Origin of the sequence: Sphingopyxis sp. OPL5 (genome assembly GCF_003797775.2) — a bacterium.
GTDB lineage: Bacteria > Pseudomonadota > Alphaproteobacteria > Sphingomonadales > Sphingomonadaceae > Sphingopyxis.
In genome coordinates this window covers 1,520,807-1,577,001 of record NZ_CP060725.1, presented here as the reverse complement: position 1 = coordinate 1,577,001, position 56,195 = coordinate 1,520,807, and the positions used below count along the sequence as shown (strand labels likewise).

Genomic DNA, 56,195 nt, shown 5'->3' with positions numbered 1-56,195 from the left:
AGGCCGCGCATGCCGCAGCGCAGGCAAAGGCGCATCTGACCGACACCTATCTCCAGGTGACGCGCGACACGGTCGAGGCGCATGGCGGCATCGGCTTTACTTGGGAGCATGACACGCACATCTATATGAAGCGCGCCATGCTCGATTGGGCATGGCTGGGTTCGCCCGGCCGCCATCGGCTTCGCGCGGCGGATCTGGCGGGCTGGTAGATGGACCAAGTGCAGGATGTCGTTCTCTATGCGGTTGAGCGGGGCGTTGCGCGGATCACCCTCAACCGTCCCGACCGGCTGAACGCGTCCAACGGTTTATTGTCGCGCGGCCTGACCGCCGCTTTCACCCGCGCCGCCGCCGATCCCGCGGTGCGGGTCGTGCTGCTGACGGGGGCAGGGCGGGCGTTTTGCGCCGGCGCCGATCTGCAGGTTCTCGACGAACTTTCCGATAATCCGGCGGCGCAGAATTCGGGGTCGGGCGGCCTGCGCTATGACGGACTGATGTCGATGCCAAAGCCCGTCGTCGCCGCGATCCATGGTCCCTGCGCGGGGATTGGCCTCGCGCTTGCCTGTTCGGCCGACATTCGCATCGCCGCCGACGATGCGGTTTTCGTTGCTCCGTTCGCCAAGCTTGGACTGTGCGCCGAGGGCGGGCTGGCGTGGCTGTTGTCACGATTGATGGGCCCGGGCAATGCCGCCGAAATGCTGCTCTCCGCGCGCAGGATCGCCGCCGACGAAGCCTATGCCAAGGGGCTTGTTTCGCGCCTGCTGCCGCTCGCGGGTTTTCACGATGCGGCCTTGGCCTATGCGGTCGAACTGGCGCAAGGCGCGCCGTCGAGTTTCGCGCTGATCAAGCGCCAGCTTGGCGATGCGAGCGGCGAGGATTTCGAAACGGCGCGCGCGAATGCGGCAGAGCTGGCGCGCGAAACCCTTCATGGCAGTGATTTCGGTGAGGCGCTGGCGGCGAAACGCGAAGGGCGGCCGGCGCGCTTCACGCCCGTCACCGCGACCTTCGCGCCCCCAATAAGCGAGAGTTAGATCATTCGAGCTTCATCAGATGCTCGGTCCGGTAAACCTGCAGCGCGGCGTAGTCGCCGTCGCGGACGCGGTTCGCGAAATCGGGATTGGCGATCATCATCCGCCCGACCCCCAATAGATCGAAATCGCCCCGCGCAAAGCGCCGCAGCGCCTCTTCGAGCATATGCGGCGGGCCGTCGATCGTCGCGACGTCGGTCGGAGCCGCTGCCTTGCCGCCTGCCGCGACGGCGCGCAGCGCGGCCATCGCGTCCTTTTCCAGCACCTCCTTGGCGATCCCCAGCGAGCCGACCATCATCGTCGGCTTTCGCGTCAGCCTTTTGATCCAGCCCGACAGGCTGAGGTCCGATCCGGCGAATTCGGCTTCCCAGAACCGCCGCGTCGAACAGTCGAACAGGTCGGCGCCGGCAGCCGCCAGCGGTTCGACGATTTCGGCCAGCTCGTCGGCGGACTCGGCGATCCGCGCGCGATAGTCCTGCTGTTTCCACTGCGACAGGCGCAGCATGATCGGAAAGCCGGGCGCGGTTGCGGCGCGGCAAGCGGCGACCACCTCGGCGGCGAAGCGGACGCGGTTGACCAGGCTGCCGCCATAGGCGTCGGTGCGGCGGTTGAAGCGCGACCAGAGGAATTCGTCGATCAGATAGCCGTGCGCGCCGTGGATGTTGATCCCGTCACACCCGATCGCCATCGCGGTCGCCGCGGCCCGGGCATAGGATTTAATGCAATCGTCGATCTCGGCGACCGTCATCGGCTCCTCGACCTGCACCGGTTCGGGCGGGGTCAGCGACGGATCGATCAGTCCCGGCATGTAAAGCCCCGACGGCCCCATCGATTTCCTATCGCGGTTGGCCATTTCCAGTTTCGGGTCGTCGGCCGGATACGGCGAGCGCATCAGCGCGGCGTGCCAGATCTGCGGCATGAACGCGCCGCCCTTGGCATGCACGGCATCCGCGACCTTCGCCCAGGCTTCGGCGCCCGCACCATATATCGTCGAACTGGTCCGCATATGCATAGCGGTCGGATGGTCGATCGCGGTCGCTTCGCCGATGACCAATCCTGCTCCGCCTTCGGCGCGGCGGGCATAATAGGGCGCATAGCCCGGCGACAACACCCCGTCGCTTGCCGAACCGCGCCCCATCGGCGCCATGACGAAGCGGTTTTGCAGCGTCAGCCGGCCGATCGTCAGCGGCGTGAAAAGCGGCGAAACGTCCAGCGGCTGCGCGCCGTTTCCGGCTGTCGCGCCGGTGGTTTGCCCGCGCTCAGGCTCCGTCGGGCCGGTATCATCGGTTACAGCGATCGTAGCGGTTTGCAGCATAGCTCACTCTCCCCTTGTTCGTCTGACGTCTTTTAAATAGTATACTGATATAATCAGGTGACAAGGGGGAGTCGATGGCGGACGGTGCGACGGAGGACTGGGTGCAGCGGTTGGAGAAGATCGAGGCGCAGTTCGCGATCCAGCAACTTGCCGCGCGCTATGCGCGCGCGGTCGACAGCCGAAACCTGGACGATCTCGGCGCGTTGTTCGCGCCGCAGACGCGCTTCGGCGACGACGGGCTGGGGGCGGCCGGCGCGCGCGCCTTTTACGGCCGCGTGCTCGCCGGCTTTTACCGCAGCTTTCACCAGGTCGCGGGCCATGTCATCACCGATATCGCCACCGACAGCGCGCGCGGGACGGTTTATTGCCGCGCCGAGCATGAGGATGGCGACCATTGGATCGTCAACCTGATGGTCTATTTCGACCGCTATTGCCGCGTCGATGGGCGCTGGTATTTTCTCGGGCGGCGGCCGCGTTTCCTGTTCGTCGGCGACCCGCGCACCGCGCCGCGCACGATCGATTTCAACCAATGGCCGGGGCGCGAGGACCGCTTCCGCTGCGAATTGCCGCAATCGGACGAGAGTTGGGGTCAGTATTGGGACGGGCATCCCGATGCGCGGGCGGACGTGACCAGCCTCCCCTGAACGGCCTCAGCGCGCCGACCAGCCGCCATCGATCGGGATCGTCAGCCCCGTCGCGTGCGCGCCGCCCGGTGCAGCAGCCCATGCGACCGCATCGGCGATCTGTTCGGGCGACACCATCTGCCGCGACGGGTGGAATTCGCCGACGAGCGCGATGCGCGCCTCTTCGGTCATCGCCCGCGCGATATTGGGGGTCAGCGTCAGGCCGGGCGCCACCACATTCACGCGGATGCCGCGATCGGCATAGAGCACCGCCGCCGCTTCGCTGAGGTGCACGACCCCGGCCTTCGCGGCATGATAGGCATAGGAGGCAAAGCGCGTCACCCGGATGCCCGCGAGCGACGCGACGTTGACGATGCTGCCCGACCCGGCGGCGAGCATCGGCGGCAGCGCATATTTCATGCCGAGCATGCAACTCGTCAGGCATTGGCGCAGGGTGTTGTCCCAAGCATCCAGCGCGACGTCTTCCAGCCCGATTCCCGCGGCATCGCCGGCGCCGAAATTGCCGACATTGTTGATCGCGATATCGAGGCGGCCAAAGGCGGCGAGCGCCGCCGCGACGCTCTGTTCGGCATCCGTCTCGACGGTCGCATCGGCGCGGAGGAAGCGTGCGACCCCGGGCATTTCGGCCACCATCCGCGCACCGGCGGCTTCGTCGATATCGGTGAACAGCACCTGTGCGCCATCGGCGACCAGGCGCCGCACGATCGCTTCGCCGATCCCCGATGCGCCGCCGGTGACGAGCGCGACATGGCCTGCGAACCCCTGGGTCATGACATGCTCCCGTTCGCCTAGGGCGACATGAACAGGCCGCCATCGGCCTGGAAGGTCATGCCGGTCAGGAAGGCGGCATCGTCGCCCGCGAGGAACACCGCGAGGCGGCCGCCGTCGGCATAGATGTCGCCATAGCGGCGCAGCGGGATCGTCTCCACCGCCTTTCGGGCATGGTCGGGCTGGTTGCGGACGAAGCTCTGCAGCGCGTCGGAGGCGATCGCCGGATTGATCACATTGGCGGTGATCCCGTACTTGCCCCATTCGCGCGCGGCGGTCCGCGTCAGCCCGCGGATCGCCTCTTTCGCCGCGTTGTACGCCGCCGATCCTTCATAGCCGACCTGCCCCCAGTAGGAGCCGAAGTTGATGATCCGTCCGGCGCCCGAAGCCTTCAGATGGGGAAAGGCCGCCTTCATGAAATAATAGGTTGCGGTCGGACCCGTCGCAAAGGTGCGGTCCCACTCGCCGTCGTTGAAATCCTCCAGCGGCGTGATCACCGGTGTCGGCGCCGGCTGCTCGGCGGTGCCGAAACTTTGCGCGTTGTTGACGAGGATATGGAGCGCGCCAAAGCGCTCGACCGCGCCGGCGACGGTCGCGGCGATATGGCCTTGATTGCCGACATCGCAGACCATCCCGACGCCCGTGCCGCCCGCGGCGCCAATTTCGGCGAGGGTTTCGTCGATGCTGCCCTGCGATCGCGAGGCGACGACGACATTCGCGCCTTCGCGCGCCAGTTCGACCGCGATGCCGCGCCCGATCCCGCGCCCGGCGCCGGTGACGATCGCGGTGCGGCCGTCCAGCAATCCCGCCATGCTTGCTCTCCTCGCTCGCCGCGTCAGGTCAGCACCAGCCGCGAATTTTCGTCGAACGGCAACAGGTCCTCGCCCTCGCGAATGCGGCGCGTCCAGTGCGGATCGTGCATGATCGCCCGGCCGACCCCGACCAAGTCGAACTCGCCGCGCGCGAGCCGTTCGGCTACCTTGTGGACATTGTCGCGCGCCGCGTCGGACCCGCCGGTCTTTTTCGAATCATAGACCCCCGACGACAGGCCGACGCCGCCGACGGTCTGCGACGCCTTGCCGGTCAGCTTTTTGGCCCAGCCCGCCAGGTTGAGCGGCGAGCCTTCGAATTCGGGCTTGTCGAAATAGCGCTGGCTGCCGTCGAAGATATCGACCCCGGCATCGGCGATCGGGCCAAGCACCTCTTCCAGCTGCTGTGGCGTATCGGCGAGGCGGGCGCGGACGTCCTGCTGTTTCCATTGCGAGAAGCGGAAGTTGATCACCGGATCGGGGCCGATCTCGCGGCGCACGGCCTGGACCAGCGCGCCGGCGAAGGCGGTCCGGCCCTTATGGTCGCCGCCCCAACGGTCGGTGCGGCCGTTGGTGCCCTCCCACAGGAAATTATCGACCATATAACCATGGGCGCCGTGGATCGCGATCCCGTCGAAGCCCGCCTCCATGGCCCAGCGCGCGCTGCGGGCAAAGCCCTCGATCACGTCACCGACCTCGCTGTCGGTCATCGCCCGGCCGGGTTTGGCTGCGACCCGTTCGATATAGTCGGGCGAGACCATCGCGGTCCGGTCGAGTGGTCCCCAGACGCCCGAGGGTCGTACCGATTCGGTGTCGGGATGCGGGCCGGTGCCCATTTCGCGCATCACCCCCTGATGCCATAATTGCGGCATGATCACGCCGCCGGCGGCGTGGACGGCATCGATCACCGCGCGCCAGCCGCCCAGCGCTGCCTGGCCATACATATGCGGGGCATTGTCGCCATCGACGCCGCTTCCGCCGAGCGCGGCGGGGTGGTCGACGCCGACGCCTTCGGTGATGATCAGCCCGGTGTCGGCGCGGCGCATATAATAGTCGGCGACATCGGCGCCGGGGACGCCCCGCGGCGAAAAGCCCCGCGTCATCGGCGCCATGACGATACGGTTCGCGAGGCGCAGCGAGCGCAGTGCGAAGGGAGAGAAGAGGGGAGCGATCCGCTCGTCCATGGGGTGTTCTTTCGCTTGGGTCATTGCGACGGGGCCGCAAGGCTGCGCGGGAGTCTCTGTGCCACAAGGGCACCGATCAGCGCGGTGGCGGCGACGAACAGAAAGACATTCTCATAGGCCGCCTCGGTCGGGAAGACGCCGGTGGACGCCCCGTGGTGTCCCCCCGTCGACAGCATCGTCGCGACGGTCTGCGCGCCGATCGCCATCGCGGTCGACCGGATCACCGCCATCATCCCGGTTGCTTCGCTGACCCGGTCCATCGGTGCCGCGCCGACGATGACGATCGGGATGGTGACGTACACGATGCCGAGGCCGACCGCCTGCACGACGAGCAGCAGCATCACGGTCACGATATCCTCGTGCCAGGCGGCCAGCGCGAGAAACGACGCCACCACCATCAGGCACCCCGTCGTCGCGACGCGGCGCGGACCGAAATTCTGGTTCGCGCGCGCCACCAGCGGATAGATCAGCCCGGTGAGGATGTTCGCCGGCAGCAACAAGAAGCCGGCGAGCGTCGCGCTGAGCCCCAGTCCGGCGCCGGTCGCGGGCGATTGCTGGCCGAACAGCGCCATGATCTGCCCGCCCTGGAACACGCCGAGCGCGATCGTCACGAACAATATGTTGGCCCAGGCGATCTGCGGCTTCGCCAGCAGCCGGACGTCGATCAGCGGATTTTCGACGCTCAGTTCGCGCCAGATCCAGGCGATCAGCGACAATATGGCGACCGCCGCATAGACCATGGTCATCGGATCGGTGAAACCGGCGTGGCCGCCGTTATCGATGGCGAGCAACAGGCCCACCGCCGCCGGGATGAACAGCAGGCCGCCGACCAGATCGTCGCGCACGCCGCCCAGGTTGGATCGCTTGTCGGGGGCGACATGGGTCAGCACCGCGACGAAGGCGATGGCCCCCATCGCCGCCGAAACCTTGAAGATCATCGACCAGTCGGCATAATCGACGATCAGCCCGCCGATCACGAGCCCCGATGCCGCCGCGATGCTGGCCGACGACGCGATGAGGCTGATCCCCAGCGGCACGCGGTCCGCCGCGACCCGTTCGCGGATCAGGCCGAAACACAGCGGGATGATCGCGCCGGCCAGGCCCTGCATCGCGCGCCCGGTGATCAGCCAGCCAAGGTCGCTGGTGACGCTGCTGATCAGCGATCCGGCCGTCGACAGCGCGACGACCCAGAGCAGGATGCGCCGCCGCCCCAAAAGATCGCCGAGCCGGCCGAACAGCGCCGCGCCCGCCGCCGACGACAGCATGAAGGATGTGACCAGCCAGCCTGCCGACGACGTGCCGCCGAAGTCGGCGACGAGGCTGCGCATCGCGGCATAGATCATCGTCAGTTCGAGCGCCGCGACGACCTCGGCGATCATCAGCGGAACGATGAGCCGGTAAAAGGCCGAAGCCTCCGATCGGGCGGGCAATGCTTCGGTCACTCTATTCTCTCTCCCGCACGATCATTCTGCCTTCGGGTCAGCCGCGCGGCATGCCGAGGATGCGTTCCGACACGATATTGCGCATGACCTCGTTCGATCCGCCCGCGATCGTCCAGCCATAGCTTTTCAGGAAATCATTCATGCGCAGCCGGCTGCTGTGCCCGGTGCCCGGAATCGACGGCTGCCACTTCAGCGCCGCGATGCCATCGGCACGCAGCAGGAATTCGGTATATCGCTGCAGGAACGGGCCCCAGATCAGCTTGATATAGGTCGGCAGCGTCGGCGACGCCTTGTCAGGATTCGCCTCGAGTTCGATCAACAGCTTGCGGATCATCAACCGCAACGACTGAAGCTCGGCATGGAAGGCCGCATATTCGCGGCGCAGCTGGACGTCCTTCATCCAGCTGTCCTTGGCCTCCTCGGCGTCGAGCTCGAACGACCGCGCGAGCCGTTCGACCGCGCCGAAGATCAGCAGGCCGCGCTCGGTCGACAGGGTGGATTGGGCGATGTTCCAGCCATTGCCCTCGGCGCCGATCAGATTTTCGGCCGGGATTTTCACATCGTCGAGGAAGATTTCGGCGAACTCGGATTCGCCGGTGATCTGCAGGATCGGGCGGACCTCGACCCCCGGCGATTTCATGTCCATGATGAAATAGGAGATGCCGTCATGCTTGCGCTTGCCGTGCGGGTCGGTGCGCGCGAGGAGCAGGCAATAGTCGGCGTGCATCGCCGCCGACGACCAGATTTTCTGTCCGTTCACGACATAATGATCGCCTTCGCGCCGCGCCGCGGTGCGCAGCGAGGCGAGGTCGGACCCCGCGCCGGGTTCCGAAAAGCCCTGGCACCAGATGTCGGCGCCCTGGGCGACCCCGCCGATATAGCGGTCCTTCTGTTCCTGCGTGCCATGTTCGAACAGCGTCGCCGGGGTGTGGAACAGCGAGATGGTGAACATGTCGAGTTCGGGCGCGTCGGCGCGCGCGAATTCTTCATAGACGATGATCTGATACGCGAAGGGAATACCGGGGCCGCCCCACTCGCGCGGCCAATGCGGCGTCGCCAGCCCGACCTTGCGGCGTTCATCGAGCCATTCGACAACGATCGCTTTCAGTTCGGATTCGCGTACCGCCTGCCATTGCCGGCGCCAGTCGGCGGGCACGGTAGCGGCCAGCCAGTCGCGGATTTCCTGTCGGAAAGCCGCCTCGTCGCCGACCTTGGAAACGATGTCGAATGTCCGGCCCATCACGCGGCCTCCAGCATGTCGGCAATGCGGTCGAGCAGGACCACCCGGGTGCCGAACAGCGCCTCGTTGAGCTTGGCGCGCTTCAGATAGATGTGCGGGAAATATTCGGCGGTGAAGCCGACCCCGCCGTGAAGCTGGATGCAATCGCGCGCGATCTCCGCGACGATCCGCGTCACATGCTGTTTCGCCGACAGCGCGTTGAGCAGCGCGTTGGGGTCGTCCGCCGCCAGTCCCGCCGCATGCTCGACCAGTCCGCGCGCCGCGACCAGCGCCGCCTGATGATCGGCGATCCGGTGCTTCAGCGCCTGGAACGACCCGATGACGACGCCGAATTGCTCGCGGATCTTCATATAGTCGATCGTGCCGGCCAGCGCGACTTCGCCGCCACCGATCGCGTCGGCGGCGATCGCCACCGCCGCCGTGCGCAGCAACAGATCGTCGAGCGCGCCGGGATCGCCGGCCAGGATGACGGCATCATCGCCAAGCGCCACGCCATCGAGCGTGACGGTGCCCAGCGTGCGGGTCGCGTCGGTCAGCGCGTCGCGGGCGATCGTCACCCCCGCCGCGTCGCCTGGGATCGCGAGCCAGCAGGCGCGGCCCGCCCTTTCGCCGCGAAGGAAAAGGATGGTCGCCGACGGCGCGTCGACCATGTCCGTCACCGTGCCGCTCGCGGTCCTTCCGTCGGTCGCCACGATAGCATCGCCCGGCTGTGCCACGGCGGCGCGCAGCGATCCGTCGGCGAACCGCGGCAACAGCGCGGCCTGCTGCGCGGCGCTGCCCGCCGCCGCGACCAGCGCCGCGGCGAGTGTCGTTCCGAGCATGGGGACGGGGGCCGCCGCGGCGCCGAGCGCCGAATGCAGCGCCGCGGCGGCCTCGGTGCCGAGTCCCAGCCCGCCATGCGCTTCGGGTATGGTCAGCGCGGTCCAGCCGAGCGCTGCCATCTGTTCCCATAAGGTGTCGGCCATCAGCGCGGGCGCGCGCGACCAGGCGACCGCGCGTTCGCGCGGCCATTCGGCGCCGAGCATTTCGGCAAAGCTTTCGGCGAGGACGCCGAGGTCGATGTCATCGGACATGGTGCGGGGGCTTTCTGTTCACTCGTCGATGAAATCGGGCGGGCGTTTGTCGATCATCGCCTGCACCGCCTCGCGGTGATTGGGCGATTCCCATGACCGGGTTTCGAGCCGCAGCATCTCCCCCATGTGGCGCCGCGCCTTGTCGAGGATGTCGAGGTTCAGTGCCTGCTTGGTCGTCTGCAGCGCGCTCGGCGATTTGGAGAGGAAGGTGGCGACCCATTTGGCGACCGCGGCATCGAGATCGTCGCGGGCCACCGATTCGGTGATCAGCCCCTTGGCGGCGGCGTCCTTGCCGCGCAGCGGATCACCGCTCAGCAAATGGCGGCGCGCCTCGACCAGTCCGACCAGATTGGGCCACAGCAGCGAACCGCCGTCGCCCGCCGCGAGACCGACGCTGACGTGCGGGTCGCCGATCAGCGCGTCTTCGACCGCGATGGTGATGTCGGCCGCGAGCGCGAGGCTGGCGCCCATGCCCATCGCATGACCGTTGATCCGGGCGATGACCGGCTTCGGGCATTCGAGCATGCCGACGATGATCGCGCGCGCTTCGAAAATTCCGACATGCCAGCGCTCGCGATTGCCCCAATTGTCGATCATCCTTTTGGGATCGCCGCCGGCGCAAAAGCCGCGTTCGCCCGCACCGGTGAAGATGATGACACGCACGCCGGGGTCGGCCCCGGCGTCGGTCCAGATGCGCGTCAACTCCTCATGCGCCTCGGGCGTCATGCCGTTGAGCGGCGGGTTGTCGAGTGTGATCGTCAGGACATGGCCGTCCTGCCCGACCTTGATGGCCGAATAATTCGCGTATCGCGCTGGCACCCTCAATCCTCCTAACTGGTATACCATATTCCTTGCATCGAACGGCGGTTCGCGGCAAGCCCCATTTCGATATGGCGCGTGACGGAGAGCGAATATGACCGAAGCCAAGGGGATGATGCTCGTGCTGCAGAACCCGAAATCAGGCCGGGAAACGGCGCACCGCGACTGGTATCTGGCGCATCATCTTCCCGATGTCTGCCGCGTCCCCGGGGTGCTGCGCGGCGAATTTTCGTGCGTTGCCGAGGGTGAGGAAAGCCCGCGATGGTCGAACGCCGCGACCTATTGGCTGGACGGCGACCCGGCGGCGATCCTGACGGAAATATTCACCCGCGCCGGCAGCGGCGACTGGACGATGAGCGACACGCTCGACGGCGAATCGATGATGATGGCGATCGCCGAGGCGCTGACCGAACGCCGGCGGTCTACCGTCACGCCCGACGCCGGGGGCAAGGACCGATTGCTCTATATCGTCCTCACCAACGCCACGCCCGGCGACGACGACGTCTTCAACCACTGGTACAATCACACCCATCTCCCCGACGTCCTCGCGGTGCCGGGCTTCGTTGCGGCCCAGCGTTTTCGGCTGGTCGATCATCCGGCGCTGCGCCCCTATCCCTATCGTTATCTGGCGATCTGTGAAGTCGCGGCGGGCGAGGCCGATGCCGCGCTCGCCGAACTCGCGGCGCGGGCCGGGACCGAACGCATGGTCCTGTCGCCGACGCTCGACCGGTCCGGGGTCGCCGCTGCGCCCTTCGCGGTCGACGGCATTTGCCTTGGCTCAGTCTGACAATTCGGCGGCCCGGCGTTCCTGCTTGCGTTCGATTCGCGCGATCCAGCGACGGGCATGATCGAACATCGCCCGCATCGACGCCATCGCGCCATCGCGATCGCCGGCCGCGATGGCATCGACCATGTGGCCGTGCTGCATCTTGAGTTCGGGCAGGAAATTCTCGTCGGGCATCGGCATCACCGTCAGGCCGTATCGGAGCGCCACGCCGACAAACAGCGCGAGCGCGCGGTTGCCGCTGTGATCGGCGATGATCTGGTGAAACTCGCACGCCGAGGCGAGATAGTGACCCGCCGACGCCTGGTCGAGCCGCACCAGCGCCTTGCGCAGCGCGCCAAGCGATTCGGCGTCGGCGCGGCGGACGAATTTCTCGACCGCCGCGATCTCGAGACAGCTTTGCGCCTCCCACAGATGCGACAGCGGGATGCGCGAGTAGGTGAGGAAGATCGAGGTCAGTTCGATCGTATAAGCCGGGTCGCATTCGCGGATGATGACGCCGCCTTGCGCGCCGGTCTTGACCCGCACGATATCGTGAAGTTCGAGCGGCCGGAGCGCCTCGCGCATCACAGCGCGGCTCGTGCCATAGCGCCGCTGGAGTTCGCCTTCGTTGCCCAGGTTGGTGCCGCGCTTCGCCCCGGCATTTTCGATATCCTGGACCAGCCGCAGCGCGATCGTCTCGCTGAGCTTGGGCACCGAGCCGGCGACCATGCGCTCGTTGGCGAGATCGGTGATCGTCCGCCGGTCGACCGCCTCGAGGAAAAGTTCGATCGCCAGGTTGTCCGCGTCGGCGTGCAGTCGCGGCGCGGCGCGCAGGATCGCGGCCGTGTCGTCGAGCAGTGGGCGTTCGACCTTCGTCAGCTCGAAATAGGTTTTGGCGGCAAAGACGATCGCGTGGCGCGGCGGCGCCTTGACGACGAGGCCGCCATAGACGCCGCGCCGCATCCCCGCCGCGCCATGCCATTCGAGTTGGCGCACCGCTTCGCGGAAGGTCGCGCGTGAGACGCGGAACATCTCCATGAAATCGGCTTCGGTGCCCAGCACCTCACCCTCTTTCCAGCCGCGCCGGATGATCTCGCCGATGATGCGTTCGGCGACAATCTCCCCCAATTTTCGTCTGCGCTTGCTCGCGCCCACCATCTTCGATCTGCCCCCCGGGACGCTACGTCCCCTCTCGCCTTCCGACACTTCGTGATTTTCCTCTCGTTTGACAAGCGAACGATGCGCAGAATAAGTATACCAGTTAAGCGAGGAGAGCGATGTGGAATTTGCCTGGAGCGATTCGGAGGCGGCGTATCGGACCGAACTCCATGAGGTACTGGCGACCCTGCCCGATGACTGGTGGGAGAATTATGCGCCGCACGGGCCGTCCAGCCCCAAACTGATGGAGCATGCCCGTGCCTTCAATGCACGGCTCGCCGAACGCGACCTGATCGTCCGGCACTGGCCAAAAGACTATGGCGGCTCCGATGCCAGTGCGTGGCAACAAATCATCATCAGCGAGGAAATGTGGTCGATCGGCGAACCGCGCTCGTCGCTCTACCTCGGGACCAACTGGGCCGGTCCGGCGATCATGAAATTCGGCACCGAGACCCAGAAGCAACGCTATCTGCAGGCGATCGCGGCGGGCGAACTTCTGTGGTGCCAGGGCTTTTCCGAGCCCGAAGCGGGGACCGACCTCGGCAATATGCAGACGCGCGCCGAGCCCGATGGCGGCGATTATGTCATCAACGGGTCGAAGATCTGGACCTCCTACGCGGCGCGCGCCGACATCATGTTCCTGCTCGCGCGCGTCGGCGGCAAGGGCAAGGGCGGGGTGAGCTGCTTCATCGTGCCGATGGACACCCCGGGCATCGAAATCCGTCCGATCCCCGGCGTCCATTCGCGCCACGATTTTCACGAAATCTTCTTCACCGACGCGCGCGTGCCGGCGGATGCGCTGCTCGGCGACGAAGGCCATGGCTGGAAGATCGTCCAGGCGATCATCCATTATGAACGGATCGGCGCCGGGCGCTATGAAAAGGCGGCGCGCGGCCTCGCGCATATCGTGGATGTGCTGAAAGCGCGCGGCGATTTCGACGATGCGGTGGTGCGCGCCGATTGCGCGATCGCGCTCGCCGCGGTCGAGGCGGCGCGCCTGCAGACCTATCTGGTCATCGACGGCCGCGCGAAGGACAGCGACCCCGGCGCGGAAACCTATCTTGCGCGCTACGCGATGATCCAGGCCGACCATGCGGTCGCCAACCTCACCTCGACCTATCTGCCCGACCTGCTCGTCGATGGCGCCGACGGTCATCTGCGCGCGCAGTTCAACTCGGCGATCACCGCCGGCATCGCGGCGGGGGCGGCGGAGGTTCAGCTCAACATGATTTCGGGCCGCTACCTCGGCCTGCCGCGGGGAGCCTGAGCGATGGACTTCGATTTTTCCGCCGACCAGCGGGCGCTGCGCGAAACGATCATGCGGATGGTCGCCGACAACCGCGACCTGCCGCGCACCGGCAATGTCGTCGAACCAAAGACCTTCCACCGTGCTGTCGCGCTTGATGCGTCGCTCGCAGCCGGCGGCTTTTTCGATGTCGCGCTCGAACCGGGCTGCGGCGCCGTCGATGCGGCGGCGCTCGTCTATGAATGCGCGCTGTCGCCGCTGGTGCTCGAGGTCGGCGCCTCGGCGCTGGTCGGACCGCTGCTGACCGGCGAAGCGTTGCCGCGCCCGATCGCGATCGGGCGGCTGGCCGATCTGACCCGAGGGATCCGTTTCCTCGGCGACGCGCGAACGTTGCTCGTCGATCTGGGCGACGACGTCGCGGTGGTCGACATGGCCAGGCTGGCGGTTACCGAACTCGACGGTGTTTATGCCTATCCGCTCGGCAAGCTCGCGGCGCTCCCCGATCTCGCGGCGGCGCGGCGGCTCGGCGCCGGCAAGGCGGTCGAACTGCGGCGGCTGTGGCGCCTCGCGCTGGCGCTCGAAATCGCCGCGGCGATGCAGGCGGCGACCGACTTCACCACCGACTATGTGAAACAGCGCCATGTGTTCGGCCGCCCCGTCGGCTCGTTCCAGGCGGTGCAGCATCGCCTCGCCGCCGATGCCGAAAAATGCCGGGGCAGCTATTGGCTCGCGATGAAGGCGGCGTGGAGCAGAAATCCGCTCGACGCGGCGCTGGCGGCGCTGCACGCGCAGCGCGCGATCACGCAGGTCAATTACGACGTCCACCAGTTCAACGGCGCGCTCGGCATGACGCTCGAGCATGCGCTGCATCTGTGGACCTTTCGCCTGCGCTGGCTGGTCGGCGAAATGGGCGGCTTTCGTACTCATGTGGCCGAAATTTCCGAACTGGCGTGGCCCGACGCGCCGAAGAAGGCGGGTTGATGAACGCCGAAGTCTCGCGCCCGTTGGTGCGCCATATCTACGACCTGGTCGACGGAGCCTATGCGCCGACCGCGCTCGCGACCGGGCCCTGGGACCGCCGCCTGCAAAGCGGGGTCGTGCTCAACGCGCTGATCGCGCACCTGATCGAACAGGCGCCCAGCCCGGTGCCGATGGTCACCAGCCGGCTGCTCCTCGACATGATGAAACCGACGCTGATGGCACCGATCGAGACGCGCGTCTCGGTGCTACGCGAGGGCAAGCGGCTGCAATTGCTCGACGTCGAACTGGTGCAGGACGGCGCCACCACGGCGCGCGCCTCGGCCCTGCGAATCCGGGCGGGCGAGTCCCCGGCCACCGATGCGCCGCGCCACCTGCTGCCGTCCATCGACCTGCCGAGCCTCAACGGCGGCCGCTCGCCGCTTCAGCATATCAACGAGACGCGGCTCGAATCGGGCGGGCTCGAAGTCCCAGGGCCGGGGGTCGTGTGGGCTCGGATGACGGGCGAAATCCTTCCCGGCGTGCCGATATCGCCCTTCGTCCAGCTCGCGATGGCGGCCGATTTCGGCAGCGGCACGTCGAGCTTCGTCAACTGGCGCGAATGGAGCTTCGCCAATGTCGACATCAGCCTGCACCTGACGCGCATGCCGCAGGGCGAATGGGTACGGATCGCCGCCGAAACCAGAAGCGCGGGCAACGGCATCGCGATCGTCCATTCCACACTCGCCGACGAACAGGGCGAACTGGGCCACGCCCACCAGACCCTGTTCCTGGACAAAAGGAAAAGTGAATGAGCCGCATAACCTCCCCCTTCGGCTGGGAATCGACCGCCGCCGACGTCGCCGCCGGCCATGATTTGTCGGGCAAGCGCGCGATCATCACCGGGGCGACCGCCGGACTCGGCGTCGAAACCGCGCGCGTGCTGGCCAGCCGCGGCGCCGAGGTCGTGCTCGCGGTCCGCGACACCGCTGCCGCCGCGCCGCTGGTCGCCGAGATCGAGGCCGCAGGCGGCAAGGCCAGCGCCGCCGCGCTCGATCTCGCCGACCTTCGCTCGGTCGAGGCCTTTGCCGTCGCCGACAGCGGCGCGCCGCTGCACCTGCTGATCAACAATGCCGGGATCATGGCCTGCCCGTTGATGCGCACCGCGCAGGGGTTCGAAATGCAGCTCGGCGTGAATCATATCGGCCATTTCGACCTGACCAGCCTGCTGCTCCCGGCGCTCAAGGCCGCGAACGGCGCGCGCGTCGTCGCGGTGGCGTCGAGCGGGCATTTGTGGAGCGGCTTCGACTTCGACGACCCCAATTTTGAACGCACCGACTATGATCCGCTCGCCGCCTATGGCCGGTCGAAGACCGCCAACGCGCTGTTCGCGCTCGAACTCGATCGTCGCCATCGGGGCGATGGCATCCGCGCCTTTTCGCTGATGCCCGGCGGCATTCACACCTCGCTCGGGCGGCACATGACCGACGAAATCCGCCAGCGGCTCGGCGTCGATCCGGCGAGCGCGAGCCAATATAGGTGGAAGACCGTCGAACAGGGCAGCGCGACGACAGTCTGGGCGGCGCTCGGTCGCGAACTCGACGGCAGCGGCGGCCTCTATCTCGAAGATTGCAACGAAGCGCTGCCCAATCGGGAGGGCCGGCGCGACGGGGTCAAAGCCTGGGCGCGCGACCCGGAAGCCGCCGCGCGGCTCTGGTCATGGACCGAAAACGCCATTGCGGCCAGTAAGTGAAAGGGACGGACATGAAGATCGATCTTGCCGGAAAAGTCGCACTGGTCACCGGCGGCGGGCGCGGCATCGGGCGCGTCATCGCGACGCAGCTCGTCCAGAACGGCGCGCGCGTGATGATCGCCACCCGCACCGAAGCCAGCGGGCAGGAGGTCACCGACGAGCTGCGCGCGATGGGCGGCGAGGTCGAACTGGTCGCGCTCGACCTTTCGACGCGCGCGGCTTGCGATGCCGCGGTGCAGGCGGCGGTCGATGCCTTTGGCGGGCTCGACATCGTCGTCCACAACAGCGCGATCTTTCCGTTCACCCCGTTCGAGCAGGTCACCGACGAGGAGTTCGACAGCGTCCTCAAGACCAATCTTTACAGCTTCATGTGGCTGAGCCGCGCCGCGCTGCCGTATGTGAAGACATGCGGCAACGGCCGCATCGTCGGCATTTCCTCGCTGATCGGAAACCACGCCTGGCTCGCCGGGCTCGACAGCTATGCCGCATCGAAGGGCGGCATGAACGGCCTCGCGCGCAACCTCGCGCTCGAATTCGCGAAGCATGGCGCGACGGTGAACGTCATCGAACCGGGCCTCGTCATCGACGATCGCAGCCCCAAGATGGACGATGTCACGCGCGACAAGATTGTGCCGAACATCCCGCTGCAACGCGCCGGCCTGCCCAGCGATATCGCCAATGCGGTGATGTTCTTCTGTTCGCCGACCTCGCAATTCGTGACCGGGCAGGCGCTGGTCGTCGATGGCGGCCATATGCTGCCCGACATGTCGAGCTATGCGATGGCCGCGCGCCTGTGAGCGGTGCGCTGGACAGCAAGGTCGCGCTGGTTACCGGGGCGGCCGGGGGTATCGGCGGCGCGGTCGTCCGCCGCCTCGTCGCCGACGGCGCGCGCGTGCTCGGGACCGACGTCGATGGGCCGGGGCTCGAACGACTGGCGGCGGACATATCGGGCGTGCGGGTCCACGCCGCGGACATCACGTCGCCCGAGGGCGTCGCAAGCCTGTTCGCCGCGCTGGATGCGGCCTTTGGGCGGATCGACATATTGGTGAACAACGCCGGCATCGGCGGCCCGCGCACCAAGCGGCTGCACGAGCTCGACCTTTCCGAATATGACGCGGTCATGGGCGCGAACCTGCGCGCGCCGCTGGCGCTGACGCGCGCGGCGCTGCCGCTGATGATCGCGCAGGGTGGCGGCGCGATCGTCAATCTGGCGTCGCCCGCCGGCATGCACGCGGTGCCGCGCGTCGGCCCCTACAGCATCTCCAAGGCGGGGATGATCATGCTGACCAAGCAGACCGCCAAGGAATATGCCGCCGACGGCATCCGCTGCAACGCGGTCGCGCCGGGGGTCACCGACACCGCGATCCTCGACGGCCTGCCCAAGGCGCATCTCGATCAGATCGTCGCGATGATCCCGCAGGGCCGCATCGCCCGGCCCGACGAAATCGCCGCGATGATCTACTTTCTGGCGAGCGACGCGGCGAGCTTCGTCAACGGGTCGGTCGTTTTGGTCGACGGCGCGGCGGGAACCTGAAACCGAAGGAGCGCGCGATGTTTTCCCTGGAGGGCAAGACGGGCGTCGTGCGCCTAGCCGGGGATCAGTTCGCCGAGCAGTTGCACCGCCGGATTGGCCGCGCCGCAGGCTTCGGGGGGCAGGCGACCGGCGGCGATCGCCAGCGCGCGGGCGCGCTCGCTGATCAGTGCGAAGCGATAGCCGGCGAAGACGATGTGCCATTCCATCGCCTGCGCCTTGCGCCCGGCCTCGGCTTCCCACAGCGCCACGGTCCGTTCGGCGTCGCCGATCCCGTCGAGCCGCGGCACGCCGGCGGCTTCGCAGATCATCCGGTCGTAAAACAGCCACCAGCCAAGGTCGGTCTCGGCGCCGCCGAGCGAGGCGGTTTCCCAATCGAGCAGCGCGGTGCAGCGGCCATCGGCGAACAGCAAATTGGGTGGCCGCGCATCGCCCCACGCAAAGCCCGGCGGGCGCGGCGCGGGGCGATGATCCTCCAGCCACCGCCGCGCATGGTCATAGAGCGGCAGGTGGGGGATGGCAGCCCAGCCGCGATAGCGGTCCCACCGCACCAGTTCCTGCGCCACGCCGTCGACACCCGGCGCGTTTCCCGGCGGGGCGAGAAAGGCGAACGGCGCGGGATCGAGGCGGTGGAGCCGCGCCATCAACGCAATGCCCTGCGCCCACATCGCCTCGCGCTCGGCGCGCGTGGCGGTCGCCAGCAGTCCCTCGCGATGATAGTCGTTCGGCGGCGCTACCCCCGGCGCGCGCGCCATCAGGAAAAAGGGCGCGCCGAGAATGTCGGGGTCGTCCTCTTGCGCGATCGGCGTCGGGATCGACAGGCCGGATTCGCCCGCCAGCACCTCGATCACCCGATATTGGCGCGCGACCGACGGGTCCTGATAGACCTGATGGCCTCGCGGCTCGATCCGCAGGACCCAATGGGCCGGCCGATGATCGGGGCCGACCAAGGCGTCGATCAGCCAGGTTTCGCTCGACGCCCCGCCCTGCGCCGCGATGATCGTCCCGATTTCGACGCCTCCCAATCGGGCCAGTCGGCGCTTCGCCCAGTCGCCGAGGCGCCGGCGCAGGTCGTCCGGGCTGCGCTCAGCGTGCGGCATCGCGTGGCCCTTTCGCGCTCGTCACGACGCCAACAAGGATAGCGCCATGCATATCTTTTCCGAAGCCGACGACCGCCCCCACCGGCCCGATGACGATCCGCTGTGGCAGGAAAGCAGCCTGTTCGTCTGGCACGACCTCGATGCCGGCGTCGGCGGCTTCTGGCGCCTGGGCCAGGAACCCGTCGCGGGCGCGGTCAACAGCTGTTTCGGCCTCTTCACCCATGACGGACTGCGCTTTCGATCGAATGTCACCGGCACGGCGCTCGATCCTGCCGACCGGGGCGAGGCGCATATGGGCTGGGGTCCGCATCTTCGCGTATCGTTCGACGGCGACGCGGCGATCGTCGCCGATTTCGCCGACTGCGAAGCGGCGCTGCGTTTCACCGACTTCCACCCGCGTTTCGACTATCATGCGGTCGCCATGCCGGGGCGCCAACTGACCGGTGCGGCGCATCATTTCGAGGTGTCGGGGCGGATGACCGGGACGGTCCGCATCGGCGACCGCGAGATCGCGATCGACGCGCTCGGCTATCGCGACCGCTCGTGGGGGCGGCGCGACTGGTCGCAGAGCCGCGGCACCCGCTGGTGGCCCTGCGTCTTCGGTCCCAACCTCACGACCCACATCATCCATCTCGTTCACGCGGGACGGGTGATGAAGGTCGGCTATGTCTGGCGCGACGGGACGACGATCCCGATCGTCGACAGCGACCTGGTGGTCGGGCTCGAATCGGACGCGCTGACGCCGCGGCATGGCGACGCGGTGCTGCATCTGGCGACCGGCGAGGTGTTGCGCGTCGCGTGCGACCGCGCCGACGCCATCTTGATGCAGGTGCGCGGCTATACCGCGGTCGAGACGATCGGCACCGCGACGCTGGATGGACGGCGCGGCATGTCGAACCTTGAGGTCAGCACCAACGCCGCTGGCGGCCATGCCGCGCCCTTGTGCACCCTGGGGTCCAATGCGGCCGACGGCCTCAGCCGACGATCGCCCTAGCCAGCGCACCGACCGCGTCAGTTTTCGGACGCGCGGCGCAGCGTTTCGGCATGGTCGCCGTCGAACACCACGACGATCCGCTTGCCGGGCGCCGCGCTCGGCACATAGTCGGACCGCTTCTGGCGCACCCCGGGGTTTTCGATGCGGATGAAGGTCTGGTCGTCGACCGCGAAGCCGCGTTCCTTGCCGTCCAAGGTGCGCACGCGGATTGAATCGGGGGTCGCTTCGACGATATCGGCCATCAGTACGCGCGGGTCGGCCGCCGACTGGACCCGCGTGTCGATCGTCACGCGGCAGCGGTTCGAAACATTGGGCATGCTGGCGTGCGGGGTGCAGGGATTGAGGATCAGCACGTCGCCGGGGAAATAATCGGTCGTCGCCCAGCTGTCGTCGGGGATCACACCTTCGGGGATCGAACTCGGCGTCTTGGCGATATTGTGGAAAAATCCCCGGTTGCACTGGCGCACCGCCAGCATCAGCCCGCCGACCTCGCGTTCGCAATTGGTCAGCGGGGTCCACACCGGCTTGTAATTCTTGATTCCGGGGCTGAAAAATCCGTCCTGATGGACGCCGGTGACCGATCCGCCCGGCGGATAGGCGCGATATTGCACGATCGGGATGATGCACGCGGGTTCGCCTAGGATCTGTTCCATCAGCCGCATATTGGTCGGATGCTCGATCAGCTTGCGCGCGATGCCCGAAAATTCGGGGCTCTCTTCCATCCCGCCCGGCGATGGCGTCCCGGTCCATACCGGTTCGGTCGCGCCGGCTTCGATCAGGCCGTGCTTCTCCATCACCGCGAACATCGCCTGGCGTGCCTCTTCGACCGAAGCGGCGTCGAGGACGCCGCGCAGCAGGATATAACCCTCCTCGTCATGGAAGCGGATCAGCGCGGCATGATCGTCGAGCAGATGGTTGCAGGATTGCAGTTCCTGCACCGGCTTGACGCTCAGGACATCGAGATCCTTCGCATCGGGCATCGAGATGGATTGCACGGCCATGAGCTTCCTTTCTGATCCTCTCCGCCGCGACCGGTATCGACCGGCTCTCCAGCATCGCCGATGATTTGAGCGAAAGCCCGTCTCGACAACAAGGGGCATTTTTGCCAGTATAGGAGGGCATTTTTCCGAAAGCCGAGCATGTCTTACATCGCCGCGGTCGTCACCTCCCCCAGCTATATCGCCACCCTCGGCGCGATCATCGACGCGCATGCGCGGCTCGGGGAGGTTTTTGCGACCAATCCGGCGCTCGGCGATTATGCCCGGATGCAGACCGAGCTGCGGCTTCTCGCGGCCGAACCCGGTCCGATCGCGCTGGTCGGCGGGCGGCGTTTCGCCGCCGACGCGACCCTCGCGGAAACCGACGACCCGCGCTTCATCTTCCTGCCCTCGTTCCAGCTGGTCGACCCCGATGCGATGGCGGGGCTGCTGTCGGGCTTCGCACCCCTGCATGCGTGGCTCCGCGAGCAGAATGCCAAAGGCGTCGATATCGGCGCCTGCGGGGCGAGCGTGTTCCATCTCGCCGCGGCGGGGCTTCTCGACGGCCGCGCCGGCGCCGTGGGCGCCCGGCTGGTGCCGGCGATGCGGCGGCTGTTTCCGCGTGTGGCGGTCGATCCCGACAATGTTATCACCCACGCAGGCAACATCTGGACCTGCAGCCGCGACGCCGACAGCGCCGCGCTGGTGGCGCGCCTGTTCGCCGAATCCTATTCGATTGCAGTGGGGCGCGGCATCGCGGCGCGCGAACCGCCGGGTCCGCTGGCTGCGGCACTCGCGTCCGCCGCCGACCCCTTCGTCGCCCGCGCGCAATTGTGGATCCGTGACCGCTTCACCCGCCGGTTCCGGATCGGCGACCTGGCGCGCGACCTCGGCGTCAGCCACCAGTCGCTGATCCGCCGCTTTCGGGCCGTCGGGTCGGCGACGCCGCGCGAATTCGTTCAACGCACCCGGGTCGATTCGGCGATGATCATGCTCACCGAAACCCGCCGTTCGGTGACCGAAATCGCGCAGCTGGTCGGCTACACAGACATCCCGTCCTTTCGCCGCGTTTTCTTCGCGGCGGTCGGCATGTCGCCTGCCGCCTATCGCCGCGCGCATCGCGCGGCGCGGCTAGAGGGCGCTTGACAAGCGCTCGCGCTTGCGGTTCTAAAAACATATATATAATTAAACTGTAAATGTCGCAGAGGCGACGGGGTGGGAGGATTTCTTATGGCGCTTGAACCTGCACTGCGCGACCGGATGGTCCTTCCGGCGGTCTGCGCCCCGATGTTTCTGGTCAGCAACCCCACGATGGTCCGCGAAGCGTGCAAGGCGGGGATCATGGGCGCCCTCCCGCGCCAGAACGCCCGCAGCTTCGAAATGTTCGAATCCTGGCTGAAGGAGATTCGCGAAGACCTCGATCGTCATGCTGAGACCCATCCCGGTGCGCGGGTCGGTCCGCTGGCGGTGAACCTCGCCTCGCGGATGGACCCCGCAGAGGCGGAGCGGCATCTCGAAGTCGCCAAACGCTATGGCGTCGACATCATCATCAGCGCCCTCGGCAACCCCGCCGAACTGACGCGCCGGGTTCATGACGAAGGACTGAAAATCTTCCACGACGTGGTGTCGTTCCGCTACGCGGAAAAGGCGATCGCGGCGGGGGTCGACGGGCTGACCTGCGTCGGCGCGGGCGGCGGCGGCCATTCGGGCGGCGTCGGTCACCTCGTGCTGATCCCCCGCATTCGGCAGATATTCGATGGCACCCTGTTGATGGCGGGGTCGATCTCGACGGGAGCGGCCATCCGCGCGGCCGAGATACTCGGCGCCGACCTCGCCTATATGGGGACCCGATTCATCGCGACGAAGGAGGCCGGCGTCGATCCCGAATATGCCCGCATGCTGGTCGAATGCCATTCGGAGGATTTGATGTTCACGCCCAAGATCGCCGGCGTGGCGGCGAACTGGCTGCGGCCTTCGATGGAAAGGCTGGGGCTCGATCCCAAAAATCTGCCCGCACCCACCGGTCCCGGCATGAGTCACGATCATTTGCCCGAAGGCGTGAAACCCTGGAAAAATCTGTGGTCGGCGGGTCAGGGCATCGACCTGATCGGCGACGTTCCGGCGATCGGCGATCTCGTGCGCCGGTTGCGCGCCGAATATCTGGCGGCCTGCGCGCAACCCAGTTTCGCCGATGTCGCGCGGCTCGTCGATCAGGCGCTGGACGCCGCCGAGGACTAGCATCCGCCTTTACAGCGATGGCTCCGATGCGCGACAATCCGTGCCCAATGCGCTGCCGGAGTGTGTCGTGACCCGCCTGAATCCCATTTACGAAGCGATGGAACCGACGATATTCGAATATATGTCGGGCCTCGCCATTGCGCATGACGCGATAAACCTCGGGCAAGGCTTTCCGGACGAGGCCCAGTCGCCGGACATGATCGAGGCTGCGGCGCGGGCCATGCGCGAGAAATCGAACCAATATCCGCCTGCTTTCGGTCTGCCGGAGCTGCGCGACGCGATCGGTCGTTTCTATGGGCGCCGGCAGGGGCTGCGTATCGCCCGCGACCAGGTGGTCGTAACGTCGGGCGCGACCGAGGCGCTCGCGGCTTCGATCCTGGCTCTCGTCAGGCCCGGCGACGAGGTGATCCTGTTCCAGCCCGCCTATGACAGCTATGCGCCAATGATCCGGCGCGCGGGCGGGATGCCGGTGTCCGTCCACCTCAGCCCACCCGATTGGGGCTATGATGCCGTTGCCCTTGATCGCGCGGTGACGCCTCGCACCCGCCTGATCCTGTTGAACGATCCCCTCAATCCGGCAGGCAAGGTCGCTTCCGGGCCCGAACTCGCCCTCATCGCCGCGGCGTGTCGGCGCAACGACCTCGTCGCGATCTGTGACGAGGTCTGGGAAGATGTCCGGTTCGACGGTGTGTCGCATCGCTCGCTCTGGTCGATGCCCGGCATGGAAGACCGGACGGTGAAGATCGGCTCGGCAGGAAAAATATTCGGACTGACGGGATGGAAGACGGGCTGGCTCTGCGCGTCACCCGACCTCGCCCGGACCATCGGCCGCGCACACCAGTTTCTGACCTTCACCACGCCGCCGGCCTTGCAGTGGGCGGTCGCCGAGGGGCTGGATCGGCCCGACAGCTGGTTCGCACCGCAACGCGCGGCTTGGGCAGCGTCGCGCGAACGGCTTGCCAGGGGTTTGACCGATGCCGGCTTTGCGGTGCTGCCGAGCGCGGCGACCTGGTTCCTTTGCATCGACCTCGCGGCGTCGGGGATCGCGACCGACGACCGGAGCTTCAGCGAGCGGGCGGTCCGCGAGGCGGGCGTGGCGTCGATTCCGGTCTCCGCCTTGTTCGAGGGCGAAGGGCCGCGCCATATCGTGCGGCTGTGCTTCGCAAAGGACGCCGCCATCCTCGACGAGGCGGTGGAGCGGCTCGCGCGCTTTCGTGACGGGCTGGCGGCCGAAGGGGCCGATGGCGCGGGGCTTCGCTGAGGCGAAACTTTTGCTTTCGCGCGGCCAAGAAAGCTTCGCGCGACATATCTCAATCAAATAAGTAGATAAATTGCAGATCTTCGGATCTCGCGGCTTTTGATAGCTGTCAGCTTGCTCCGCGTCACCAACGGCTAAAGCGCACGAAGACCTGGCGACACGTCGGATTCGTGCTTCTGTAAAGGAGATACGAATATGAGAGTCCGGCGCCAAGAAGGTCCCCGTCGCCGTCAATCGACCCTGTCGCAGCCCCTCCCGCATCCGTCATGGCTGCCGCATCCGGCGGACAGGCGGCGCGTGAGCGCGCAGGAATTCTGGCAGCGGCTCGGCCTGTGATCGGGACAGCCGACGCCGATCGGCCCGAACTGACCGATGGTGTCGCGGCGATCGCATCCGAACTTGCCGAGATTCGCCGCGAATGGCGCGACGCCTATGGCCACAATGCGGAATATGGCAGTGAGGGCTTCCCGTCGCGCGGCGATTTGCTGAAGATCGTCGGGGCGCTGTGTGGCGCGCTCTATCCGCTGCGGCTCGGTCCCGATTTCGTGCGGCCGCACAACGAGCATGTGTTCGTCGAACAGACGCTGCAGACGACGCTCGCGCGGCTTTACGGACAGGTGCGGCTCGAACTCATCTACGCCATGGCCGACGAAACGACCCATGCCGTCGATGCGCGCGCGGCCGCGATCGTGCGGACCTTCACCGAGCGGCTACCGGCGCTCCGCCGCCTGCTCGATACCGACGTCGAGGCGGCGTGGCGCGGCGATCCCGCCGCGCGCAGCGTCGACGAGGTGCTGATCTGCTATCCCTCGATGCTGGCGATCATTCATCACCGGCTCGCGCATCAATTGCATGTCGATGGCGCAAGGCTGGTCGCCCGGATCATCGCTGAGGTGGCGCACGACAAGACGGGGATCGACATCCACCCCGGCGCGCAGATCGGCGACAGCTTCTTCATCGATCATGGCACGGGGGTGGTGATCGGGGAAACCGCGATCCTCGGGCGCAACGTCCGACTGTATCAGGGCGTGACGCTCGGCGCGCGCAGCTTCGCCGCCGACGAGGCGGGGGTGATGGTGCGCAACATTCCGCGCCACCCGATCGTCGAGGACGATGTCGTGATCTATGCCGGCGCGACGATCCTCGGCCGCGTCACGATCGGCGCGGGATCCGAAATCGGCGGCAATGTGTGGCTGACGCATGACGTCCCGCCGAAGAGCCGTGTCATTCAGGCGCGCGAGCAGAACAGCATAAGCGGCGCGTAGAAGGCCCACGCGGGGTCATGCGGTCTCCCGTTCGCGCGGATCCGAAATCCAACCCGCCTCGAACGCCGCGGGATCGGAATCGAAGAAGCTGATCGCTTCCGCGATGACACCATTGTCGCGGACATAGTCGCGCCAGTGGGCGAGCAGTTCGGCGAGCTTGTCGGGATGGGTTTCGGCGAGGTCGTGGACCTCGCCGCGGTCCTTCGACAGGTCGTAGAGTTGCCATTGCGAAATGCCGTCGGCGCCGGGGACATAGACCGCCTTCCAGTCGTCCTTGCGCAGCGCGCGGCGGCCAAACAATTCCCAGCCGGTCGTCGTGCCCGCGGGGTGGATCGCCTCGGCGCCATCGAGCCAGGCGGCGAAGCTGCGCCCCGACGGCTCGGCGATCGCGCGGCCTTTGTAGCTCGTACCCGGATGGCGGATGCCGGCGAGTTCGAGCAAGGTTGGCGTGACGTCCTTGACCGTCCCGAACACCTCCGAAATCTCGCCGGCGCGCTGGCCGCCCGGCGCGCGGATGATCGTCGGGACGCGGATGCCGCCCTCGGTCGTATAGGTCTTGACCAGCCGCGACGGCGCGGTCGCCGCCTGCGCCCAGCGCGGGCCGTACCAGGCATAGGAGCCGGGGCGGCCGAGATTGTCGAGGCTGTTGTCGCAATGCTCGGCGATCAGCCTGGCGAACACCGGCCCCATGATCGGCATCGCTTCGACGATCGCGCCCTCGGCGCCATTGTCGGAGAGGAAGATGACCAGCGTGTTGTCATATTGGCCGGTGCGCTTGAGATGGCCGATCACCCGTCCGACATTCTGGTCGATGCGGTCGACCATCGCGGCATAGATTTCCATCGTGCGCGCCGAATGCGCGCGCTGCTCGGCGGTCTGGTCGGCCCATTCGGCCTCGCCCTCGGCAACGACCGGCGCGATCGTCGTGTCGGGCGCGACAAGGCCGAGTTTCTTCAGCCGATCGAGCCGGCGTTCGCGCAAGACGTCGGGCCCGTCGTCATAGACGCCGCGATATTTCTGGATGTCGGCGTCGAGCGCTTGCAGCGGCCAGTGCGGGGCCGAGAAGGGAAGATAGGCGAAGAAGGGACGGTCGTCTTTTGCAGTATCCGCCTCCTCGAAAAATTCGATCAGCCGCGTCGTGAAATAGTCGGTCGAGTAAAAGGGCGTCGGCAGGTCGGTGACCCATTCGCCGTCCTCGGCATAGATCGGGCCGCGCACCGCGATGCGGTCGATCGGGCCGCCGCCAAAATGGTCGGCACCGCCGGGTAGTAGCGCGAAGCTGCGTTCGAACCCGCGTGCGTGCGGGGCGCGGTCGAGGGTGTGGCCGAGGTGCCATTTGCCCGACAGGATCGTGCGATAGCCCGCGTCGCGGAGCAGTTCGGGAAGCGCCGCGACGCTGTCGTTGAGATAGCCCTCGTAACCCGGTGCACCCTGGAAATCTGGACGCACGGTCTCGATCATCGAACCGATCCCGGCGATATGATGATCGACCCCCGACAGCAGCATCGCGCGCGTTGACGAACAGGCGGGCGCCGAATGGAAATCGGTGAGGCGCACCCCCTCGGCGGCGAGCGCGTCGAGGTGCGGGGTGTCGATCTCGCTGCCGAAGGCGCCTAGATCGGAGAAGCCCATGTCGTCGACGACGATAAGCAGTACGTTGGGACGCGCGTCGGGTACGGTGTCGATCATGACGGTTCCTTGGATGGGGAGCGAAGGGTCAATCGGTCTGCGGCACGCCCAGTTCGGCGAGCAGCGTGTCGCGCAGCGCGTCGAATTCCTTGCCGCCGGCGCGGCGCGGGTGCGGCAGGCGGACGCGGGTGTCGTATCCGATCCGGCCCTCCTTGAGCACGAGGATGCGATCGGCGAGCAGGATCGCTTCCTCGACGTCGTGCGTCACGAGCAGCGTCGCGGGGCCGTGCGCCTGGCACAGCTCGCCGATCAGCCGCTGCATCTTGAGCCGCGTCAGCGCGTCGAGCGCCGCGAAGGGCTCGTCGAGCAACAGCAGCCGCGGCTCGCGCACCAGCGCACGCGCCAGCGCGGCACGCTGCGCCTCGCCGCCCGACAAGGTCGCGGGCCATGCGTCGGTGCGATGGTCGAGGCCGACCTCGGCGAGCGCGGCCTCGGCGCGATCGCGCGTCGCCAGCCGGCCCGGCAGACCGATCACGACATTCCTCCACACCTTCATCGACTGGACGAGGCGGGGTTCCTGAAACACGACCGTCCGGGCCTCGGGCACCCAGGCCTCGCCGCCATCGGGGGCGTCGAGTCCGGCGAGGATGCGCAGCAGCGTCGTCTTGCCGCTGCCCGATGCGCCGAGCAGCGCAACGAATTCGCCGCTGTGGATCTTGAGGTCGAGGCGGTCGAGGACGGTGTTGCCAGCAAATGTCCGGCTGACCTTGCTGACGTCGACCGCAACGGGATGGTGTGCGAAATCGGGCTCGGCGACGCGCTCCGCATTGGCGAAATCTATCGAAAGAACAGCGGTCATCAGGATGCTCCTATCGGACGGCGATGCCCGCGCGCCACGGCATGAACAGCCGTTCGAGCGTGCGGACGATCAGGTCGGCGCTGAGGCCGAGGACGGCGTAGATCGCGATGCAGATCAGGATGACATCGACCTGCTGATACATTTGCGCGCTGTTGAGCAGGTAGCCGAGCCCCGCCGAGGCGTTGATCTGTTCGGCCGCGATCAGCACGAGAACCGAGACCCCCAGCGCGAAGCGCAGCCCGGTGAAAATCTGCGGCAGCGCCAGCGGCAGCACGACTTCGAGGATCAGGCGGCGGCCGCCAAGCCCGAAGCTACGCATCGCTTCGATCACCTTGCGGTCGACATTGCGCACCCCGGCATAGGTGTTGAGATACATTGGGAACATCGTCGCGAGCGCGATGAGGAGAAGCTTGGGCGCCTCGCCGATCCCGAACCAGACGATGAACAGCGGCACGAGCGCGAGGAAGGGGATGGTGCGCAGCATCTGGAGCAGCGCGTCGAACAATTCCTCGCCGAGCTTCGACAGACCCGCGATCGTGCCCAGTACCAGCCCGAAGATGATCCCCACCGCGCCGCCGACGAGCGCGCGGGTGAGCGAGGTCGCGATCTGCGTGGCGAGGGCCTGCTCGGTCCACAGCTGTTGCCATCCCGCTGCCAGCCCGGCGGGCGAGGGAAGGATCGACGGGTCGATCCAGCCCGCGCTCGTCGACAGGGCCCACAGCGCGACGACGATCAGGGGTCCGATGGCGCGGCGGACAAAGGACAGCTTTTCGGAGTGGTTTCCGGCCTGTCGGACGACCGGCTGGACGAGCCGGCCGGGATCGCCCGACGCGGTCAGCCCCGACGCGGCGATCGGCGTCGGCGCGTTCACTTCGCCGCCTCCTGCGCGGCGACGATGCTGTCGTAGCGCTTGTCGAAGATTTGTGACGCGTCGAGCTTCTTGCGGATCAGCCCTTCCTTCAGGAACAGATCGGCTTCGGCCTGATGCGCCGCGATGATGCTGTTGTCGATCGGGGTGTATTTCGACGGCGATCGCTCGATGATCTTCTCGGCGATGTCGATGCCGACATTATATTGCTTCGCGAGCGCCGGCGCGGCCTTCTTCACATGTTCGCGCTGCCAGCGCTGCGCCCGTGCCGCCCGCGCCGCAAGGTCGCCGATCGCCTTGGCCTTGGCGGGGTCCGCAAGCGCCGCGTCCGACGCGACCAGATAGTTGAAGCCGGGCGTGAAGTCGGCGCCATTGGCGATGATGATCTTGCCCGCCTGTTCGAGTTCGGTCAGGAAGGGTTCGGTCAGGATGATCGCATCGGCCGCCCCCTTGTCGAGCAGGCCCGTGCCGAAACCCGTCGCCTGCACCTGCTTGATGTCCTTGAGCGACAGGCCCTGCTTCTCGAGCAGGTTCGCGATGAAATAGTGCAGCACCGTGCCCTTCATGAAGGTCACCGACTTGCCCTTGAGGTCGGCCGCAGTGCGGATCGGCGAGCCGGGTTTGACGACCAGCGCATAGGCCGATCCGCCCTGCTTCGCCGACTGGCTGACCGCGACCACCTTGACCGGGCTGCCCGCCGCCTGCGCGAAAATCAGCGGGGTTTCGGCCATCCAGCCGACGTCGATCGACCCGCCGGTCTGTGCTGCGATGATCGGCGGGCCGCCGACGAAATTGGCCCATTCGATCGCGTAATCGGTCGGCTGACCCTCGCCCGCGACATCGAGCGAGGATTTGAGCGCGTGGAGCTGGTCGGCGACCTTCAGCGTCGTGCCGCTGTCGGCCGCGCCGCCGCACGCGGCGAGGGACAGCAAGGCACCGGCGGCAAGCGCGCGGAGCGGGGCGAAGGAGAGTTTCATGGCGACCGCCTTTGTTTGTTCTGGGTCAGGCGGCTTCGGGGCCGACGGGGCGGTCGCCGACGATCGTCACGCGCTCCATGTGGCGCGCCTCGCTATAGTCGGGGACGGCGTAATGCTGGGTTGCGCGATTGTCCCAGAAGGCGATCGATCCGGGCTTCCAGCTCCAGCGGACATGGAATTCGGGCCGCTTCACCTGATTGAAGAGCTTGGCGAGGAGGGCGTCGCTCTCCGCTTCGGGCAGACCGACGATGCGGCGGGTGAAGACCGAATTGACGTAGAGCACTTTCTCGCCGGTTTCGGGGTGGATGCGCACCACCGGATGCTCGACCGGCGGGAAGGTCTTTTGCAGCGCATCGCGCTTTTCCTCGGTGTCGAGGAATTGCAGGAAGGTGCGCGTGTCGTGGATCGCGGTGAGGCCCTCGATCTGCGCCTTGGTGTCGTCGTCGAGCGTTTCATAGGCCGCGACCGCATTGGCGAAGACGGTGTCGCCGCCGAGCGAGGGCGAGACGCGCTGGATCAGGATCGAGGCGGCCGATGGTTCGGCGCGGAAGGTCGTGTCGGCGTGCCAGTTGCCATCGCTAGTCTGGCGGTAGCCGCCGGGCAGCCGGTCCTTCAGCTCTTCCGAAATCAGCGGCAGGATCTGAGGATAGTCGGGCAGCGAAAAGACCGGATGCTCCTCGAGATCGCCGAACGCGGCGCCGAGCGCGATATGCTGTTCGCGCGTCAGATTCTGGTCGCGGAAAAAAATGACCCGATATTTGAGGAGGGTGGCGCGCAGCGCGTCATAGGTCGGCCGGTCGAGCGGTTTGGCAAGGTCGATGCCGGTGATCAGTGCGCCGAGGCTGGGCTGAAGCGGGACGATGTCGAAAAGCGCGGTTGCTGGGGCGCTGCGGTCGAGCGTCTGGACGGTCATGGTCGTATTCCCTGGTTAGAAAAGGACGTGCAAAAGGGCTCGCTATCGCGGTGACGCGAAGCCGTGGAGGGGGCGGCAGAGGGCCGCAGGAAGATTTTGGCGCGCGCTCCGGGTCAGAGGTGGCGCGCCGTCATGGGCACGCGGGGGCTATCGCGGCGTAGGGATGTGCATCGTATCACCTCATCATCTGAGGGGAACACGATACCTGGCGCTGTCGCCTGAGCATCGCGCGCTTTAGCTGTTGGTAACGCGGAGCAAGCTGCTTCCCGGTCAAAAGCCGCGAATCCCGAAAATTCCTGCCGGTCGGGATCAGGCCGGTAATTCAACTTGATTGGTAGAGTTGGAATCGTCAAGCCTAGTTTCGCTTTCAGGCGGCAAAGCGTCGCTCGGTTGGCCCGTTCCGTCGCGACCGGGCGCGGGACGCTTCTTTAGGGGCATCATCCGGGTGACGATATTCGCGAGCGCGCGTCTCGCGAATGATCGCGCGGGAGGCCGGACGGCGGTTCATCCCTGTTCTATCCGGCATGGCGGCGGTAAAGGATTTCAACTTCGGAAAAGGTCGCCCGCTATGAAATTCCTGATCGCCACTCTCACCTCGGCCCTGCTCGCCTTCGCGACCCCCGCTCTGGCGGCACCGCAGCAGGGCGATGTCATCATTCGCCATGTCACGCTGATCGATGTCGAGGCGGCGAAGGCGGTGGAGGACCAGGCGATTGTGTTGCACGGCGACGATATCGTCGCGGTCGGTCCCGATGCCGCGATCGCGCAGGCGTGGCGTGCGAAGCAGCGGGTCGAGGGCAAGGGCAAATATCTGATCCCCGGCCTGTGGGACATGCATGTCCATTTCGGCGGCGGACCCGATCTGATCGAAGAAAATGCGGCGTTGTTTCCGCTCTATGTTGCCAACGGCATCACGACGATCCGCGACTGTTCGGGCGACCTCGCCGACCAGGTGCTCGCGTGGCGCGGCGCGATTACGGAGGGCAAGCTCTTCGGCCCGCGGCTGCTCACCTCGGGCGCGAAGATCGAAGGGATCGCGCCGCTGTGGAAGGGGACGATCGAGGTCGGCAGCGAGGCCGATGTCGATGCGGCGCTGGACCGGCTGAAGAACCGCGACATGGTCGATTTCGTCAAGATCACCGACAGCACGCTGAAACCCGAATTGTTCCTCTACGCGCTGAAACAGGCGAAGGCGTTGGGCATCAAAACCTCGGGCCATATCCCGATGGCGCTGACCACCGGGCAGGCGGTCGATGCCGGGATCAGTTCGATCGAGCATCTCGATTATGCCTATAATGCCGGGGCGAAGGATGAGGCGGCGATCGCCGCCGACTTTGCCGCGGGCCGCATCGACCGCGCCGAGGCCAACCGCCGCCTCGATAGCGGGTTCGACCGTGACACCGCGATGGCCGCCTATCGGCGTTTCGCGCAGCAGGGCGTATCGGTCACCCCGACGCTGAACGGCAGCCGGATCATCGCCTATCTCGATCGCGACGATCACAGCAAGGACGCGGGGCTCGCCTATATCGGGCCGAAGCTGCGCAAGACCTATGACTGGCGCGTCGAGCGCGCGGCGAAGGCCGATGCCGCGGCGATCGCGGCGCGGCACAAGCAGATCGAGGATGTGGGCACCATCCTGCCGATGCTCGCGGAGGCGGGGGTGCCGATCATCGCGGGGACCGACGCGGGTTTTCTCAACAGCTATAATTACCCGGGTTTCGGGCTGCACGACGAACTCGCACTGTTCGTCGAAAAGGGGCTGACCCCGGCGCAGGCGCTCGCGTCGGCGACGCGCGCTGGCCCTGCATGGTTCGGTTGGCTGGGTCGCTATGGCGCGATCAAGCCCGGCATGGCGGCAGACCTCGTGCTGCTCGACCGCAACCCGCTGGAGGACATCGCGGCGACGCGTGCGATCGATACGGTGGTGATGCGCGGGATCGTCCATGACCGAGCCGCGCTCGACCGGATGCTCGCCGATACCCGCGCGAAGGTGGCGGCCTGGAATGCCGCCGCGAAGCCCTAGTGGACCGTCGCGCGCGCCGCAGCCCGCGCGCGCCAGACGCTCCACAAAGTGAACAGCCCCATCGCCGCCCAGATGACGTTGAGCCCCGCCGAGGGCAGTGCGCCATTATAGCCCGAGTTGATGACGAAGCCGCCGGCGCCGACAACGTTCATCCACTGGTAGAGATAGCCGCGCGGCTCGAGCTTGCCGAGCGAGAGCAGGATATAGCTGGCGAGAATGATCGCGGCGGCGGTCCAGCCGATGACCTCGATGCCGATGTTGAATCCGCCCATATCCCGTCCCTTCGCGGCCGTTTGCACCGCCTGTTTCGGGGATGGCCGTTCAGCGCATGCCCCGTTCGAGTTCTTCGACCGCATCCTTGGCTTCGGCCAAGCCCAGCCCGGTCTTCTCGCGCATCAGTTTGATCACCTCGATCTTGCGGTTCTGGCGGATGAGGTCGAGGATTTCCTCGTCGCCGATCCGCTCGTCGCCGACGCGGACCATTGGTCGTATTTCGGGCGCGCGCGGTGCCGCGCGCGGCGGCGGGGCGGTGAGGTCGCGCTGGTCGCCCTGACCCTTGCGGATCAGGAAGAGCGTCAGCGCGACCCCGAGCAGCAGTCCGAGGACGAAGGGGATCAAGGCGCCCATCGTCCCAGCCTAGTCCTTAAGCGGCCAGCTTGCGCAGCACATAGTGCAGGATGCCGCCGTTCATATAATATTCGACCTCGTTTGCGGTATCGATGCGGCAGAGCGTGTCGAAGGCGAAGGTCGATCCGTCGGGGCGCGTGACGTTGACCGTCACCGTCTGGCGCGGCTTGAGGTCCGCGACGCCGGTGATGGTGAAGGTGTCGTCGCCGGTCAGCCCCAGCGTCTCGCGGCTCTGCCCTTCGAGGAATTGCAGCGGCAGCACGCCCATGCCGACGAGGTTCGAACGGTGGATGCGCTCGAAGCTTTCGACGATCACGGTGCGGACGCCGAGCAAATTGGTGCCCTTCGCCGCCCAGTCGCGCGACGAACCGGTGCCATATTCCTTGCCAGCGATGACGACGAGCGGCGTGCCGTCGGCCTTGTGGCGCATCGCGGCGTCGTAGATCGGCATGACCTCCGAACCGTAACGCGACATGCCGCCTTCGATGCCGGGGACCATTTCATTCTTGATGCGGATATTCGCGAACGTCCCGCGCATCATGACGTCGTGGTGGCCGCGGCGGGCGCCGTAGCTGTTGAAGTCGGCCTTGCTAACCTGATGTTCCATCAGCCATTTTCCGGCCGGCGAGTCCGCCTTGATGCTGCCCGCGGGGCTGATGTGGTCGGTGGTGATGCTGTCGCCGAGGATCGCCAGCGGCTTCGCGTCGATGATGTCCTTCACCGGCGCCGGGGTCATGCTCATGCCCTCGAAATAGGGCGGGTTCGCGACATAGGTCGACCCGGCGCGCCACTGGTACGTGTCCGAACCCTCGACCTCGATCTTCTGCCAATGTTCGTCGCCGCGATAGACATGTTCGTAGCGCGCCTCGAACATGTCGCGGTCGATGCACGCCGCCATCGTGTCGGCGACCTCCTGGTTGGTCGGCCAGATATCGGCGAGGAACACGTCCTTGCCCGACTGGTCCTGCCCGATCGGCGTGGTGGTGAAATCCTCGGTCACCGTGCCCTTGAGCGCATAGGCGACGACGAGCGGCGGGGAAGCCAAGAAGTTGGCGCGCACGTCAGGCGACACGCGGCCTTCAAAGTTGCGGTTGCCCGAGATCACCGATGCGGCGACGATGTCGTTGCCGTTGATCGCTTCCGAAATCGGCCCCGCGAGCGGACCCGAATTGCCGATGCAGGTGGTGCAGCCATAACCGACGAGGTTGAAGCCGACCGCGTCGAGATCGGCGGTCAGCCCGGCGCGATCGAAATAGTCGGTGACGACCTGAGACCCCGGCGCGAGCGACGTCTTGACCCAAGGCTTGGGCTTCAGGCCCAAAGCGTTCGCCTTGCGCGCGACGAGACCCGCGGCGACCATCACCCCGGGGTTCGAGGTGTTGGTGCAGCTGGTGATCGCGGCGATCACGACGTCGCCGTCGCCGATGTCGTGGCTCGCGCCCGCCACCGCTACGCGCTTGATGCCGTCATGCTTGTACACCGACGCGAGGTCGGCGTTGAACACATCGTCGACCTCGGTGAGGATCACCTTGTCCTGCGGGCGCTTCGGCCCCGCGAGCGACGGCACGACGCTGCCCATGTCGAGGGTGAGCGTGTCGGTGAAGATCGGGTCGGCCATGTCGGCGGACAGCCACAGACCCTGCGCCTTGGCATAAGCCTCGACCAGCGCGACATTTTCGGCGGTGCGGCCGGTCAGGCGCATATAGTCGAGCGTCTTGTCGTCGATGCCGAAGAAGCCGCAGGTCGCGCCATATTCGGGCGCCATGTTCGCCAGCGTCGCGCGGTCGGCGAGGCTCAGCGACGACAGGCCGGGGCCGAAATATTCGACGAAGCGGCCGACGACGCCTTTGGCGCGCAGCATCTGGGTCGCGGTGAGCACGAGGTCGGTCGCGGTGACGCCTTCGTTGAGCTTGCCGGTCAGCTTGAAGCCGACGACTTCGGGGATCAGCATCGACACCGGCTGGCCGAGCATCGCCGCTTCCGCTTCGATCCCGCCGACGCCCCAGCCGAGCACGCCCAGCCCGTTGATCATCGTCGTGTGGCTGTCGGTGCCGACGCAAGTGTCGGGATAGGCGACGGTTTCACCCGCGGCATCCTCGCTCGACCACACCGCCTGCGCGATATGCTCGAGGTTGACCTGGTGGCAGATGCCGGTGCCCGGGGGCACCGCCTTGAAATTGTCGAGGCTCTTCGACCCCCATTTCAGGAAGTCGTAACGCTCGCCGTTGCGATAATATTCGATTTCGACATTCTGCTCGAACGCCTTCGGGTGGCCGAATTCATCGACCATGACCGAGTGGTCGATGACGAGGTGGACGGGGACGAGCGGGTTGATCTTGGTCGTGTCGCCGCCGAGCTTGGCGATCGCGTCGCGCATCGCGGCGAGGTCGACGACGCAGGGAACGCCGGTGAAATCCTGCAGCAGCACGCGCGCCGGGCGATACTGGATTTCCTGGTTCGAATGCGGGTCCTTCTGCCAGTCGACCAGCGCTTTCACATCATCGGTCGACACGGTGAAGCCGCCATCCTCGAAGCGCAGCAGATTTTCGAGCAGCACCTTCATCGAAAAGGGCAGCCGCGACACGTCGCCGAGCTTCGCCGCGGCCTTGTCGAGCGAGTAATAAGCATAGCTTTTGCCGCCGACGTCGAGCGTCGAGCGAGTTCCAAGCGTGTCGTTGCCGATGGTCGTCATGGTGCAGCAGTCCCCTGTAGGCGCGGCGGGGGAAGACCGTCCGACGGACCGAGCGGGAGAGCGGGGCCGAAGGGAGTCGCGCGCGCGGTTATTGTTGGCGTGGCCTTACGCCGGGGGCGGGGAAATGCAAGGGGGTGGCAGAGGAGTATGCCTCGTTATCGTCCGTTCAAGGCATCGTCGATCGTCGTGAAGATATTGGCGAGGCTGAGCCCGAGCATCTGAAAGGCAATGATGCAGGCGACCGCGATCAGTGCCGCGATCAGTCCATATTCGATGGCGGTCGCGGCCCTTGTGTCGTCGATCAGCCGAATTTTCCGCATGGTGAATTCCCCGTACAGGATCGGCCCCCGCGATCCCGGGCAATCTGGAGCGTTACGTCAGAACAATCTGTTCGAGGACGGGGTTAACGGGCGTGAAGCTACGCGGTGTGGCAGGCGGGTGCGCGGGCGGCTCAGCCGTCCGATTGCGCCTCGCGCGGCGGAGAGCCCTCGGCATAGGGATTTTCGGCGGGGCGGCCGAAATAATAGCCCTGCGCCTGCGGACAGCCCTCGTCGAGCAGCATTTGGCGCTGCGCCGCGGTCTCGACCCCCTCGGCGACGATCGGCATGTTGAAGCTGCGTCCCAGGCCGATGATCGCGCGGACGATCGAGCGCGCCGCATCGTCATCGTCGATCGCCGAGACGAAGCTCTTGTCGATCTTGATCTTGTCGAAGGGAAAGGCCTTGAGGTTCGAGAGCGACGAATAGCCGGTGCCGAAATCGTCCATCGCGACGCGCACCCCCATGTCGCGGATCGCGTGCAGCGCCCGGAGCGCGCTCTGGCGGTTGCGCAGGAAGGCGGTCTCGGTGATCTCAAGCTCGAGCCGGTGCGGGTCGAGCCCCGATTCGCGCAGCGCCTCGCGGACCAGTCCGGGCAGGTTGGGGACCTGGAACTGGATCGTCGAGACATTGACCGCGATCGATATATTGTCGGGCCAGGCGGCGGCGGTATCGCACGCCTGGCGCAGCACCCATTCGCCGATCTGGACGATCGCGCCGATCTCCTCGGCGATCGGGATGAAATCGTCGGGGGGCACCTCGCCGCGCTCGGGATGGTCCCAGCGCAGCAGCGCCTCGTACCCGACGACCGAGCAGAAGGCGGTGGCGACGAGCGGCTGGAAGACGAGGCGCAACTCGCCGCGGGTGATCGCGTGGCGCAGGTCGTGTTCGAGCGCGCGGCGTTCGCGGGCGACCTCGTCCATTTCCTGGTCTAAGAAGGCGGCGGTGCCGCGGCCGTTGTTCTTGGCGCGGTAGAGCGCGGTGTCGGCGTTGCGCTGCAGCGTCTCGGCATCGGCGCCGTCGGCGGGGAAGAGCGCGACGCCGATGCTGACCCCGACCGCCATCGGATCGCGTGCGACATCCATTTCCTCGGCGAGGGCTTCGAGGATGCGGGTCGCGAGGCGGCGCGCGTCGTCGGGGGCGGAGACCGCGCGCTGGATGATCAGGAATTCGTCGCCGCCGACGCGCGCGACGATGTCGTCGCCGCGCACCGCGGCGCGCAGGATATCGGCGACGCGGCGCAGCACCGCGTCGCCCGCGGCATGGCCGAAGATGTCGTTGACCGCCTTGAAGCGGTCGAGGTCGAGCGCGAGCAGCGCGAAGGGGGCGTCGGCGGCGATCGCGTCGTCGAGCGCGACGGCGAACTGCGTGCGGTTGGCGAGGTCGGTGAGCGCGTCGTGCGAGGCGAGATGCTCGATCGCCCGCTGCGCGCGCTTGCGGTCCGACAGGTCGCGGATCGCGAGCACCTGGCAGCTGCGGCCGCGATATTCGATCGTGCGGGTGCCGATCTCGAAGATCTGGTCCTCGTCGGCGCTGCCGCGCAGCCGCGCCTCGACCGACGGGCCGTCGGGGGCGGCGAAGGGCGACCCGTCGAGGCGGACGAACCAGTCGCCCGGCGCGCTGCCGAGGATCGCGCCGGCGCTGACCCCGAGCAGATCGCCGAGCTGGTGGTTGACCTCGACGATGCGGCCGTCGTGGGTGATCGCGAGCGCCTCGAGCGTCGCTTCGGCGAGGCCGTGGGCATCGGTGAGCCAGCGGTCGATCAGCGAGCCGGTGAGCGCGAGCGCGACGAGCGCGAGGTTGGCGAACACGATCGCGGGGACGAGCCAGTCGCGGGTGACCGCGGCGCCGAGCGCGTCGCCGCGCGTCGGATCGGGGACGAGCGTGGTCGCCGACATCGCGGTGAAATGCAGCGCGACGATCGCCAGCACCGCGAGGCTGGCGGGAAGGGCGATGCGGCGCCACCCGCTGCTGCGTGCGAAGGCGACGAACGACGCCCAGAAGCAGAGCCACGAGACGGCGAGCGAGACGAGGATGGGGGCGACGGCATAGGAGACGTGCGCCGGGGCGATGATCGACGCCATGCCGGTGAAATGCATCGCGGCGACCCCGACCGCGGCGCCCGCGGCGGCGATGGCGCAGCGCGCGGCGGTCGGCGCCTTGCCGAGCCAGCGGAAGCTGACCCAGAAGAAGCCGATCGCGATCGCGACCGAGAGCAGAGTGAGCGAGCCGTCGAAGCGGATCGGCATCGCCCCGCGATAGGCGAGCATCGCGACGAAATGGGTGGCCCAGACCCCGACCCCCTGCGCGACCGCGGCGACGACGAGCCAGTGGCGGCGGCGCGTCTCGATGCAGAAGGTCGAGCGGTTGAGGACGACGAAGAGGCAGATGTTGCCGAGGACGCAGACGAGCGCGGCGACAAGGACCAGCCACAGGTCATGCTGATACACCACGCATTCGAGGACGCTGAACATAAAATTCCCCCTGGTCCCCGCGCTTATCAGACCAGACAGGCGTAAAGATTGGATTATTATTGGAGAAGATACTGAAACCGGTTGAGAAATAAATGATTCAATACTGAGGGGTACCGCGAATCGGTGCGACGGGGCGGCATCCTGCCCGCGCGCGACGGGCACCCCCTCCTGCCTTCAGCGCTTGCGCTTCGCTGCCTTGTCGGCGACAGTCGCGCGATCGGGGGAAGGAGCGCGCGTGCAGGCGGTCGACGACGACAAGGCGCTGGGAATGAAGGTGATGAAGCTGTCGCGCATGCTGCGGCTGCGCTTCGACCGGCGTGTCCAGCCGTTGGGGCTGACGCGCGCGCAGTGGCAGACGATCGCCTGCGTGCGGCGGCGCCCCGGCGCGACGCAGCGGCAGGTTGCAGAACTGCTGGAGGTCGGCGAGGTGACCGTGGGCCGATCGATCGACAAGCTGGTCGAGGCGGGACTGGTCGAGCGACGCCGCGATCCCGCGGACCGGCGCGCGCACCGCATCTGGCTGACCCACGCGATCGAACCGTTGATCGGTGAATTGACGCGGATCGGCGCTGCGGAGGAAGCCGCGGCGCTGGCAGGCTTCGACACGCAAGAGCAGGCGCTGCTCCACGCGATGCTCGACCGCATCACCGCCAATTTGGGCGGCGACGCGGTCGAAGCCGTGACCTGCGAGCCGGAGCAGCGTTGAGAGGGGAGAGCCTTCCGGCGACGCAGGTCCGGATTATTTCTGCTTGAGCGCCTCCGACTTGCTGAGCGTCGTGACCAGCTTGCCGTTGACGATGCTGAGCGTGCTCGCGGGGATGCGAACGGTCTCGCGGTTGACGATCGCGAGGAGGTTGCCCGACGCCTGAACCTTGTAGACCTTGCCGACGATGCGGGCGCTGGTGTCGCGCAGGACTTCGCCTTCCTTCGGCGCGCGTTCGAGCGCGGTGGTCGCTTCGGCCGGCGGCGTAGCGGTTTCGACGGCGAGGGCGGGCGTGGCGACGGCGAGAAGCGCAATGGTGACGAACATACGCATGGGAATGACCTTTCGACTATATACTAAGTCATATTAGTATATGCTAGTTTAGTGTGCAACGCACAAAAAACTGCCCGCCGCGAAAGCGCGGCTTTGCCGCCGCCGGTGCCATAGGTGTGAAGCCCAAGCGGATGCCCGCCGTGTCAGGACGCGGTGGCGATACGAACCGGTGCCGGGGTAAAGGCGCGGACGCGATTGCGTCCGGCGCGCTTGGCTTCGTAGAGCGCCTGGTCGGCGTCGCGCATCAGCTGCGACAGGCCGGCGCCGGGCACGGCGACCGCCAGCCCGATGCTTGTCGTCGGCGGCGTCGCGCCGGGGAGGCAGGGCTGGCACGCGATAGTCATGCCGGTGCGAACCGCCTCGGCCAGCGCGCGTGCCGTCTCGATCCCGCTGCCGGGCAGCAAGAGGGCGAATTCCTCGCCGCCGATGCGGCCGGCGATCGTCCCGGCAGGGCCGGCCGCGCGAAGATGGGCGCCGAAGGCGGCGATGATCGCATCGCCAGCGGCATGACCGTGATTGTCGTTGACCGCCTTGAAATGGTCGATGTCGGCGATGAGCAGCGCGGCGGGCCGCCCCTGGTCGGCGCAGGCGCGCACCGCGGCGCCCGCCTCCGCCTCGAACCCGCGCCGGTTGAGCAGGCCCGAAAGCTGGTCGCCGTCGGCCTGTTCGCGCAGTTCGGCCATCAGGTCGATCGCCACCGCGACCATCAGCGTGATCGCCGACAGCACCGAGCAGATCGCTTGGGTGAACTGGACGGTGGTCCAATAGACCGACTGCTGGAAGCCGACATAATTGACGATGTCGCCGGTGACCCCGAGGACGAGCAACGGTCGCAGCGTGTAGTTGAGCGCCCAGACGATGCCGAGCCAGAAGAAGATATGGTCGACGATGTGCCGTTTGGGCAAGCGGCGCAGGCAGACGGGAATCATCAGCGCGATCAGTCCGAGCGCGAAGCTGATCGCATAGATGCGCCCGACTATGCTGGGATCGACGAGCAGGAACCAGAGGAAGATGGCCATCGACACGGTGCAGATGACCGCCATCGTGCGGCGCGGCACGGCGACGCGATAATGGGCGATGATCGCGCCGACGAGCAGGCAACCGGCGAGGAGATAGCCGAAATTGGCGGGAATCCGCTGCAACTCCATCGGCAGCACCGGGCCAAGATCTTGGATCAGGAAGGCGGCGGCGGTGATCGCATGGCCGGCGGCGGCGGCGAGGAGGTAGCGATATTCGCGGCGGTAGAGCCAGAGCAGCAGGAAGGCGCCCGCCAGCAACAGGCCGATGCCCGGATTGAGCAGGGAAATGAAAAACTGACCCGACAAACGCTTACTGCCTCTCGCACGCAGCGTAACAAGATCAGGGATAATAAGCCGTTACGAGGGCAGTGGGAAAGTGACGAAGCGGTGAACCGTTGACGCCGTCAGGCGCTGCCGCGCACCGCGAGGCGGACCGGGACGCGCGTGCCGTCGCGGACATGCTCGTCATCCTCGAGCGCCATCGCGACGAGCGCCTCGCCGGCGGCCTCGAGATCGGGTTCGAGCGTGGTGAGCGCGGGATCGGCGAGGGTGCCGGCGCGGATGCCGTCGAAGCCGATCAGCGCGACATCCTCGGGCACGCGGCGCCCGATTTCCTTGAGGCCCTGGAGCACGCCGAGCGCGAGCATGTCGCTGGCGGCGAAGATCGCGTCGGTGTCGGGATGCGCGGCGAGCAAGGCATGTGCGGCGGCGACGCCTTGGGCATGGCGGTCGGCGGCGGGCGCGGCCGCCCAGACGACCGGGTCGATAGCATGCGCGGCGAGTGCGGCGGAAAAGCCTTCGCGCCGTTCGTCGAACTGGCGCTGTGCCGAATCGGCGGGGCCGATGAAAGCGGCGCGGCGGCGGCCGGTCGCGATCAGATGTTCGGCGGCAAGGCGCCCGCCGGCGTCATTGTCGCTGCGCATCCAGTGGAAGGGATCGCCCGGGCTGCCCCAGCAGACGAAGTCGAGTCCCGAGGCCTGCGCGGCGCCGAAATAATCCCACGCCGCGTCGTTGCTGGTGGTGCCGATGACGATCATCGCATCGGCGAGCCCCGAGGCGACGAAATCGGCGCGGAAATTGGCGGGGCTTTCCTGGAAGCTGACGAGCAGGTTGAAGCGCCGTGCCGACGTCGCCTCGGCAATGCTGCCAAGCAGCGCGAAATAGAAAGGGTTGATCGCGCTGCGGTCTTCGCCGGGGCGGCAGATGGTGACGAGCGCGATCGTCTCGCTGCTTTTCAGGCGCAGGCTGGAGGCGTGGCGGTCGACGACATAGCCGAGTTCGCGTGCAGCCGCCGAGACGCGGGCGCGGGTTTCGGCATTGACCCCGGGGCTGCCGCGCAGCGCGCGCGAGACGGTCGATTGCGACACGCCCGCGCGCTCGGCGACGTCGAACGATGTCGGGCGCAGCATTTTCGCGGTCACGATCCCATTCTCCCCTTGATCGCGTCTGTTGCGCGGGCGACGGGCGCTGTCAATCGGCGAACGGCCACCGTCGGGCGCGGACCCAGTCGACGAGGCGGGCGTCGCCGGGCGAGTCGGCATGGATACGTGCGCGCAGCGCCTCGTCGAGGGTGACGCGGCGCGCGACCACTTCGCCTTGCGACGGGTGCGAGGCGGGGAGCTCGATCGAACGTCCGGCGGCGCGATAATGGTTCCAGTCGGCGGGGATGCCCATGGCGGCCGACAGGAAGTCGAGCCCCTCGTTCCAGCGATCGGTGGTGGTGGCGAACCAGCACAGCTCCAGCAGCCGCTGCGCCATCGCAAGCTGCTGTTCGGGATCGGCGGGAAGGTCGGCGCCATAGAGGCGCTGGGCGAAGAAGCGCACCATATAGTCCGACTGTTCGGGGCGGTACCAGTTCATATACCAATCGTCGAAATCGTCGGGGGCGTGGCCGCGGCTCCAGCGGAAATTATAGAGCGAGACGCAGCGTTCGGCAGGGTCGCGGACGACGGTGACATAGCGCGGCTCGCGCAGCCCGGGGACGAGGCGGTGGATGCCGTAATCGAGCTGGTGCCCCGCGAGGATTTCGGCGCGGGTACGCTCCTCGGCCGGGCGATCCTCGAATTCGGGCCGGCCCTGTTCCTTGCGGTAGCGGCGACCCCAGTTGGAAAATTCGACCAGCTGCTCGTCCATGGCGAAATGGCGTTCGAGATGCGCCTTCAGCGTCGTGCCCCCGCATTTGGGAACGTGGAGGAATATCCACAGCGGGCGGCGCGGAGTGTCGGTCATGCGCCGACCCTGTCGTAACCGAAGCCGGTCAGCAAGTCGCGGTGATCGTCGAAGACCCGATTGAGATCAGCCAGTTGCGCCGGGCCGAGCCGGGCGATCTGATCGGCGTTCATGTCGCGCAGCACTTCGTTGTAGCGGCCCTTCACCGGAAGCGAGCGGTCGAGCACGAGGTCGGCGAAGGCGGGGACGAGGCCGGCGATGCGGGCCGCGACGGCGGCGGGGGTGCGGCACATCTGCTCATAGGTGAAGAAGGTCGTGCGCGCGCCGAGTGCGGCGCGGTTGGCGGCCTGCGCCGCGAGAGCGGCGACGATGTGGCGCGCGGCGGTGGCCGCGAGGCTGTCGCCGGGCGCCACCGGGCCGGCGTCGGCGCCGCGGCGGACGATGCCTTCGGCGACGGCATAGGGGTTGCGGACCATGATGAGGAAGGCGGCGTCGGGAAAGGCGGCGGCGATGCGGTCGGCGATGAGCAGGAAGGGCGGCGAGGCGATAACTAGGGTGTCGGCATCGGCATCGGCGGCGCGGGCGTGGAAATACCAGGCGCGGCGGGTGCGGTCCCAGTCATAGGCGGCGGCATCGCGGAAGGTCGCGATCGAGGCCGGCGTCGCCGCCCACAGCAGGCGGGTGCCGGTGCCGCGCGAACTGGGGCCGTGGAAACCCGTCACATGCTGACCCTCGCGCGGCAGCGACCAGGCGCGGGCGCATTGGCCAAGCGCGGCGGCTAGAAAGGTCGAGCCGCTGTTGTTGGGGGCGAGCAGGAAGAGAGGACGCTGTATCGCGCCTTCGCCGCCGGCGATCATGGCCTGCCCTTGAGCCAGTCAGCGCGCGCCGCCGCCCACAGGCGGACAGCGGTTGCATAGTCGGGGTCGCGCGCGATCGCGTCGGCGTGGCGGTCGGGGCGCCAGGGCTTGGCACCGCCGTTGAAGTGGAGGACGCGGGCGTCAGCGAGCGGCACCGGTTCGTGCGCGAAGCTGGCGGCGCGGTGGCCGATCATCAGGTTGAACGCGGTGCCGGCGAGTGCGACACGATCGCGCAGCAGCAGGTTCCACACCGCCTGGTCGGTGTGCTGCGAGGCGATGCGCGCCCAGCCGGCGGGATCGAGCAGCGGCCAGAGCGCGGCGGCGACGCCGGGGCCGGCGGCGACGGGGTCGTAGACGAGCAGCCCGGCGTTGAAGCTGGCGGACGCGGTTTCGCCGGCGGCGACCTCGGCCAGAGAGTCGGCGTCGCGGACATTGCCGCGCAGCATCGCGGCATCGGGGCAGGCGACGAGCGCGGCGTCGCTGTCCAGCAGCGGCGCGATATCGCCGCGGAACAGCAGGTCGCTGTCGGCGAAGAGCAGCCTGCCGGTCGCCGGCAGGAGCAGGGTTTCGAGGCTGAGGAAACGGTCGCGGCGCGCTGCGAGATGCGGGTGCGCGACGGTGAGCGTATTGATCGCGTCGGCGAGGGGCGGGCTCGCCGTGCGGCAGAGGAGGCGCGGGAAGGACGCGGCGAGCGCGGCCTGGTCGGCGCCGGTCAGGCGGCTGTGAAGGACAAGAATGTCGCCCGTGAACCAGCGATTATGCGCGAGGAAGCTCGCGAGCATCACTTCGGTGCCGATGCGGAAATCGGGCGAGGAGACGGTGACGAGCGTCGTTGCGGTCATGGCGCGGCGGCCGGATCGTAACCGAAGAGCGCGAAGTCGCGGGCATAATAGTGGCGGATGAGATCGGCGAGTTCGGCGTCGAGCGCGGCGCCCGCCCGATCGGGCGAGACATTGACCGCCTCGAGCGGCGGAAGCGGGGCGCCGAGGGCGGCCGACAGCCTTGCCATCTCGGCCGCCAGGTCTTCGTGGCGGAGGAGCAGCGTGGTGCGGACACGGCCTGCGTCGTCGCAGACGAACTCCTGCTGCGGGCGGAGCAGGATATGCGCGCGGCGCGCGGGATCGGTAAGCGCCGCCTTCATCGTGCCGAGCGGGTCGCGGACCATCGCGTCGCCGTTCCGCCAGCCGAAGCGGGCATAGGAAAGGAAGCGGTCGAAGGGCGAGCGGACGACGGCGAAGCTGGTGAGGCCGTCCCACTGGCCGGGGAGCAGGAAGGGCGCGACGTCGCGATAGCCGAGGTGACCGTGGCCGATCGCGGCGAGCGGCGCGACGGGGAAATAGCGCTTGTCGAACAGGGTGCATTGTTCCCAGTCGTTCGCCGCGAGCAGCGGGCGCAGCGCGGTGCGCAGCGCATGGCCGGCGGTCTTCGGGATCGCGACGAAGGCGAAGCGGCGGCTGAACGACAGGATCATGGGGTGTCGAGGAACTGGAGCGCGAGGCGCAGCGCCGGGTCGCGGCCCGAGTGGGTCCGGCGCGCGTGTTCGACGCGTTTGCGCAGCCGGTCCATGTCGATGTAGCGCGCGCGGGCGGGCGGGGTGTCGCTCGCAAGGATGCGGTCGCCGATCAGCACCATGGTTTCGCCGAGCGCCTTGTCGATCCAGGCGACGCGCAGCGGCTCGGTCTTGCTGTTGTTGAGGCGCACGACGTCGGGGAGCAGGCCGTCGCTGGCCTCCTTGATCAGCCAGCGCCGCATTGCGCCGCGACGGAACATGCGCGGCGGCAGGCTGTAGATGAACTCGAGCAGGCGGCGGTCGAGCAGCGGGAAACGATAGTCGATACCGCGTGTCGCGCCGCTGATCGCCCAGTCCTCGAGCCGCCCCGTCGTCGCGCTGTAGCGGAGCAGCGTATGCTGGGTGCGGCGGACGCCGAACTCGCGCGTCACCTTCATGGGGAGCAGGCGGGCGCGGCGGACGAAGGCGGGATCGGCCAGGCTGTGCCCCGCGAACGGGCGCCAGCGCAGCGGCAGCTGCGGGTGAAAGGTCCGCACGGTGCGGCGCGCGGCGTGATAGATGGTGCGCAGCCCCGCCCTGACCCCGGGCCGGCCCGCGTCGCGATAGAGCGTCACCCAGCGGCCGGTGGCAAAGAGCCAGGGATGATAGCCGCGGCCATTGTACGAGGCGGCTTCGTCGCCGCCCCAGCCCGACAGGATGACCTCGACATCGCGCGCCGCGGCGTCGCGCTGGATCGCTGCCTCGTGGAGCAGATTGCGGATGTCGGGGCCGCGGGTCCAGTCCTGCGTGAACAGCGCCGCCATCTCGTCGGTCGAGAGGGTGGGGGCATACAGCTGAAGGCCGAGGCGGGCGCGGATCGCTTCGCTCCAGCCGGGTTCGCTGTCGGGGTCGGCGTCGGGATCGACGATATGCCAGCTGTACCCCGGCGGATCGGCGAGGCCGCGGGCGCGCAGTTCGGGTGTCGCGACCGCGGCGATGAGCGAACTATCGAGCCCGCCGCTGAGATGCACCGCGAACCGGGTGGCGCCCGCGAGGCGATCGGTCACCGCCTGCTCGACGAACTGGCGATAGCGCGCGATGGTCGCGGCGTCGTCGGCGCGGTCGTCGACGGCGATCTTTTCGGGGTTCCACCAACGGTCGAGGCGCGCGTCGCCGCCCACCAGAAACAGGCGGTGGCCGGGTTCGAGGCGGCGGACCGCGCGCTGGAAGCTGCGATCCATTGGCTGGAACTTGCGATGGATGAGGATGGAGGCGATGAAATCCTCGTCGAGGTCGTCGGGCACGCCGGGGAGCGCGAGCAGCGCGGCGGGGTCGCTGGCAAAAGCGAGGCGGTCGCCGGTTAGCGCATAGAAAAAGGGGCGGGCGCCGACATGGTCGCGCGCGGCGAAGCTGGTGCCGCTGTCCCGATCGTGCAGCACGAAGGCGTAATCGCCATAGAGGAACAGCGGGCAGTCGGCCCCCCAGCGGCGCCAGGCGGCAGCGATCAGCGCGGCGGCGGAGGTATTGGCGGGCGGCGCGAGATCGGCGAGCGCGGCACGCAGGTCAGCCTGGCCGTCGATCCGCGCGTCGGCGACGACGATGAGGTCGTCGGCGATATGCAGTGCGTCGATGGATCGCGCCTGTTTCGCGGTCGCGAGCGCGGCGAAGCTTGCCGCAGCGAGGCTGTTGGCGACACTGGCCGCCCCGAGCGCGGCCCGAACCACGGCGCTATCGGCGATGGAGGGTGCGGCGGACGCCGAACGATCGATGATGCCACAGAAGCGATGCACGGCCGATAGTCGATCCCGTCAGGACGCGGGGGCGCCGGCGCCGATCGTGCCGCCGTCGCACGAAAGCGTCAAGCGCACAGACAAATTAACGCGCAAGCAGTTTGGCCCCGCGATGCAGGGCCAAACCACTATTTCCATCTCTGAACTGGAGTGGCGCGAATCAGGACGCGTCGTAGAAGGTATCGTCCGGATCGGGGCTGGGGCCGCCGCCACCGCCACGCGTACGCGCCGCCGGCACGACCGAGCGCAGTTCCGGCTTTTGCCAATCCTTGCGCGGCACATGCTTTTCCACGGTCTTGGTCATCAGAATCCCCCCTATTTGATATCGGTCCCACCGTTCGCCCGCAGATGCTTTTCACTGACTGGCGATTTACTTGGCCATGATGAGACAAAAATGCTGACCAGTCAAGGTAAACGGCCCGTCTACCAATGGTTTAGGAGGGACACAGCGTGACCAGCCCCTTGCCGGCAAGTTCTTGGACGAATCCAATGGTTTCGGTACGACAAGTCCCGGGTTCGACGTCATATTCGGCGACCAGCGAATCGCAGATGGTGTCGAGCGTCGCCGGCGAATCGAGCAAGGCCCAGATCCGTCCGCCGACCGAGTCGACGTCGAAATAATTGCCGCTGTCGATGTCCATCATCATCAGCCCGTCGTCGAAGTCGTTGAAGAGTATCGACGGATTGCGCGTGATCAAGGTGTTGCCGGTTAGTGCGACCGTCATGTCCTGCCCCCCAAAATCCCCGCAGATGCGATAGCGAGCGCCGCCGCCACGCGTCAAGCCATTGACGCGGGAAGATAATCGAGCGCCGCCATCTGGCCGCGATGATCGGCGACGATATGCGTGACCTGGGCGGCGGTCAGCGCCGAGCGCCATTCGCCGGCGCGCCCGGCGCGAAAGAAGTTGGGCATGTTGGCGGGCTTTTCGGAAAAGCCCTCGATCGCCTCACGATCGCGCAGCCGGTCGAAACGACTCGCGGCGACCGCAGCGGCAATCGCGGCGGGCGCAGCATCGAGGCCCGCGGCGGCGGCGGCGCGCGCAAGCGCGGCTGCGGGGTCGGTCAGCATATCCTCGTAACGCAGCAGGCAGAGCGGGATCGCATCCTGCTGTGTCCAGCCCGCGACATGGTCGCTCCACCGGCCGAGATGGACGGGCAGGAAATCGCTGATCCGGTCGGGCCACCGGTTGAGTGTCGAATCGGCGTCGGCCATCCGTGTGATCGTCGTGTCGACATCCTGCTGGTTATGGTGTGCGAAGGAGAGGGCGACGTCGAGCGGATTGCGAACGATGTAGATCGCGGCGCGGCTGGCGTCGGCGGGAAAGAGCGCGGTGTCGCCCGGCCCCAGCGCATATTGGTCGTGCGTCTTAACGAAGAAGGGCGCGGCATTCTCCGCCGCCATCTGGCGGTGGAGCAGCGCGCGATAGGGTAAGAGTTCGGCGGGTTTCATCTCCGCCGAGGAAATGGCGCAGGCGTCGTCGAGCGCGTGGCGGTCGCCGCCCTCGGGCGCCCCGGCGAGCGCATTGACCGAGACATCATCGCCCGGCGCGGCGAGCAGGTGGGTGAGCATCGCGCGCAGCCAGGTGTTGCCCGATTTGGGATAGGAAGCGAGCCAGACGATCGAGCAGGGCATGACGCGCTATGGCGTCGGCTGAAGCGCGGGGGAGAGGCCGAAATATTCGATCACCGCATCGGCCATGCCCGCCGGCGTCGCACCGGTCGCGGGGCGTCCGATCGCGACCATGTCGATCGACCCGGCGAGCTTTACCACCGCGTCGAAGCCCCAGGGCTGGAGCCCGAGGCCGCGCAGGAATTTCTTGCGATGGACATAGCGGGCGAGCGCTTCGACCCGGTTGCCCATCAGCACGGGGCGCGTCAGGACGCCGGTTCCGCTGTGCGATTGAAGCAGCACCACCGCGCGCACCGGCATCGGGTCTTGGCGAAAGCGGTCGACCGCGACATAATATTTTTCGATATCCTCGCGAACCTGGATCTTGTCGTCGTCGTCACGGTCGAGCAGCGACAGGCTGTCGGTCCACAGCCGCATCGCGGGAAAGGCGGGGATCGCGGTCGCGCCGGCATCGTCGACGGTGACCCCGGTGACATCGTCGGCGAGCATCGTGCAGCCCGCCGCCATCAGCCCACCGAGCAGCGTCGACTTGCCCGCGCCCGAGCGCCCGATGACGAGGATCGCGCCGCTGTCGCTGGCGATCGAGCAGGCGTGCATCGGCAGGATGCGGCGCTGCATCAGCAGCGCAGAAATGCCGGTGCCGAGGATGATCGAGACGAGCGCGGCGTCGGTCGCCCCGGCTTCGCGGTCGACGGTGATCGACGTGCCGCCGGCGATCAGCAGCCGGCCGATGCCGAAGGCGTGAAACAGGATTTCGCCCGGTTCGGCGCGCCAGTTGCGAAAATGCATCGCCTCCGCCAGCCGGTCGTCGGCGATCGGACCGAGGCGGATCTCGATGTCGACCGGGGCGGCGACATCGCCGGGCAGCAAGTGTGGCAGCGCGAGGTCGGAGCGCAGCGTGAAGCCGTAGTGGCGGTAAAAATGACCCTGGGTCATGCGGTCGTCGCGGCTTCGGCCCCGGCCCCCAATGGCGCCGGCGCGGCGCGGTCGAACACTTCGAAGATGAAGTGGATACGGTCGGCGTCGCCTTCGTTCACCCCGCCGTGCGACGCGATATTGTTGACCTCCCACGCATGGCCGAGGCCGAGATGGTGGCGGTTCGGGCCGCTGAGAAAAAAGGCCCCCGGATTGGTGATCAGCGGCACATGGATCTTGTGGGTGCGCAGGTTCGATCCGGCGCCGTCACGGTGGAGGTCGATTTTCTGCCCGGCCTGGAGCCGCGCGAGCATCGCCTTTGGAAAGGCGGGATCGGCGAAACCATAGGGCCGGATCGCCGCGTCCATCACCGGCTGGAGCAGCGGCCGCCAGACCATCCATGCCGGATTGTCATAATGGTCTTCGGGTTCGCGATTGCCCGGGGTGAAACGGAAGATGATGTGGCGCGTGTGGTGGAAGACCTCGAAGTCATTTTCCTTGCGCGCGTCCTCGCCGGCCCAGGCGCGTTCCGAAATCGCGGCGACACGTGCAGCGAGCGCGGTCGCGTCGACCGGGCCGAGGTCGCGGACATTGGCAGGCTTTGTGACGATGACGGCCATGGGATGAAAATTGCCCCCGCAATTGCCGGGTCGTTCTGGCGCGCGTTGCGCCCCGCGACAAGGGTAAAGTCACCCCGATTTCGCTTTGGGACACAGATGCTTCGCGCCGCAGGGCCGCATTGAACCTTTGGCGCGCGCTAGCTAAGATCGTGGCGGTGCCGGTGGGGATGCGGCCGGACCCGGGGGAGTGTTTCGATGGCGGATCAGGATCAGGGGCAAATGACCCGCGAGGTTGGCGCTCTGTCGCCATCCGGCGACGTCGACGCCGCGCCGCCATCGCTGGCCGCGCTGGTCGCCCCGTTGAGCGTCGGCGAATTCCTCGAGGGATATTGGAACCGCGCGTTTCGCGCCTGGCCGGGGCAGGCGGGGCGCTTTGCGGCGCTGATCGGCTGGGACGAGATCAACCATATCCTGGCGACGCAGCGGCTGGAGCCGCCGCGCCTGCAACTGGTCAAAACCGGGAAAAACGTGCCGGCCGAAAAATTCGTCGATATGGTAGGGCCGAACCGCCGCCTCGATGCCGGCGCGGTCACCGCGCAGTTGGCGCAGGGCGCGACCTTGGTCTTGAGCTTCGTCGACGAGATGGTGGCGCGGATCGGTGCGCTCGCCGACCGGATGGCGGACGACCTCGGCGTGCGTTGCAACGTCAACCTGTATGCGGGGTGGCGCGCCGACCATGGGTTCGACCTGCATTGGGATCATCATGACGTTATCATCCTGCAGGTCGCGGGACGCAAGCATTGGCGGGTCCAGCGGCCGACGCGCGACCACCCGGCGCGCGGCGAGACCGTGCCGCCGCCCGCGGAGGGCGATGATCCGGTCCATGACGCGATATTGGAAGAGGGCGCGATCCTCTATATCCCGCGCGGCTGGTGGCATGTCGCGACCCCGGTCGACGAGCCGAGCCTGCACCTGACGATCGCGCTGTCGCCGCCGACGGGGCAGGATTATCTGCGTTGGCTGGTCGGCAAGGCGACCGGATCGCCGCTGTTCCGTGCCGACTGGCCGGCGGCGCGCGGCGCCGAGGCGACCGCCGCCTATTGGCGGGACCTGGGCGAAGCGATGCAGGCGCTGCACGCCGCGCATCCGCCCGAAGCCTTTCTGGCCGAGCAGCGCGCAGCGCCGGTGGCGCGCCCGGTCTTCACCCTGCCGCAGTTCGCGGCGGGCAAGATGGCGCGGATCGGCGGCGACAGCCGGCTGCGCCCCGCGAGCCGGCGCGCCTTCGCGGCGGTTCGCGATGCGGTGAGCGGCGACCATGGGATCGAGATCGGCAAGCACTTCTTTCCGTGCAGCGTGGCGGTCGGTGCGGTGCTCGGGCGGCTGTCGAGCGACGGCGATGTTGCCTTCGACGCGCTCGCCGCCGGGCTGGACGACGCCGCGCGGCGCGAACTCGAGCAATTGCTGATCCGGCTCAATGCGGCGGGATATTTGTTCGTCGACCTCGGCGCATGACCGGGCGGATCGCCCTTGCGCGGCGCAAGCTGGCGAGCGCGTGGCGGCTGGGCGGGCGGCGCGGGTTGCTGGTCGCCGAGGCGAGTATATTGCTGCTCGGCGCGCGGATCGCGGTTGCGACGCTGCCCTTTCGCCGCGTCGCACGCTGGCTCGGTACGCCGGTTTCGCCGGGCGCGCTGGTACCGCCGGCGCCGCGCGAACGCCCCGACGATGCCGCGACGATGGTGAGCTGGGCGGTGCGCTTTGCCGCCGGGCGCCTGCCCGTCGAGGCGGTGTGCCTGCCGCAGGCGATCGCGGCGCGCGCGATGCTGAAGCGCCGGGGGATCGCGGCGACGCTGCACCTGGGGGTGTGGCGCGACCACCGCGAGGCGGTGAAGATCGATCCCGATACGCCGCCCGCCCATGCCTGGCTCGACGCGTCGGGGCAAAGGATCGCCGGTTATCCGGTCGATCCGGCGCTGATCGAGGTGGCGGCCTTTGTCTGAACCCGTGGCTCCGATCCGGCCGCGCGCGCTGCTCGGCGCGATGCTGGCGAGCGCCGACCGGCGCCAGCTGGTCGTGGTGATGGCCCTGATGATCGCCGCGGCGCTGACCGAGGGGGTCGGCATCATGATGCTGGTGCCGATGCTGGCGCTGGTCGACGCCGGCGGCATGCGCGCGCCGGGGCGGGTCGGCGAGCTGCTGCACGGCCTGGTCGGCACGGTGTCGCTGGGGCAGGTGGTGCTGGTCTTCCTCGCGCTGCTGTTGCTGCGCGCTTATGTCAAACATGCGCAGACGATGAAGGCGCTCGAGCTGCAGCATATGCTGGTCGACCGGATGCGCGAGAGCCTGTTCGCGGGGCTGGTGTCGGCCGAGTGGCGCTGGCTGGCGACGCGGCGCGCATCGGATCATGCCAGCCTGTTGATCACCGACATCGGGCGGATAGGGGCGGCGTTCCAGCAATTGATGACGCTGGCGGCGACGCTGGTGACCGCGATCGCCTATCTGGCGGCGGCCTATCTGCTGTCCTGGCAGGTGGCGCTGGTGGCGACGCTGGGCGGGGCGCTGATCCTGTTCGGTTTTGCCGGACACCGGCGCCGCGCGGTGCAACTCGGGCGCTTGCTCGGCGGCGCGAACAAGGGGTTGCAGGCCGAGATCGTCGAAGGGTTCGACGGGGTGCGGATCACCAAGATGCTGGGCGGCGAGGCGCGCCAGCGCGCGCGCTTTGCCTCAGTGCTCAGGACGCTGCGCGGGCAGCAGATCGATTATGCGGCAAGCGCGAGCCACGGGCGCACCGCGCTGCAACTGGGCGGCGGGGCGTTGCTGGCGGCGCTCGTCTATGTCGGGTTGGCGGTCTTGAAACTGCCGCTGGCGGCGATGCTGCCGATCTTGCTGGTCTTTGCGCGGCTGGTGCCGATGCTGGGGGTGATCCAGCAAAGCTGGCACAGCTGGCTGCACGCCGCGGCGGCGATGGCCGAGACCGAGGCGCTGCGCCGCGAGACGGCGTCGGTGGCGGAAGCTGGCGCGCCCGCCGATGCGCCGCCGCTGGCGCTGGCGCGCGCGGTGACGCTGCGCGGCGCGGGTTTCACCTATGCCGGGCGCGAAGGTGCCGCGTTGCACGAGATCGACCTGGTGCTGCCGGCGCGCACGACGACGGCGATCGTCGGGCCTTCGGGCGCGGGCAAGAGCAGCCTGGCCGACATCCTGATGGGGCTGCTGTCGCCCGACACGGGCGAAATGCGCGTCGACGATGTCGTCATCGCGGGGCCGACGCGGCAATTGTGGCGGCGGTCGGTCGCTTATGTCCAGCAGCAGCCCTTCCTGCTCGGCGGCAGCATCCGCGACAATCTGTTGTGGGCGGCGCCGGAAGCCGACGAGGCGGCGTTGCGCGCGGCGCTGGCGAAAGCGTCGGCCGATTTCGTCTTTGCGCTGCCGCGGGGGATCGACACGCTGGTCGGCGATCGCGGGCAAACATTGTCGGGCGGCGAGCGCCAACGGATCGCGCTGGCCCGCGCGTTGTTGCTGTCGCCCGAATTGCTGGTGCTCGACGAGCCGACAAGCGCGCTCGACCCCGCGAACGAGGCGGCGATCCGCAAGGCGATCGCTGGACTGCACGGCGCGGTGACGCTGGTGATCATCGGGCACCGACAGGTCATGCTCGACCTGGCCGACCAGTTGGTGCGGATCGAGGACGGGCGGATCGTACCCCGGGCGGAGGCGGCCGAATGACGGCGCGCGGGGGGCTGGCGCGGCTGTTGCTCGACATGCTCGCCGATGTGCGCGGCGCCGACCGCGCGATGCTCGCGGCGCTGTCCGACGCCGAATGGGAGGTGATCGGCGACATGGCGAAACAGCACCGGCTGGCGTCGCTGCTCCACCGCCAGATGGCGGGGCGCGGGAGCGACTGGCCGGTGCCCGAGACGCTGAAGGCGCGCTGGGCGCGCGGATGGCTGGCGGCGGCGGCGCGGGCGCTGGCGATGCAGCAGGCGCTGGGCGAGGTGGGGGCGCTGGCCGGGCGCGAGGGGCTGGACTATGCGGCGCTGAAGGGCGCCTGGCTTGCCTGGCAGGCCTATCCGCAGCCGGCGCTGCGCCCGATGCGCGACATTGACCTGCTGCTCGGCGAGGCGGATGCGGTGCGCCTGTACGCGGCGATGATCGCGGCCGGGGCGGTGCCGGGGCCGGTTTCGCATACGCCGATCGACTATGCGCGCGCGCATCACAAGCATCTGCCGCCACTGCACTGGGGGCCGCAAAAGGTGGCGTTCGAACTGCACTGGCGGCTGACCAACCCGGTCCCCGGTGAGGATCGCGACGCGGTCGCGGCGACGACGGCGGGGCTGCTGGCGCGGGGGGTGCGGGCGAAAGCCGGGCCGGTCGAGATCGCCTATCTCGATCCGACCGACACCCTGCTGCATCTGGTCGTCCATGCGGCCTATGGCCGCCAGCCGTTCGACACCGGGCCGCAGGTGCTGTGCGACCTCGCCGCCGCGATCGACACGGCGGCGATCGACTGGCCGCGCTTCTGGGCCGACGCGGCGGCGCAGGGACGGACGGGTGGCGCGCGGTTGCTGTTCGCGCTGATGGCGAAATATATGGGGGCGCGGGTGGTCGATGATCCCGATCCGGTGCCGCTGCCCGAGCGGCTGGTCGCGGCGGCCGAGGCGCTGATGCTGCAGGACATGGGCGCGCGCGCCGAGCGCGGTTTCGCGACGCAGATCGCCGAGGCGGAGGGCAAGCGCGGCAAGGCGGCCTTTGCCTGGGGCCGCGCCTTTCCGCCGCGGCATATCGTCGCGCACTATGCGGGCGTGCCGGTCGACAGCTGGCGTGTGTGGCCGGCCTATCCGGTGCGTATGGCCGATCATGGCTGGCGCTGGCTGGTCCAGCGCGGCGGCGACGCGATGGACGCCGAGGTTGCCGACATGCGCGCGATGCGGCGCTGGCTGGGTACGGGCGGCTAGAGTCCGTCGAGCGCGAGCAGCGCGAAGCTCGCGAGCCAATGTTCGCCCATATAATCGCCGGTGACGTGCGGGAGCGCGGCGTCGAGGTGGCGCCGCGCCGCGGCTTCGGCGGCGGGACTGACGGGGTGCGCGGGGCCGAGCGCGCTCGCAATCGCGCGCCAGCACCAGGCGCGGCTGAGATTGAGACCGTCGAGATGCGCGATCTTGCCGTCGCTGCGATCGGAGACGGTCGCGGGGGTGAAGAGGGTCACGGGTTGCCGCTGCGCGGCGCGCGGCAGGAAGGCATCGAACCAGGCAGCGAAATCGTCGCCGAGGACGACCGACATCAGATGCGCTTCGGTGAGTGCGGAGGAGAGGAATTCGTCGCCGCCGGGTTCCCACGCCTGACAGTCGCGGTCGCCGCCGAACCAGTCGCGGGCGCGGGCGCGGGTGTCGATCAGGGCGACGAGATCGGGGTCGCGGGCTTCGGCCCAGTGGCGGGCGAGGAGGAGCGCGAAGCTGATGTTGAAATGGGTGCCAACGCGCAGCGGATAGGTGAGCTTGGGCAGGAAGGCGTGGAAGCGCGCTGCGAAGGCTAACGCGAGCGGTTCGAGCGCGGCGGCCCAGGGGGCGTTATGGCGTTCGGCCTCGGCGTGGAGTGCGAGGAGCCAGGCCCAGCCATAAGGGCGTTCGAAGCCGGTCGCGGTGGGGCGCGACAGGTAGGCGAGTTCGCCGGCGACCTTGTCGGGCACCAGCATCGCGTCGGCGCGGGCGCGGATGTCGGCGGCGATCGGGAGATCGGGGAAGCGGCGCGCGAGGCGGAGGACCTGCCACCAGCCATGGACGCAGCTGTGCCAGTCG

Annotated in this window: 56 protein-coding genes (2 of these 56 running past the window's edge); 21 read left to right on the top strand and 35 right to left on the bottom strand. The window is 67.6% G+C overall.

Annotation, left to right across the window (positions count from 1 at the left end):
- Together EEB18_RS07620 and EEB18_RS07615 are read left to right on the top strand one after the other, a co-directional pair.
- On the top strand, positions 1-209 hold the 3' portion of the coding sequence (locus tag EEB18_RS07620; RefSeq protein ID WP_187139056.1) for an acyl-CoA dehydrogenase family protein. It extends 868 nt beyond the left edge of the window; the window shows 209 of its 1,077 coding nt (coding positions 869-1,077); its start codon lies off the left edge, out of view; the stop codon is at positions 207-209.
- Positions 210-1,028, top strand: a complete 819-nt coding sequence (locus EEB18_RS07615) for an enoyl-CoA hydratase-related protein (RefSeq protein WP_187139055.1) — start codon at positions 210-212, stop codon at positions 1,026-1,028.
- Between the two features lies 1 nt (position 1,029).
- On the opposite strand, the gene EEB18_RS07610 is transcribed toward EEB18_RS07615, so the two are convergent.
- Positions 1,030-2,340 carry a 12-oxophytodienoate reductase gene (locus EEB18_RS07610; protein ID WP_187139054.1) on the bottom strand — a complete coding sequence of 437 codons (1,311 nt, stop codon included), beginning with the start codon at positions 2,338-2,340 and terminating at the stop codon, positions 1,030-1,032.
- Positions 2,341-2,414: 74 nt separating this feature from the next.
- On the opposite strand from EEB18_RS07610, the gene EEB18_RS07605 reads away from it, so the two are divergent.
- Positions 2,415-2,984, top strand: coding sequence for a nuclear transport factor 2 family protein (locus EEB18_RS07605; protein ID WP_187139053.1), 570 nt, complete (start codon positions 2,415-2,417; stop codon positions 2,982-2,984).
- Between the two features lie 6 nt (positions 2,985-2,990).
- Here EEB18_RS07605 and EEB18_RS07600 read toward each other — a convergent pair whose 3' ends face one another.
- Genes EEB18_RS07600 through EEB18_RS07570 form a run of 7 tightly spaced genes read right to left on the bottom strand, consistent with a single transcriptional unit; the run spans position 2,991 to position 10,319 of the window.
- Positions 2,991-3,755: an SDR family NAD(P)-dependent oxidoreductase gene (locus tag EEB18_RS07600; protein ID WP_187139052.1), complete on the bottom strand. Its 765-nt coding sequence runs from the start codon at positions 3,753-3,755 to the stop codon at positions 2,991-2,993.
- A 17-nt stretch (positions 3,756-3,772) separates the two neighbouring features.
- Entirely contained in the window at positions 3,773-4,564 is a 792-nt protein-coding gene (locus EEB18_RS07595; RefSeq protein WP_187139051.1) for an SDR family NAD(P)-dependent oxidoreductase, read from the bottom strand.
- A 23-nt stretch (positions 4,565-4,587) separates the two neighbouring features.
- On the bottom strand, positions 4,588-5,745 hold the full coding sequence (locus EEB18_RS07590; RefSeq protein WP_187139050.1) for an NADH:flavin oxidoreductase: 1,158 nt from the start codon (positions 5,743-5,745) through the stop codon (positions 4,588-4,590).
- 20 nt (positions 5,746-5,765) lie between these two features.
- Positions 5,766-7,187: an MFS transporter gene (locus tag EEB18_RS07585; RefSeq protein WP_187139049.1), complete on the bottom strand. Its 1,422-nt coding sequence runs from the start codon at positions 7,185-7,187 to the stop codon at positions 5,766-5,768.
- A 37-nt stretch (positions 7,188-7,224) separates the two neighbouring features.
- Entirely contained in the window at positions 7,225-8,427 is a 1,203-nt protein-coding gene (locus EEB18_RS07580) for an acyl-CoA dehydrogenase family protein (RefSeq protein ID WP_187139048.1), read from the bottom strand.
- The gene (locus EEB18_RS07575; RefSeq protein WP_187139047.1) at positions 8,427-9,500 is read right to left on the bottom strand and encodes an acyl-CoA dehydrogenase family protein; all 1,074 of its coding nucleotides are present in this window, start codon (positions 9,498-9,500) and stop codon (positions 8,427-8,429) included. The genes EEB18_RS07580 and EEB18_RS07575 overlap by 1 nt, the downstream gene beginning before the upstream one ends.
- 18 nt (positions 9,501-9,518) lie before the next feature.
- Positions 9,519-10,319, bottom strand: a complete 801-nt coding sequence (locus EEB18_RS07570) for an enoyl-CoA hydratase/isomerase family protein (protein ID WP_187139046.1) — start codon at positions 10,317-10,319, stop codon at positions 9,519-9,521.
- Between the two features lie 94 nt (positions 10,320-10,413).
- On the opposite strand from EEB18_RS07570, the gene EEB18_RS07565 reads away from it, so the two are divergent.
- On the top strand, positions 10,414-11,106 hold the full coding sequence (locus tag EEB18_RS07565; protein ID WP_187139045.1) for a DUF4286 family protein: 693 nt from the start codon (positions 10,414-10,416) through the stop codon (positions 11,104-11,106).
- Here the strand turns inward: EEB18_RS07565 and EEB18_RS07560 are convergent.
- Positions 11,098-12,213, bottom strand: a complete 1,116-nt coding sequence (locus EEB18_RS07560) for an FCD domain-containing protein (RefSeq protein WP_187139044.1) — start codon at positions 12,211-12,213, stop codon at positions 11,098-11,100. The genes EEB18_RS07565 and EEB18_RS07560 overlap by 9 nt on opposite strands.
- A 151-nt stretch (positions 12,214-12,364) precedes the next feature.
- On the opposite strand from EEB18_RS07560, the gene EEB18_RS07555 reads away from it, so the two are divergent.
- From EEB18_RS07555 to EEB18_RS07530, 6 genes are read left to right on the top strand one after another with little or no spacing between them, the layout of a single operon-like run.
- A complete protein-coding gene (locus EEB18_RS07555) occupies positions 12,365-13,510 on the top strand; it encodes an acyl-CoA dehydrogenase family protein (RefSeq protein ID WP_187139043.1) in 1,146 nt (381 codons plus the stop codon).
- A gap of 3 nt (positions 13,511-13,513) precedes the next feature.
- The gene (locus tag EEB18_RS07550; RefSeq protein ID WP_187139042.1) at positions 13,514-14,470 is read left to right on the top strand and encodes an acyl-CoA dehydrogenase family protein; all 957 of its coding nucleotides are present in this window, start codon (positions 13,514-13,516) and stop codon (positions 14,468-14,470) included.
- Complete coding sequence (locus tag EEB18_RS07545; RefSeq protein WP_187139041.1) at positions 14,470-15,261, top strand: thioesterase family protein; 792 nt, start codon at positions 14,470-14,472, stop codon at positions 15,259-15,261. Before EEB18_RS07550 ends, EEB18_RS07545 begins: the two co-directional genes overlap by 1 nt.
- Positions 15,258-16,199 (top strand): SDR family NAD(P)-dependent oxidoreductase, encoded by a 942-nt coding sequence (locus tag EEB18_RS07540; RefSeq protein WP_187139040.1) that lies wholly within the window; start codon positions 15,258-15,260, stop codon positions 16,197-16,199. The genes EEB18_RS07545 and EEB18_RS07540 overlap by 4 nt, the downstream gene beginning before the upstream one ends.
- Positions 16,200-16,210: 11 nt before the next feature.
- Entirely contained in the window at positions 16,211-16,996 is a 786-nt protein-coding gene (locus EEB18_RS07535) for an SDR family NAD(P)-dependent oxidoreductase (RefSeq protein ID WP_187139039.1), read from the top strand.
- Complete coding sequence (locus tag EEB18_RS07530; RefSeq protein WP_187139038.1) at positions 16,993-17,733, top strand: SDR family NAD(P)-dependent oxidoreductase; 741 nt, start codon at positions 16,993-16,995, stop codon at positions 17,731-17,733. The genes EEB18_RS07535 and EEB18_RS07530 overlap by 4 nt, the downstream gene beginning before the upstream one ends.
- Before the next feature lie 53 nt (positions 17,734-17,786).
- Here the strand turns inward: EEB18_RS07530 and EEB18_RS07525 are convergent, their stop codons facing one another.
- A complete protein-coding gene (locus EEB18_RS07525) occupies positions 17,787-18,830 on the bottom strand; it encodes a phosphotransferase family protein (RefSeq protein ID WP_187139037.1) in 1,044 nt (347 codons plus the stop codon).
- Positions 18,831-18,876: 46 nt separating this feature from the next.
- Here EEB18_RS07525 and EEB18_RS07520 point away from each other — a divergent pair, with 46 nt between their 5' ends.
- Positions 18,877-19,824: a hypothetical protein gene (locus tag EEB18_RS07520; RefSeq protein WP_187139036.1), complete on the top strand. Its 948-nt coding sequence runs from the start codon at positions 18,877-18,879 to the stop codon at positions 19,822-19,824.
- A gap of 17 nt (positions 19,825-19,841) precedes the next feature.
- Here the strand turns inward: EEB18_RS07520 and EEB18_RS07515 are convergent, their stop codons facing one another.
- Positions 19,842-20,825: a phytanoyl-CoA dioxygenase family protein gene (locus EEB18_RS07515; RefSeq protein ID WP_056344027.1), complete on the bottom strand. Its 984-nt coding sequence runs from the start codon at positions 20,823-20,825 to the stop codon at positions 19,842-19,844.
- Between the two features lie 138 nt (positions 20,826-20,963).
- Between EEB18_RS07515 and EEB18_RS07510 the strand changes: the two genes are divergently transcribed.
- The 4 genes from EEB18_RS07510 to epsC all read left to right on the top strand — a co-directional run bounded on the left by EEB18_RS07510 (position 20,964) and on the right by epsC (position 25,562).
- Positions 20,964-21,947: a GlxA family transcriptional regulator gene (locus EEB18_RS07510; RefSeq protein WP_187139035.1), complete on the top strand. Its 984-nt coding sequence runs from the start codon at positions 20,964-20,966 to the stop codon at positions 21,945-21,947.
- A gap of 84 nt (positions 21,948-22,031) precedes the next feature.
- Positions 22,032-23,039 (top strand): NAD(P)H-dependent flavin oxidoreductase, encoded by a 1,008-nt coding sequence (locus EEB18_RS07505; protein ID WP_187139034.1) that lies wholly within the window; start codon positions 22,032-22,034, stop codon positions 23,037-23,039.
- A 67-nt stretch (positions 23,040-23,106) separates the two neighbouring features.
- Positions 23,107-24,300 carry an aminotransferase gene (locus EEB18_RS07500; RefSeq protein ID WP_262408158.1) on the top strand — a complete coding sequence of 398 codons (1,194 nt, stop codon included), beginning with the start codon at positions 23,107-23,109 and terminating at the stop codon, positions 24,298-24,300.
- Positions 24,301-24,629: 329 nt separating this feature from the next.
- Positions 24,630-25,562, top strand: a complete 933-nt coding sequence (gene epsC / locus EEB18_RS07495) for a serine O-acetyltransferase EpsC (protein WP_410468123.1) — start codon at positions 24,630-24,632, stop codon at positions 25,560-25,562.
- 15 nt (positions 25,563-25,577) lie between these two features.
- On the opposite strand, the gene EEB18_RS07490 is transcribed toward epsC, so the two are convergent.
- The 5 genes from EEB18_RS07490 to EEB18_RS07470 are packed head-to-tail and all read right to left on the bottom strand — an operon-like array spanning position 25,578 to position 30,808.
- A complete protein-coding gene (locus EEB18_RS07490) occupies positions 25,578-27,251 on the bottom strand; it encodes an arylsulfatase (RefSeq protein WP_187139031.1) in 1,674 nt (557 codons plus the stop codon).
- A gap of 28 nt (positions 27,252-27,279) precedes the next feature.
- Positions 27,280-28,050, bottom strand: a complete 771-nt coding sequence (locus tag EEB18_RS07485) for an ABC transporter ATP-binding protein (RefSeq protein ID WP_187139030.1) — start codon at positions 28,048-28,050, stop codon at positions 27,280-27,282.
- Between the two features lie 10 nt (positions 28,051-28,060).
- On the bottom strand, positions 28,061-28,921 hold the full coding sequence (locus EEB18_RS07480) for an ABC transporter permease (protein ID WP_187139029.1): 861 nt from the start codon (positions 28,919-28,921) through the stop codon (positions 28,061-28,063).
- Positions 28,918-29,895 carry an ABC transporter substrate-binding protein gene (locus EEB18_RS07475; protein ID WP_187139028.1) on the bottom strand — a complete coding sequence of 326 codons (978 nt, stop codon included), beginning with the start codon at positions 29,893-29,895 and terminating at the stop codon, positions 28,918-28,920. The genes EEB18_RS07480 and EEB18_RS07475 overlap by 4 nt, the downstream gene beginning before the upstream one ends.
- 25 nt (positions 29,896-29,920) lie before the next feature.
- Positions 29,921-30,808, bottom strand: coding sequence for a TauD/TfdA dioxygenase family protein (locus EEB18_RS07470; RefSeq protein ID WP_187139027.1), 888 nt, complete (start codon positions 30,806-30,808; stop codon positions 29,921-29,923).
- Between the two features lie 568 nt (positions 30,809-31,376).
- Between EEB18_RS07470 and EEB18_RS07465 the strand changes: the two genes are divergently transcribed.
- Entirely contained in the window at positions 31,377-32,831 is a 1,455-nt protein-coding gene (locus tag EEB18_RS07465) for an amidohydrolase family protein (protein ID WP_187139026.1), read from the top strand.
- Here EEB18_RS07465 and EEB18_RS07460 read toward each other — a convergent pair.
- From EEB18_RS07460 to EEB18_RS07440, 5 genes are all read right to left on the bottom strand, one after another.
- Positions 32,828-33,103, bottom strand: coding sequence for a CBU_0592 family membrane protein (locus tag EEB18_RS07460; RefSeq protein ID WP_187139025.1), 276 nt, complete (start codon positions 33,101-33,103; stop codon positions 32,828-32,830). The genes EEB18_RS07465 and EEB18_RS07460 overlap by 4 nt on opposite strands.
- 49 nt (positions 33,104-33,152) lie before the next feature.
- Entirely contained in the window at positions 33,153-33,458 is a 306-nt protein-coding gene (locus EEB18_RS22535) for a ribosomal protein L7/L12 (RefSeq protein ID WP_222943149.1), read from the bottom strand.
- A 16-nt stretch (positions 33,459-33,474) separates the two neighbouring features.
- On the bottom strand, positions 33,475-36,150 hold the full coding sequence (gene acnA / locus EEB18_RS07450; RefSeq protein WP_187139024.1) for an aconitate hydratase AcnA: 2,676 nt from the start codon (positions 36,148-36,150) through the stop codon (positions 33,475-33,477).
- Positions 36,151-36,305: 155 nt separating this feature from the next.
- Positions 36,306-36,470 (bottom strand): Flp family type IVb pilin, encoded by a 165-nt coding sequence (locus EEB18_RS07445; RefSeq protein WP_187139023.1) that lies wholly within the window; start codon positions 36,468-36,470, stop codon positions 36,306-36,308.
- Between the two features lie 131 nt (positions 36,471-36,601).
- Positions 36,602-38,941 (bottom strand): EAL domain-containing protein, encoded by a 2,340-nt coding sequence (locus EEB18_RS07440; protein WP_187139022.1) that lies wholly within the window; start codon positions 38,939-38,941, stop codon positions 36,602-36,604.
- A 235-nt stretch (positions 38,942-39,176) separates the two neighbouring features.
- Here EEB18_RS07440 and EEB18_RS07435 point away from each other — a divergent pair, with 235 nt between their 5' ends.
- Complete coding sequence (locus EEB18_RS07435) at positions 39,177-39,647, top strand: MarR family winged helix-turn-helix transcriptional regulator (protein WP_187139021.1); 471 nt, start codon at positions 39,177-39,179, stop codon at positions 39,645-39,647.
- 33 nt (positions 39,648-39,680) lie between these two features.
- Here the strand turns inward: EEB18_RS07435 and EEB18_RS07430 are convergent, their stop codons facing one another.
- The 13 genes from EEB18_RS07430 to EEB18_RS07370 form a co-directional block, all read right to left on the bottom strand.
- A complete protein-coding gene (locus EEB18_RS07430; RefSeq protein ID WP_187139020.1) occupies positions 39,681-39,977 on the bottom strand; it encodes a hypothetical protein in 297 nt (98 codons plus the stop codon).
- Positions 39,978-40,120: 143 nt separating this feature from the next.
- The gene (locus EEB18_RS07425; RefSeq protein WP_187139019.1) at positions 40,121-41,302 is read right to left on the bottom strand and encodes a GGDEF domain-containing protein; all 1,182 of its coding nucleotides are present in this window, start codon (positions 41,300-41,302) and stop codon (positions 40,121-40,123) included.
- Positions 41,303-41,400: 98 nt separating this feature from the next.
- Positions 41,401-42,417, bottom strand: a complete 1,017-nt coding sequence (locus EEB18_RS07420; protein WP_262408157.1) for a LacI family DNA-binding transcriptional regulator — start codon at positions 42,415-42,417, stop codon at positions 41,401-41,403.
- A 49-nt stretch (positions 42,418-42,466) separates the two neighbouring features.
- A complete protein-coding gene (locus EEB18_RS07415; protein ID WP_187139018.1) occupies positions 42,467-43,225 on the bottom strand; it encodes a sulfotransferase family 2 domain-containing protein in 759 nt (252 codons plus the stop codon).
- The gene (locus tag EEB18_RS07410; protein WP_187139017.1) at positions 43,222-44,022 is read right to left on the bottom strand and encodes a sulfotransferase; all 801 of its coding nucleotides are present in this window, start codon (positions 44,020-44,022) and stop codon (positions 43,222-43,224) included. Before EEB18_RS07410 ends, EEB18_RS07415 begins: the two co-directional genes overlap by 4 nt.
- On the bottom strand, positions 44,019-44,864 hold the full coding sequence (locus tag EEB18_RS07405; protein WP_187139016.1) for a glycosyltransferase: 846 nt from the start codon (positions 44,862-44,864) through the stop codon (positions 44,019-44,021). Before EEB18_RS07405 ends, EEB18_RS07410 begins: the two co-directional genes overlap by 4 nt.
- Positions 44,861-45,493, bottom strand: a complete 633-nt coding sequence (locus EEB18_RS07400) for a sulfotransferase (RefSeq protein ID WP_187139015.1) — start codon at positions 45,491-45,493, stop codon at positions 44,861-44,863. The genes EEB18_RS07405 and EEB18_RS07400 overlap by 4 nt, the downstream gene beginning before the upstream one ends.
- A complete protein-coding gene (locus EEB18_RS07395) occupies positions 45,490-47,235 on the bottom strand; it encodes an asparagine synthetase B family protein (RefSeq protein ID WP_187139014.1) in 1,746 nt (581 codons plus the stop codon). Before EEB18_RS07395 ends, EEB18_RS07400 begins: the two co-directional genes overlap by 4 nt.
- A 226-nt stretch (positions 47,236-47,461) precedes the next feature.
- Entirely contained in the window at positions 47,462-47,605 is a 144-nt protein-coding gene (locus EEB18_RS07390; RefSeq protein WP_156377568.1) for a hypothetical protein, read from the bottom strand.
- A 130-nt stretch (positions 47,606-47,735) separates the two neighbouring features.
- Positions 47,736-48,026, bottom strand: a complete 291-nt coding sequence (locus tag EEB18_RS07385; protein ID WP_187139013.1) for a PqqD family peptide modification chaperone — start codon at positions 48,024-48,026, stop codon at positions 47,736-47,738.
- 53 nt (positions 48,027-48,079) lie between these two features.
- The gene (locus EEB18_RS07380) at positions 48,080-48,934 is read right to left on the bottom strand and encodes a sulfotransferase domain-containing protein (protein ID WP_187139012.1); all 855 of its coding nucleotides are present in this window, start codon (positions 48,932-48,934) and stop codon (positions 48,080-48,082) included.
- A 6-nt stretch (positions 48,935-48,940) separates the two neighbouring features.
- Positions 48,941-49,867, bottom strand: coding sequence for a hypothetical protein (locus EEB18_RS07375; protein ID WP_187139011.1), 927 nt, complete (start codon positions 49,865-49,867; stop codon positions 48,941-48,943).
- On the bottom strand, positions 49,864-50,466 hold the full coding sequence (locus EEB18_RS07370; RefSeq protein ID WP_187139010.1) for an aspartyl/asparaginyl beta-hydroxylase domain-containing protein: 603 nt from the start codon (positions 50,464-50,466) through the stop codon (positions 49,864-49,866). Before EEB18_RS07370 ends, EEB18_RS07375 begins: the two co-directional genes overlap by 4 nt.
- Positions 50,467-50,661: 195 nt before the next feature.
- On the opposite strand from EEB18_RS07370, the gene EEB18_RS07365 reads away from it, so the two are divergent.
- Genes EEB18_RS07365 through EEB18_RS07350 form a run of 4 tightly spaced genes read left to right on the top strand, consistent with a single transcriptional unit; the run spans position 50,662 to position 55,355 of the window.
- Positions 50,662-51,918 carry a cupin domain-containing protein gene (locus EEB18_RS07365; RefSeq protein WP_187139009.1) on the top strand — a complete coding sequence of 419 codons (1,257 nt, stop codon included), beginning with the start codon at positions 50,662-50,664 and terminating at the stop codon, positions 51,916-51,918.
- Complete coding sequence (locus EEB18_RS07360; RefSeq protein WP_187139008.1) at positions 51,915-52,403, top strand: lasso peptide biosynthesis B2 protein; 489 nt, start codon at positions 51,915-51,917, stop codon at positions 52,401-52,403. Before EEB18_RS07365 ends, EEB18_RS07360 begins: the two co-directional genes overlap by 4 nt.
- Positions 52,396-54,126, top strand: coding sequence for an ATP-binding cassette domain-containing protein (locus tag EEB18_RS07355; RefSeq protein ID WP_187139007.1), 1,731 nt, complete (start codon positions 52,396-52,398; stop codon positions 54,124-54,126). Before EEB18_RS07360 ends, EEB18_RS07355 begins: the two co-directional genes overlap by 8 nt.
- Positions 54,123-55,355: a nucleotidyltransferase family protein gene (locus EEB18_RS07350; RefSeq protein WP_187139006.1), complete on the top strand. Its 1,233-nt coding sequence runs from the start codon at positions 54,123-54,125 to the stop codon at positions 55,353-55,355. Before EEB18_RS07355 ends, EEB18_RS07350 begins: the two co-directional genes overlap by 4 nt.
- On the opposite strand, the gene EEB18_RS07345 is transcribed toward EEB18_RS07350, so the two are convergent.
- Positions 55,352-56,195, bottom strand: the 3' portion of a protein-coding gene (locus EEB18_RS07345; RefSeq protein WP_187139005.1) for a DUF2891 domain-containing protein. The gene runs 152 nt beyond the window's last position; only the last 844 of its 996 coding nucleotides appear in the window; its start codon lies off the right edge, out of view — the gene reads right to left on this strand; it ends in the stop codon at positions 55,352-55,354. The genes EEB18_RS07350 and EEB18_RS07345 overlap by 4 nt on opposite strands.

Bases quoted from the DNA above. Each gene is read 5' to 3' on its own strand.
- EEB18_RS07615 (WP_187139055.1), top strand. From the start codon at position 210: ATGGACCAAGTGCAGGATGTCGTTCTCTATGCGGTTGAGCGGGGCGTT.
- EEB18_RS07610 (WP_187139054.1), bottom strand. From the start codon at position 2,340: ATGCTGCAAACCGCTACGATCGCTGTAACCGATGATACCGGCCCGACG.
- EEB18_RS07605 (WP_187139053.1), top strand. From the start codon at position 2,415: ATGGCGGACGGTGCGACGGAGGACTGGGTGCAGCGGTTGGAGAAGATC.
- EEB18_RS07600 (WP_187139052.1), bottom strand. From the start codon at position 3,755: ATGACCCAGGGGTTCGCAGGCCATGTCGCGCTCGTCACCGGCGGCGCA.
- EEB18_RS07595 (WP_187139051.1), bottom strand. From the start codon at position 4,564: ATGGCGGGATTGCTGGACGGCCGCACCGCGATCGTCACCGGCGCCGGG.
- EEB18_RS07590 (WP_187139050.1), bottom strand. From the start codon at position 5,745: ATGGACGAGCGGATCGCTCCCCTCTTCTCTCCCTTCGCACTGCGCTCG.
- EEB18_RS07580 (WP_187139048.1), bottom strand. From the start codon at position 8,427: ATGGGCCGGACATTCGACATCGTTTCCAAGGTCGGCGACGAGGCGGCT.
- EEB18_RS07575 (WP_187139047.1), bottom strand. From the start codon at position 9,500: ATGTCCGATGACATCGACCTCGGCGTCCTCGCCGAAAGCTTTGCCGAA.
- EEB18_RS07565 (WP_187139045.1), top strand. From the start codon at position 10,414: ATGACCGAAGCCAAGGGGATGATGCTCGTGCTGCAGAACCCGAAATCA.
- EEB18_RS07550 (WP_187139042.1), top strand. From the start codon at position 13,514: ATGGACTTCGATTTTTCCGCCGACCAGCGGGCGCTGCGCGAAACGATC.
- EEB18_RS07545 (WP_187139041.1), top strand. From the start codon at position 14,470: ATGAACGCCGAAGTCTCGCGCCCGTTGGTGCGCCATATCTACGACCTG.
- EEB18_RS07540 (WP_187139040.1), top strand. From the start codon at position 15,258: ATGAGCCGCATAACCTCCCCCTTCGGCTGGGAATCGACCGCCGCCGAC.
- EEB18_RS07535 (WP_187139039.1), top strand. From the start codon at position 16,211: ATGAAGATCGATCTTGCCGGAAAAGTCGCACTGGTCACCGGCGGCGGG.
- EEB18_RS07525 (WP_187139037.1), bottom strand. From the start codon at position 18,830: ATGCCGCACGCTGAGCGCAGCCCGGACGACCTGCGCCGGCGCCTCGGC.
- EEB18_RS07520 (WP_187139036.1), top strand. From the start codon at position 18,877: ATGCATATCTTTTCCGAAGCCGACGACCGCCCCCACCGGCCCGATGAC.
- EEB18_RS07515 (WP_056344027.1), bottom strand. From the start codon at position 20,825: ATGGCCGTGCAATCCATCTCGATGCCCGATGCGAAGGATCTCGATGTC.
- EEB18_RS07510 (WP_187139035.1), top strand. From the start codon at position 20,964: ATGTCTTACATCGCCGCGGTCGTCACCTCCCCCAGCTATATCGCCACC.
- EEB18_RS07505 (WP_187139034.1), top strand. From the start codon at position 22,032: ATGGCGCTTGAACCTGCACTGCGCGACCGGATGGTCCTTCCGGCGGTC.
- EEB18_RS07490 (WP_187139031.1), bottom strand. From the start codon at position 27,251: ATGATCGACACCGTACCCGACGCGCGTCCCAACGTACTGCTTATCGTC.
- EEB18_RS07485 (WP_187139030.1), bottom strand. From the start codon at position 28,050: ATGACCGCTGTTCTTTCGATAGATTTCGCCAATGCGGAGCGCGTCGCC.
- EEB18_RS07475 (WP_187139028.1), bottom strand. From the start codon at position 29,895: ATGAAACTCTCCTTCGCCCCGCTCCGCGCGCTTGCCGCCGGTGCCTTG.
- EEB18_RS07470 (WP_187139027.1), bottom strand. From the start codon at position 30,808: ATGACCGTCCAGACGCTCGACCGCAGCGCCCCAGCAACCGCGCTTTTC.
- EEB18_RS07465 (WP_187139026.1), top strand. From the start codon at position 31,377: ATGAAATTCCTGATCGCCACTCTCACCTCGGCCCTGCTCGCCTTCGCG.
- EEB18_RS07460 (WP_187139025.1), bottom strand. From the start codon at position 33,103: ATGGGCGGATTCAACATCGGCATCGAGGTCATCGGCTGGACCGCCGCC.
- EEB18_RS22535 (WP_222943149.1), bottom strand. From the start codon at position 33,458: ATGGGCGCCTTGATCCCCTTCGTCCTCGGACTGCTGCTCGGGGTCGCG.
- acnA (WP_187139024.1), bottom strand. From the start codon at position 36,150: ATGACGACCATCGGCAACGACACGCTTGGAACTCGCTCGACGCTCGAC.
- EEB18_RS07445 (WP_187139023.1), bottom strand. From the start codon at position 36,470: ATGCGGAAAATTCGGCTGATCGACGACACAAGGGCCGCGACCGCCATC.
- EEB18_RS07440 (WP_187139022.1), bottom strand. From the start codon at position 38,941: ATGTTCAGCGTCCTCGAATGCGTGGTGTATCAGCATGACCTGTGGCTG.
- EEB18_RS07430 (WP_187139020.1), bottom strand. From the start codon at position 39,977: ATGCGTATGTTCGTCACCATTGCGCTTCTCGCCGTCGCCACGCCCGCC.
- EEB18_RS07415 (WP_187139018.1), bottom strand. From the start codon at position 43,225: ATGACCGACACTCCGCGCCGCCCGCTGTGGATATTCCTCCACGTTCCC.
- EEB18_RS07410 (WP_187139017.1), bottom strand. From the start codon at position 44,022: ATGATCGCCGGCGGCGAAGGCGCGATACAGCGTCCTCTCTTCCTGCTC.
- EEB18_RS07405 (WP_187139016.1), bottom strand. From the start codon at position 44,864: ATGACCGCAACGACGCTCGTCACCGTCTCCTCGCCCGATTTCCGCATC.
- EEB18_RS07400 (WP_187139015.1), bottom strand. From the start codon at position 45,493: ATGATCCTGTCGTTCAGCCGCCGCTTCGCCTTCGTCGCGATCCCGAAG.
- EEB18_RS07390 (WP_156377568.1), bottom strand. From the start codon at position 47,605: ATGACCAAGACCGTGGAAAAGCATGTGCCGCGCAAGGATTGGCAAAAG.
- EEB18_RS07385 (WP_187139013.1), bottom strand. From the start codon at position 48,026: ATGACGGTCGCACTAACCGGCAACACCTTGATCACGCGCAATCCGTCG.
- EEB18_RS07380 (WP_187139012.1), bottom strand. From the start codon at position 48,934: ATGCCCTGCTCGATCGTCTGGCTCGCTTCCTATCCCAAATCGGGCAAC.
- EEB18_RS07375 (WP_187139011.1), bottom strand. From the start codon at position 49,867: ATGACCCAGGGTCATTTTTACCGCCACTACGGCTTCACGCTGCGCTCC.
- EEB18_RS07370 (WP_187139010.1), bottom strand. From the start codon at position 50,466: ATGGCCGTCATCGTCACAAAGCCTGCCAATGTCCGCGACCTCGGCCCG.
- EEB18_RS07365 (WP_187139009.1), top strand. From the start codon at position 50,662: ATGGCGGATCAGGATCAGGGGCAAATGACCCGCGAGGTTGGCGCTCTG.
- EEB18_RS07360 (WP_187139008.1), top strand. From the start codon at position 51,915: ATGACCGGGCGGATCGCCCTTGCGCGGCGCAAGCTGGCGAGCGCGTGG.
- EEB18_RS07350 (WP_187139006.1), top strand. From the start codon at position 54,123: ATGACGGCGCGCGGGGGGCTGGCGCGGCTGTTGCTCGACATGCTCGCC.